This is a genomic window from Sphingobacterium sp. JB170, assembly GCF_900163865.1.
Taxonomy (GTDB): domain Bacteria; phylum Bacteroidota; class Bacteroidia; order Sphingobacteriales; family Sphingobacteriaceae; genus Sphingobacterium.
Genome location: NZ_FUKU01000041.1, coordinates 1 through 57,671 on the forward strand (window position 1 = coordinate 1; position 57,671 = coordinate 57,671).

The 57,671-nt window shown below is 43.7% G+C and carries 50 protein-coding genes and 1 riboswitch (1 of these 51 running past the window's edge); of the genes, 7 read left to right on the forward strand and 43 right to left on the reverse strand.

The genetic code is table 11. The features are described from left to right. Positions 1 to 102: 102 nt before the first annotated feature. The 4 genes from FM107_RS11890 to FM107_RS11905 all read right to left on the reverse strand — a co-directional run bounded on the left by FM107_RS11890 (position 103) and on the right by FM107_RS11905 (position 6,091). Positions 103 to 1,887 (reverse strand): acyl-CoA dehydrogenase family protein, encoded by a 1,785-nt coding sequence (locus FM107_RS11890; RefSeq protein ID WP_373407998.1) that lies wholly within the window; start codon positions 1,885 to 1,887, stop codon positions 103 to 105. Positions 1,888 to 1,916: 29 nt separating this feature from the next. Further along, complete coding sequence (locus FM107_RS11895) at positions 1,917 to 3,089, reverse strand: acetyl-CoA C-acyltransferase (RefSeq protein ID WP_086948735.1); 1,173 nt, start codon at positions 3,087 to 3,089, stop codon at positions 1,917 to 1,919. Positions 3,090 to 3,188: 99 nt separating this feature from the next. Beyond that, positions 3,189 to 5,615 (reverse strand): 3-hydroxyacyl-CoA dehydrogenase/enoyl-CoA hydratase family protein, encoded by a 2,427-nt coding sequence (locus FM107_RS11900; RefSeq protein ID WP_086948736.1) that lies wholly within the window; start codon positions 5,613 to 5,615, stop codon positions 3,189 to 3,191. Positions 5,616 to 5,641: 26 nt separating this feature from the next. Further along, a complete protein-coding gene (locus FM107_RS11905; RefSeq protein WP_086948737.1) occupies positions 5,642 to 6,091 on the reverse strand; it encodes a MarR family winged helix-turn-helix transcriptional regulator in 450 nt (149 codons plus the stop codon). Between the two features lie 281 nt (positions 6,092 to 6,372). Here FM107_RS11905 and FM107_RS11910 point away from each other — a divergent pair, with 281 nt between their 5' ends. From FM107_RS11910 to FM107_RS11920, 3 genes are all read left to right on the forward strand, one after another. Next, positions 6,373 to 7,335 (forward strand): isopenicillin N synthase family oxygenase, encoded by a 963-nt coding sequence (locus tag FM107_RS11910; RefSeq protein WP_086948738.1) that lies wholly within the window; start codon positions 6,373 to 6,375, stop codon positions 7,333 to 7,335. A gap of 166 nt (positions 7,336 to 7,501) precedes the next feature. After that, positions 7,502 to 9,319, forward strand: a complete 1,818-nt coding sequence (locus FM107_RS11915; protein ID WP_086948739.1) for a sensor histidine kinase KdpD — start codon at positions 7,502 to 7,504, stop codon at positions 9,317 to 9,319. A 26-nt stretch (positions 9,320 to 9,345) separates the two neighbouring features. Further along, on the forward strand, positions 9,346 to 10,032 hold the full coding sequence (locus FM107_RS11920; protein WP_179204471.1) for a response regulator transcription factor: 687 nt from the start codon (positions 9,346 to 9,348) through the stop codon (positions 10,030 to 10,032). Between the two features lie 176 nt (positions 10,033 to 10,208). On the opposite strand, the gene FM107_RS11925 is transcribed toward FM107_RS11920, so the two are convergent. The 5 genes from FM107_RS11925 to metE all read right to left on the reverse strand — a co-directional run bounded on the left by FM107_RS11925 (position 10,209) and on the right by metE (position 19,747). Further along, positions 10,209 to 14,774, reverse strand: coding sequence for an efflux RND transporter permease subunit (locus FM107_RS11925; RefSeq protein WP_086948741.1), 4,566 nt, complete (start codon positions 14,772 to 14,774; stop codon positions 10,209 to 10,211). Positions 14,775 to 14,823: 49 nt separating this feature from the next. Then, positions 14,824 to 15,927: an efflux RND transporter periplasmic adaptor subunit gene (locus tag FM107_RS11930; RefSeq protein WP_086948742.1), complete on the reverse strand. Its 1,104-nt coding sequence runs from the start codon at positions 15,925 to 15,927 to the stop codon at positions 14,824 to 14,826. A 123-nt stretch (positions 15,928 to 16,050) separates the two neighbouring features. After that, entirely contained in the window at positions 16,051 to 16,422 is a 372-nt protein-coding gene (locus FM107_RS11935) for a hypothetical protein (protein ID WP_086948743.1), read from the reverse strand. 101 nt (positions 16,423 to 16,523) lie between these two features. After that, on the reverse strand, positions 16,524 to 17,051 hold the full coding sequence (locus FM107_RS11940; RefSeq protein ID WP_086948744.1) for a DUF4833 domain-containing protein: 528 nt from the start codon (positions 17,049 to 17,051) through the stop codon (positions 16,524 to 16,526). 383 nt (positions 17,052 to 17,434) lie between these two features. Then, complete coding sequence (gene metE / locus FM107_RS11945; protein WP_086948745.1) at positions 17,435 to 19,747, reverse strand: 5-methyltetrahydropteroyltriglutamate--homocysteine S-methyltransferase; 2,313 nt, start codon at positions 19,745 to 19,747, stop codon at positions 17,435 to 17,437. A 73-nt stretch (positions 19,748 to 19,820) separates the two neighbouring features. Then, a riboswitch (SAM riboswitch) is annotated at positions 19,821 to 19,925 on the reverse strand. A 132-nt stretch (positions 19,926 to 20,057) separates the two neighbouring features. Between metE and FM107_RS11950 the strand changes: the two genes are divergently transcribed. Beyond that, positions 20,058 to 21,227, forward strand: a complete 1,170-nt coding sequence (locus FM107_RS11950; RefSeq protein ID WP_086948746.1) for an alpha-hydroxy acid oxidase — start codon at positions 20,058 to 20,060, stop codon at positions 21,225 to 21,227. A gap of 91 nt (positions 21,228 to 21,318) precedes the next feature. Here FM107_RS11950 and FM107_RS11955 read toward each other — a convergent pair whose 3' ends face one another. The 5 genes from FM107_RS11955 to FM107_RS11975 all read right to left on the reverse strand — a co-directional run bounded on the left by FM107_RS11955 (position 21,319) and on the right by FM107_RS11975 (position 25,438). Further along, entirely contained in the window at positions 21,319 to 22,083 is a 765-nt protein-coding gene (locus FM107_RS11955; protein ID WP_086948747.1) for an exodeoxyribonuclease III, read from the reverse strand. Continuing rightward, positions 22,083 to 22,847 carry a peptidylprolyl isomerase gene (locus FM107_RS11960; RefSeq protein WP_086948748.1) on the reverse strand — a complete coding sequence of 255 codons (765 nt, stop codon included), beginning with the start codon at positions 22,845 to 22,847 and terminating at the stop codon, positions 22,083 to 22,085. Before FM107_RS11960 ends, FM107_RS11955 begins: the two co-directional genes overlap by 1 nt. 16 nt (positions 22,848 to 22,863) lie before the next feature. Continuing rightward, positions 22,864 to 23,214, reverse strand: a complete 351-nt coding sequence (locus tag FM107_RS11965; protein WP_086948749.1) for a hypothetical protein — start codon at positions 23,212 to 23,214, stop codon at positions 22,864 to 22,866. Between the two features lie 148 nt (positions 23,215 to 23,362). After that, positions 23,363 to 23,806 (reverse strand): low molecular weight protein-tyrosine-phosphatase, encoded by a 444-nt coding sequence (locus FM107_RS11970; RefSeq protein WP_086948750.1) that lies wholly within the window; start codon positions 23,804 to 23,806, stop codon positions 23,363 to 23,365. A gap of 87 nt (positions 23,807 to 23,893) precedes the next feature. After that, positions 23,894 to 25,438, reverse strand: a complete 1,545-nt coding sequence (locus FM107_RS11975) for a Do family serine endopeptidase (protein WP_086948790.1) — start codon at positions 25,436 to 25,438, stop codon at positions 23,894 to 23,896. 205 nt (positions 25,439 to 25,643) lie between these two features. On the opposite strand from FM107_RS11975, the gene dapF reads away from it, so the two are divergent. Then, positions 25,644 to 26,423 carry a diaminopimelate epimerase gene (gene dapF, locus FM107_RS11980; protein ID WP_086948751.1) on the forward strand — a complete coding sequence of 260 codons (780 nt, stop codon included), beginning with the start codon at positions 25,644 to 25,646 and terminating at the stop codon, positions 26,421 to 26,423. Between the two features lie 65 nt (positions 26,424 to 26,488). After that, on the forward strand, positions 26,489 to 29,365 hold the full coding sequence (locus FM107_RS11985) for a DEAD/DEAH box helicase (protein ID WP_086948752.1): 2,877 nt from the start codon (positions 26,489 to 26,491) through the stop codon (positions 29,363 to 29,365). Here the strand turns inward: FM107_RS11985 and FM107_RS11990 are convergent. The 29 genes from FM107_RS11990 to hutH are packed head-to-tail and all read right to left on the reverse strand — an operon-like array spanning position 29,362 to position 57,172. Beyond that, positions 29,362 to 30,666, reverse strand: coding sequence for a phenylacetate--CoA ligase family protein (locus FM107_RS11990; protein WP_086948753.1), 1,305 nt, complete (start codon positions 30,664 to 30,666; stop codon positions 29,362 to 29,364). The two genes, FM107_RS11985 and FM107_RS11990, sit on opposite strands and share 4 nt — an antisense overlap. Continuing rightward, complete coding sequence (locus FM107_RS11995; RefSeq protein WP_086948754.1) at positions 30,651 to 32,315, reverse strand: C45 family peptidase; 1,665 nt, start codon at positions 32,313 to 32,315, stop codon at positions 30,651 to 30,653. The genes FM107_RS11990 and FM107_RS11995 overlap by 16 nt, the downstream gene beginning before the upstream one ends. Continuing rightward, a complete protein-coding gene (locus FM107_RS12000; protein ID WP_086948755.1) occupies positions 32,302 to 33,834 on the reverse strand; it encodes an NAD(P)/FAD-dependent oxidoreductase in 1,533 nt (510 codons plus the stop codon). Before FM107_RS12000 ends, FM107_RS11995 begins: the two co-directional genes overlap by 14 nt. Then, the gene (locus tag FM107_RS12005) at positions 33,831 to 37,484 is read right to left on the reverse strand and encodes a 1-acyl-sn-glycerol-3-phosphate acyltransferase (protein WP_086948756.1); all 3,654 of its coding nucleotides are present in this window, start codon (positions 37,482 to 37,484) and stop codon (positions 33,831 to 33,833) included. The genes FM107_RS12000 and FM107_RS12005 overlap by 4 nt, the downstream gene beginning before the upstream one ends. Continuing rightward, positions 37,484 to 38,668: a DUF2062 domain-containing protein gene (locus FM107_RS12010; protein WP_086948757.1), complete on the reverse strand. Its 1,185-nt coding sequence runs from the start codon at positions 38,666 to 38,668 to the stop codon at positions 37,484 to 37,486. Before FM107_RS12010 ends, FM107_RS12005 begins: the two co-directional genes overlap by 1 nt. A gap of 7 nt (positions 38,669 to 38,675) precedes the next feature. Then, positions 38,676 to 39,161: a hypothetical protein gene (locus FM107_RS12015; RefSeq protein ID WP_086948758.1), complete on the reverse strand. Its 486-nt coding sequence runs from the start codon at positions 39,159 to 39,161 to the stop codon at positions 38,676 to 38,678. Continuing rightward, positions 39,158 to 39,535, reverse strand: a complete 378-nt coding sequence (locus FM107_RS12020; RefSeq protein ID WP_086948759.1) for a 3-hydroxyacyl-ACP dehydratase — start codon at positions 39,533 to 39,535, stop codon at positions 39,158 to 39,160. Before FM107_RS12020 ends, FM107_RS12015 begins: the two co-directional genes overlap by 4 nt. A 6-nt stretch (positions 39,536 to 39,541) precedes the next feature. Next, complete coding sequence (locus FM107_RS12025; protein WP_086948760.1) at positions 39,542 to 40,165, reverse strand: hypothetical protein; 624 nt, start codon at positions 40,163 to 40,165, stop codon at positions 39,542 to 39,544. Next, positions 40,143 to 40,769, reverse strand: a complete 627-nt coding sequence (locus tag FM107_RS12030) for an outer membrane lipoprotein carrier protein LolA (protein ID WP_086948761.1) — start codon at positions 40,767 to 40,769, stop codon at positions 40,143 to 40,145. Before FM107_RS12030 ends, FM107_RS12025 begins: the two co-directional genes overlap by 23 nt. Beyond that, complete coding sequence (locus FM107_RS12035) at positions 40,759 to 41,532, reverse strand: polysaccharide deacetylase family protein (RefSeq protein ID WP_086948762.1); 774 nt, start codon at positions 41,530 to 41,532, stop codon at positions 40,759 to 40,761. Before FM107_RS12035 ends, FM107_RS12030 begins: the two co-directional genes overlap by 11 nt. After that, positions 41,526 to 42,587, reverse strand: a complete 1,062-nt coding sequence (locus FM107_RS12040; protein WP_086948763.1) for a beta-ketoacyl synthase N-terminal-like domain-containing protein — start codon at positions 42,585 to 42,587, stop codon at positions 41,526 to 41,528. Before FM107_RS12040 ends, FM107_RS12035 begins: the two co-directional genes overlap by 7 nt. After that, positions 42,584 to 43,783, reverse strand: a complete 1,200-nt coding sequence (locus FM107_RS12045; RefSeq protein ID WP_086948764.1) for a beta-ketoacyl-[acyl-carrier-protein] synthase family protein — start codon at positions 43,781 to 43,783, stop codon at positions 42,584 to 42,586. Before FM107_RS12045 ends, FM107_RS12040 begins: the two co-directional genes overlap by 4 nt. 4 nt (positions 43,784 to 43,787) lie before the next feature. Continuing rightward, on the reverse strand, positions 43,788 to 44,045 hold the full coding sequence (locus FM107_RS12050; protein WP_086948765.1) for a phosphopantetheine-binding protein: 258 nt from the start codon (positions 44,043 to 44,045) through the stop codon (positions 43,788 to 43,790). 4 nt (positions 44,046 to 44,049) lie between these two features. Beyond that, positions 44,050 to 44,646, reverse strand: coding sequence for a hypothetical protein (locus tag FM107_RS12055; RefSeq protein WP_086948766.1), 597 nt, complete (start codon positions 44,644 to 44,646; stop codon positions 44,050 to 44,052). Continuing rightward, a complete protein-coding gene (locus FM107_RS12060) occupies positions 44,640 to 45,743 on the reverse strand; it encodes a beta-ketoacyl synthase N-terminal-like domain-containing protein (protein ID WP_086948767.1) in 1,104 nt (367 codons plus the stop codon). Before FM107_RS12060 ends, FM107_RS12055 begins: the two co-directional genes overlap by 7 nt. Next, the gene (locus FM107_RS12065; protein WP_086948768.1) at positions 45,740 to 46,183 is read right to left on the reverse strand and encodes a thioesterase family protein; all 444 of its coding nucleotides are present in this window, start codon (positions 46,181 to 46,183) and stop codon (positions 45,740 to 45,742) included. Before FM107_RS12065 ends, FM107_RS12060 begins: the two co-directional genes overlap by 4 nt. Continuing rightward, complete coding sequence (locus tag FM107_RS12070; RefSeq protein ID WP_086948769.1) at positions 46,158 to 47,441, reverse strand: ABC transporter permease; 1,284 nt, start codon at positions 47,439 to 47,441, stop codon at positions 46,158 to 46,160. The genes FM107_RS12065 and FM107_RS12070 overlap by 26 nt, the downstream gene beginning before the upstream one ends. Beyond that, a complete protein-coding gene (locus FM107_RS12075; protein ID WP_086948770.1) occupies positions 47,431 to 48,177 on the reverse strand; it encodes an ABC transporter ATP-binding protein in 747 nt (248 codons plus the stop codon). The genes FM107_RS12070 and FM107_RS12075 overlap by 11 nt, the downstream gene beginning before the upstream one ends. A gap of 2 nt (positions 48,178 to 48,179) precedes the next feature. Beyond that, on the reverse strand, positions 48,180 to 49,175 hold the full coding sequence (locus FM107_RS12080; RefSeq protein WP_086948771.1) for a BtrH N-terminal domain-containing protein: 996 nt from the start codon (positions 49,173 to 49,175) through the stop codon (positions 48,180 to 48,182). Then, a complete protein-coding gene (locus tag FM107_RS12085) occupies positions 49,166 to 49,579 on the reverse strand; it encodes a hypothetical protein (protein ID WP_086948772.1) in 414 nt (137 codons plus the stop codon). The genes FM107_RS12080 and FM107_RS12085 overlap by 10 nt, the downstream gene beginning before the upstream one ends. A 2-nt stretch (positions 49,580 to 49,581) precedes the next feature. Beyond that, positions 49,582 to 50,043: a hypothetical protein gene (locus FM107_RS12090; protein ID WP_086948773.1), complete on the reverse strand. Its 462-nt coding sequence runs from the start codon at positions 50,041 to 50,043 to the stop codon at positions 49,582 to 49,584. Next, positions 50,043 to 50,471, reverse strand: a complete 429-nt coding sequence (locus FM107_RS12095; RefSeq protein WP_086948774.1) for a hypothetical protein — start codon at positions 50,469 to 50,471, stop codon at positions 50,043 to 50,045. The genes FM107_RS12090 and FM107_RS12095 overlap by 1 nt, the downstream gene beginning before the upstream one ends. Beyond that, positions 50,471 to 51,604, reverse strand: a complete 1,134-nt coding sequence (locus FM107_RS12100) for a beta-ketoacyl-ACP synthase III (protein WP_086948775.1) — start codon at positions 51,602 to 51,604, stop codon at positions 50,471 to 50,473. The genes FM107_RS12095 and FM107_RS12100 overlap by 1 nt, the downstream gene beginning before the upstream one ends. Position 51,605: 1 nt before the next feature. Further along, positions 51,606 to 52,511: a hypothetical protein gene (locus tag FM107_RS12105; RefSeq protein ID WP_086948776.1), complete on the reverse strand. Its 906-nt coding sequence runs from the start codon at positions 52,509 to 52,511 to the stop codon at positions 51,606 to 51,608. Further along, a complete protein-coding gene (locus FM107_RS12110) occupies positions 52,508 to 53,407 on the reverse strand; it encodes a lipid A biosynthesis acyltransferase (RefSeq protein WP_086948777.1) in 900 nt (299 codons plus the stop codon). Before FM107_RS12110 ends, FM107_RS12105 begins: the two co-directional genes overlap by 4 nt. 19 nt (positions 53,408 to 53,426) lie before the next feature. After that, positions 53,427 to 53,678, reverse strand: a complete 252-nt coding sequence (locus FM107_RS12115) for an acyl carrier protein (RefSeq protein ID WP_086948778.1) — start codon at positions 53,676 to 53,678, stop codon at positions 53,427 to 53,429. Further along, positions 53,671 to 54,897, reverse strand: a complete 1,227-nt coding sequence (locus FM107_RS12120; protein WP_086948779.1) for a beta-ketoacyl synthase — start codon at positions 54,895 to 54,897, stop codon at positions 53,671 to 53,673. The genes FM107_RS12115 and FM107_RS12120 overlap by 8 nt, the downstream gene beginning before the upstream one ends. Positions 54,898 to 54,907: 10 nt before the next feature. Next, positions 54,908 to 55,648 carry a 3-oxoacyl-ACP reductase FabG gene (gene fabG / locus FM107_RS12125; protein WP_256959495.1) on the reverse strand — a complete coding sequence of 247 codons (741 nt, stop codon included), beginning with the start codon at positions 55,646 to 55,648 and terminating at the stop codon, positions 54,908 to 54,910. A 6-nt stretch (positions 55,649 to 55,654) separates the two neighbouring features. Beyond that, positions 55,655 to 57,172, reverse strand: a complete 1,518-nt coding sequence (hutH, locus tag FM107_RS12130; RefSeq protein ID WP_086948780.1) for a histidine ammonia-lyase — start codon at positions 57,170 to 57,172, stop codon at positions 55,655 to 55,657. 119 nt (positions 57,173 to 57,291) lie between these two features. On the opposite strand from hutH, the gene FM107_RS12135 reads away from it, so the two are divergent. Then, positions 57,292 to 57,671, forward strand: the 5' end (the start) of a protein-coding gene (locus FM107_RS12135; RefSeq protein WP_086948781.1) for an NAD(P)/FAD-dependent oxidoreductase. Its footprint extends 880 nt past the window's final position; 380 of the gene's 1,260 nt are visible here — the first part of the coding sequence; the start codon lies at positions 57,292 to 57,294; the stop codon falls past the right edge of the window.

Genomic DNA, 57,671 nt, shown 5'->3' on the forward strand with positions numbered 1-57,671 from the left:
AGGCGTGTTCGGGACTTACACCCTAGAGTTATTGCCCATGCTGGGCACACCAAAAAAGCCCGTCATTTTTCAAAAACGGGCATCCATCGAAGGGTGAAAATCTTAGAAACAATATCCGTTTTCCTCGATAAGTTTTTTAGCCACGCGCTGTCTAGCTTCTTTCACATTAAACGGTTCCATTTTTGTGAATCTTCGTAGGCCAGCAAGCATCATTTTTAGTTCATCACCTTCAGCAAAAGAATGTAAGGCCTCTTTACCGGCCACATTCACCTTATCGTGAGCGCCGTACAAATATATCCGAGCCATATCGATAGCATAAACTGCCGCCTGCTCACCTTGTGTATGATAAATTTTTTCGGCCCGCAGCAGAATAGATTCTGCCACATAAGTGAAACCAATTATATCTGAAATATTCATGAGAATCTCTTCTTCTTTTGCGAGCGACATCATCAGTTTCTGAACTGCCGCACCAGCAATCAATAATCCTGCTTTCTTCAAATTTGCAATAACTCGTTTTTCGGGCGCAAAGATCTCTTCATCTTGATCAGAAAAATCTGGAATCGCAGTTAACTCGTTTGCTACGGCAGTCGCTGGTCCCATTAAATCGATTTCCCCTTTCATAGCGCGTTTAAGAAGCATATCAACGATTAGTAATCGATTTACCTCATTGGTCCCTTCAAAGATCCTGTTGATGCGGGCGTCTCGATAAGCTCGTTCCATTGGAGCTTCGGCAGAATAACCCATACCGCCGTATATTTGCACCCCCTCATCGACCACGTAATCGAGCATTTCCGAGCACCAAACTTTAATAATTGCACATTCAATAGCAAACTGTTCTACAGATTTAAGTTTAGCTTTTGCCTCCTCCATACCTCCAGCAACTAAAGCGAGATAGGCGTCGTCAATATTTTGCCCTGCACGATAAGTCGCTGATTCGGTCGCAAATAATCGAGTCGCCATTTCAGCCAACTTATAACGGACCGCGCCAAATTTCGATATCGGTAAATTAAACTGAATTCTTTCGTTTGCATATTTAGTCGCTTGCGATATCACCGAGCGAGCGGAACCAATTGTAGCTGCCCCGAGTTTAATACGGCCAATATTTAAAATATTAACTGCGATTTTAAATCCATTTTCGCGATCGGACAGCATATTTCCTACAGGTACAGCACAATCATTGAAAAACACCTGCCGCGTGGATGAACCTTTAATACCTAACTTATGTTCTTCGGGATTCATGGTAATGCCGCCAAAGACTTTTTCCACAATAAATGCTGTTAAATTTTTATCTCCATCGATTTTTGCGAAAACGATAAAAATATCTGCGAACCCACCATTGGTGATCCACATCTTCTGCCCATTAATCAAATAATGGGTACCTTGCTCGTTTAAAGTAGCCGACGTGCGGCCCGAGTTGGCATCAGACCCCGCGTTAGGCTCTGTTAAACAATAAGATGCTTTCCATTCTCCCGTTGTCAGTTTCGGTATGTATTTATCTTTTTGTTCCTTACTTCCATAATATAAAATTGGCAACGTGCCGATGCCGGTATGCGCCGAAAGCGCTACAGCAAAAGAGTACCCGCCTCCGACGGCGTCGGTAACCAGCATGGAGGTGTTAAAATCTTTTCCAAACCCGCCATATTCTTCGGGAATCGACACACCAAGCATCCCCAATTCTCCGGCTTTATCCATTAGGGTTTGCATCAATCCTTCTTCCTGTGAATCGATACGATCAAGTTTATTTAAGACCTCCGTATCCAGAAAATCCAAACATGTCTGACGGATCATTTTCGCCTCTTCATCGAATTCCTCGGGTATAAAAATATCTGTATATGCCGTCTCGCGGATTACAAACTCTCCTCCTTTTATTGCAATTTTCTCTGCCATATCCATTTTTAATTATTACAACATTCTCATTATAACATTTCAAATATGCCTGCTGCACCTTGACCAGTACCGACACACATCGTTACCATACCGTATTTTTCCCCGCGCCGCTTCAAATCATTTAAGACTTGAACCGTAAGCTTCGCTCCTGTACAGCCCAGGGGGTGACCAAGAGCAATGGCACCACCATTGATATTCACCCGCGTATGGTCTAGCTCTAACTCACGAATAACCGCTAAGGACTGGGACGCGAAGGCTTCATTCAACTCAATAAGATCAATATCCTCTTTCCGCAAATTGGCTTGCTTTAATGCTTTTGGAATCGCCGCGATAGGCCCAATCCCCATAATTCTTGGTGGCACACCCGCGACAGAAAAACTTACCAATCGCGCGATAGGTTCTACGTTCAACTCCTTTAACCTTTTTTCCGAGACGACTAAAACAAAAGCCGCACCGTCCGAGGTTTGCGAGGAATTCCCTGCCGTCACGCACCCATTCGCAGCGAACACGGGCCGGAGCTTCGCAAGCGCTTCAAGGTTCGAATCTGGTCGCGGTCCCTCATCAGTATCGACCACATATTCTCTGCTGGAAATTTTACCTGATTTAATATAGTTTTCTTTTATGTTGATCGGAACAATCCCCGACTGGAAGTGTCCTTCTTTAATCGCTGCAGTCGCTTTTTTATGTGAATTCAAAGCAAATGCATCTTGATCCTCGCGTGATACATTAAACTCTTTAGCAACTGCTTCTGCTGTCAATCCCATACCCCAATACCAATCAGGGTGTTCTTTTGCCACTACCGGATTCGGAACAATCTTCCACCCGCCAAAAGGCATGCCGGACATCACTTCCACACCGCCGGCGATAATACAGTCGGCCATCCCCGCTTTAATCTTAGCGACGGCAGTTGCAATCGTCTCTAGCCCAGAGGCACAATAACGATTTACAGTAACCCCAGGCACCTTCTCCGTGTTTAACCCCATAAGGGAAATCAAACGACCAACATTCAACCCTTGTTCCGCCTCTGGCATGGCATTGCCCACAATAACATCGTCAATTTGCTCTACATCCAAATTCGGAACACTAGACACCATGTGTTGTATCACTTCCGATGCGAGATCGTCTGCCCGCATAAAGCGAAAGACACCACGGGGAGCTTTTCCTATTGCTGTTCTATAACCTGCTATGATATATGCTTCCATAATGATCTATTTTACAGTGCAACACTCGAATACTCATTGCACTTCTTGACTGTTGCTTAAAATGTTATAAATTCCAATTACTTTTCTACCATTAAACCCTTAGTTCCTCAAAGGTTTCCCTTTAGTCAACATGTGCTGAAAGCGCTCCAGAGTTTTTCTTTCCCGGCATAGTTCTAAAAACGCTTTGCGTTCCATATCGAGTAAGTATTGCTCGGAAACTTCTGTTGGTGCTGAAAGATCCCCACCACACATCACCCATCCCAATTTCTCGGAAATTTTTTTGTCGTGATCGGAAATATATCCACCAGCATGCATGGAAGAGGCACCTACATACACAATGCCGAGCCCCTGGTTTCCAAGCACTTTTATATTCGTACGTGGCGCAGGTTGAACGTAACCCGCATTAGCCAGATCGAGCGCTTTGGCCTTGGCCTCAGCGAGCAAACGTTTACGATTCATCGTAATTGCGAATTTTCCTTTTTGTAGATAACCAAGCTCATAGGCTTCGACAGCCGAGGTCGATACTTTTGCTTGCCCAATGGTTAAAAAACGATCCTTCAACGTGTTTTGTACGATTTGATCGGCTTTGTATTCATCCGAAGCGCGCAAGGCGAACTCCTTTGATCCTCCGCCGCCCGGGATGACGCCAACACCGAACTCAACGAGTCCCATATATGTTTCAGCATGGAGCTGCACAAAATCCGCATGCATCGAGAATTCACATCCACCACCTAGGGTCATTTGAAATGGAGCTGCCACTACTGGAATCGACGAGTACCGAATTCGCATCGCCGTATTCTGGAACATTTGCACAGCCGTATTCAGTTCATCGTAATCTTGCTCGACAGCCATCATAAAAATCAGCCCGATGTTGGCTCCCGCTGAGAAATTTTCACCATCATTGGCGATCACAAGTCCTTTATAGTCCTTTTCCGCCATATCTATTGCTTTATTGATTCCTTGAATGACCTCACCGCCTATCGTGTTCATCTTAGTGTGGAACTCGCAGTTCAAAATACCATCCCCTAAATCGGTGATGGTCACACCACTGTTTTCCCATACCGTATTGCTTTGGCGAATATGATCGAGCACAATCAAATTTTCCGAGCCAGGAATGGGTTTATATGATTTTGATGCTATGTCATAGTAGTGCTTTACACCACTTTGTATCGTATAGAAGGATTCAAAACCCGTTTCTAACATCTCGAGTACCCAAGGGGCAACTTCGCCAGTCTGCCCTTCGAGCCGCTTCTCCTGGTTTTTTATTTTATCGAGTGTTTCGCGCACGCCTAGTGCGTCCCACACCTCAAATGGACCTAATTCCCACCCAAAACCAGCGCGCATCGCATCATCGATACGGTAGAAATCATCCGTAATTTCCGGCACCCGTCGTGAAACGTATTCAAAAAGAGGGTAGTGCATCGCGCGAAAAAATTCTGCCGCTTTGTCATCACCCTGTTCATAAACCTTCATACGTTTACGAATATCGTCGATCGGTTTTGTTGCTTCCAAGGTGGTCGATTTTATTTTCTTCTGCGGACCGTACGTAAGGGTCTTCAAGTCCAACGACAAAATGATTGATTGCCCCTTGTCATCTTTCTCTTTCTTATAAAACCCTTGCTTTGTCTTCTCACCGAGCCATTTATTTTCCACCATGTCGGTCACGAACGCCGGTAAACTAAACACACCTTTTGCTTCGTCCTCCGGTGCATTTTGCGTAAGCCCCGAAGCAACGTTCACCAACGTATCTAGACCAACAACATCTGCGGTTCGAAATGTAGCGGATTTCGGGTGTCCCATTGCTGGACCGGTATATTTATCCACTTCTTCCACCGTTAATTCTAAGGATTCAACAAGGTGCGTAATTGTAAGCATCGAATATACCCCGATTCTATTCCCTATAAATGCGGGTGTATCTTTACACAAGACAACAGTTTTGCCGAGTAATTTATCCCCAAAATCCAGGAGAAAATCAACAACATCGGGATCGGTGTCTGGCGTAGGAATAACCTCCAATAATTCCAAATATCGTGGTGGATTAAAAAAATGGGTCCCGCAAAAATTAGCTTTAAAATCCTCGGAACGATCTTCCGTCATCATGTGGATAGGAATTCCAGAGGTATTCGAAGTAATGAGCGTGCCGGGCTGTCTAAATTGTTCAACCTGATCAAACACGGACTTTTTTATATCCAAACGCTCCACGACCACCTCAATCACCCAGTCACAACTCGCTATATCTTTCATGTTATCATCAAAGTTTCCCGTTTTTATGCGCGAAACGAGGCTTTTACTATAGATTGGAGAGGGATTTGTTTTCAGCGCCGTATCGAGCGATTGGTTGACGATGCGGTTACGCACGTTCGGGTGTTGCAAGTCAAGCCCCTTACCCTGCTCTGCGGGCAAAAGCTCACGTGGAACAATATCCAATAGGAGTACCTCGACTCCAATATTTGCGAAATGACACGCAATTCTTGAGCCCATAATACCGGAGCCCAATACCGCAACTTTCTTAATATGTCTGTTCATCTTAATTATATTTTCACGTTTACAATTTAATCGACTCCTTCATTCACCTGCGGGTCGTAATCCGCTGCGAGCGTATTTACTTTTTGCAATAGTGTAACAAGCATATCGCGCTCCTTTTTTGAAATTGCCGATTCCAAATAATCATTAAACTCGCGCACAACATCTTTCGCAATCTTTCGCTTTTGTTGACCTAATTCAGTGAGATAAACTTTTACCGAACGTTTGTCCTGCGCATTTACCTCTCGGTATATAAACCCTAAAGTTTCCAAGTTGTTCAGTACCCGGGAAAGTGATGTCGTTTTTACGCCTGTCGAATTCGCTATCTGCGAAACGGAACTCCCCTCCCGATGGATGTTGATAAGGATATAACCCGCCGCTTGCGTGAATCCAAATTGCGAAGCAATGAGATTGTATTTATTAGCAACGGTTTGCCAACTTGTTTTTAGAAAATAATCAATTGTATTAGCATGGCTCATAATTAGACGTATATTTTTTACTATGCAAGCATATCAAATTTAAAGGATTACATTGAATAATCAAACTCTTTTCTTCGATAATTGGCAAACCTGGCCGTAATGCAACAAAATCAACCATTCCTCACCCTAAGATAAACAAATAGCTACCGCAGGACCTCATTGTGGAAAACTTTTAACTACTGAGCTTATAGCTGTTAGGTTAAAAAATACTTGCGTTTTGCACAAGCCATTAATATAAACTAAGAATATTCGCTTAACTTTGTCTGATAAAATTCAAGCATATGGCATTAGTAAATATCCCGCGACTCGATTTGCTTCAATTCACTAAGGGAGGTATCGAAGAACGGCAGGCGTTCATACAAAATTTAGGAAGAGCCTTTAATGAAACGGGGTTTGTAACGATCGCTGGGCACGGGTTAAGTTCCGATTTGATAAGTGAACTTTATCAAACAGTAAAAGCTTTCTTCGATCAACCCGAAGCGATTAAGAGCAAATATGAATTTCCCGAACTCGCTGGGCAGCGGGGATACACATCCAAAGGCAAAGAAAAAGCTAAAGATGCAAACACCCCAGATCTAAAAGAATTTTGGCAGCGCGGGCAAACGATAGTTAATCAAGCCTATTCAAAAACAGAATTTCCAGATAATGCGGTCGTCGAGGAGCTACCTCGCTTTAACGACGTAACCGCTGAAATTTACAAAAAGCTTGAAGATGCAGGTCGCGCGCTGTTAAAGGCTATTGCCTCGTACCTTGAGCTTGAGGAAAATTACTTTGAACAATATGTAGTAAACGGAAATTCGATCCTCCGGGCAATCCATTATTTTCCTATTGAGAACCCAGATGCAATTTCTGCCGATGCCGTTCGCGCGGGTGCACACGAAGACATTAACCTGATTACGTTGTTGATTGGCGCCAGCGCCGATGGGCTAGAAGTGTTAACCAAAGAAGGTGACTGGTTTCCTATTAAAGCTCACGGTGAGGACATCGTGGTAAATGTAGGCGATATGTTGCAGCGCCTGACCAACAATAAACTTAAGTCGACAACGCACCGCGTGGTAAATCCACCAAAAGAGCAATTAAAGACGTCGCGCTACTCGGTTCCTTTTTTCCTTCACCCAAAATCTACAATGAGCCTCGCTAGTCTAGACTCCTGTATTTCCCAAGACCATCCTAAAGTATACGAAGATTATACCGCAGGTCAATATCTAGATGAGCGTCTGCGTGAGATCGGTTTAAAAATGTAATCGAAAAAACAAGCAAAACAAACCCAACATGGCGTATCAATTAATCGACATGTTGGGTTTTCTAATTTAATTCGGGTAGTTTGCAGATAAACACATTAAATACAAACGCTTGTTAAAATGTGTTAAATGAAATGTTTAACAGTTTAGCATCTCTACTTTTGTAAAAATGAAGAAACGTAGTATTACACTGATCATCTGGCTAATGTCGATTGCGCTGCTTGGCGTAATGGCTATGCAATACTATTTTGTTCACGAATCGTACATCCAAAAATCGCAGCTTTTTGACGAGGCCGTCAGGGCATCCCTTGCAACCGTCGCCGGCCGAATTGAAAAACAAGAAGTGTACGATTTCCTCCAGCACCAACAAAAAGTTGAACAAGAAAAATACCGTCAGGAAAAAGCGCGGCACGAAAAGCTAGCCCAGCAGATAGCCTTGCAAAAAAGAATTGAGGAACTCCGTATTCAACAATACGAAGAAGAACAAGCCTTTAAAGACGAAGAAGATAAGCTAAAATCACGCTATCCACTCGTTGCGTATATTGAAAACCCGTTTTACGAAACATACGTCAAACGGAGGCGATATAATGATTTAGTAACCATCCGCGTAGTTCCCGGGGAAATTGACGGTGATATTCAAAACAACACGGTTGAAGTATATGCAACAAAGAAGTTACCGGTCGTTCCAGCGAAAGACGACAGCACACGCTATTTAGCATTCTCGAATACGTATAATACGATTAATTGGGTCGTCCGATCCCTTCCTGCGCGCGGCGATCTAAAAATAGCTCGTGAAATTCATCTACTAGAGCAACGGTTAAGACTCGATGCAGCGCAAAACATATATGATAGCGTCGCGGTGATCGGAGGGAAAAACCAGGAATTAATGTCTAGCGTGGCCGCGTCCCAACAGCTCTCGAAGAGACCTATTCAAGAACGTGTTAACGTGCGCTTGATTCGTAGCGAGCTGGATGCGGAATTAAACAAAAGGCAGATTGCTGCGCCATTCAATATGGAAGTAAGGGATGATCGAAACACGATTATATTTGAGACCATACGTAGCGTAAAACCCGAAGATGACATCAAAACACCGCGCTATAGCACACTCCTATTCGAAAACGATTTAGGTAGTTCCCCGGGACTACTATCTATTTATTTTCCAAATAAATCCTCGGTCATCAGAGATACGATGAGTTATATGCTTCTGCCAATGATTGCCCTATTAGCGCTTCTTATTGGAGCTTTTGCCTATACCCTGATTATTATCTTTCGCCAGAAAAAGATTTCGGCAATGAAGACCGATTTCATGAACAATATGACGCACGAGTTTAAGACCCCAGTTGCAACAATTATGATTGCTAGCGAGTCTTTACGCGACCCCGAAATTGCAGCCGATGAACGTCGGGTGAACCGACTTGCAAACATAATCTACGATGAAAATGTACGCCTTGGCAATCATATCGAACGAGTTTTAAACATCGCCCGTCTGGAAAAAGAAAATTTAAAAATTGAGAGGACGATCGTCCATATAAATACGTTGGTCTCGAGCGTATTGGAAAGTATGAACTTACAGTTACAACACGCAGAGGGTATACTAACGACAGACCTTAAGGCAAATGACGATTTAGTGATAGGCGATGAATTGCATCTATCTAACGTTTTCTTTAACTTAGTAGACAACGCCATAAAATACAGCAAGGGAGCCCCCCATATTACTGTAAAATCTTACAACAACAAAAACAACATTCATATCACCATCGCCGATCGAGGTATGGGGATGACAAAAGATCAAAAAGAAAAGATTTTTGATCAATTTTATCGTATACCCACGGGTAATGTGCACAATGTAAAAGGCTTCGGATTAGGGTTGAGTTACGTAAATGACATTGTTCGACGGTTGAATGGGGTGATTCAGGTGAAAAGTGAAAAAGACAAAGGCACAGTCTTTGAGTTAACTTTTCCACTAAGAAATAAATCCCAAGAGTAACCTGTATTGATAAATATAACATGCTTATGCAAAAAATATTATTAGCTGAAGATGACCCAAACTTGGGGGAACTTCTAAAAGACTATTTAGAATTAAAAGGAAAATTTGATGTCACACTCTCCCAAGACGGTGATGAGGCGCTGAATGCCTTCCGCAATGATCAGTACGACCTTTGTATTTTGGATGTTATGATGCCTAAGAAAGATGGCTTTTCACTGGGAAAAGACATCCGAAAAATGGACAAAACTGTCCCCATCATATACGCAACCGCAAAAGGCATGATGGAAGATAAAACACAGGCCTTCGAACTTGGTGGTGACGACTATATCACCAAACCGTTCCGTGTTGAAGAGCTACTACTACGCATCAATGCACTACTGAAACGCACCCAAAAGGAAAAGGACGAAGAGGTTGTTGATAAGTTCGAAATCGGAAATTACTTTTTCGATTATACGAGCCAGGTCATCTCATTTAAAGGACAACAGCAAAAACTGTCCACTAAGGAAGCTGAACTTTTACGGCTCTTATGTATATATAAAAACGACGTGCTTACGCGTGAGGAAGCGCTCGTAAAGATATGGCACGATGACAACTATTTTACAGGACGTAGTATGGATGTATTCTTAAGTAAGCTGCGAAAATACCTCAAAGAAGATCCAAACGTAGAAATTGTAAACGTACATGGTAAGGGGTATAAATTGCTGGTTAGTTAATTTTTTTTTTCAGCAAATACATAACCCTATTCGTTAAGCGCCACGGCAAGCCAAATTTCGGCCGTTGGACCTTTGTAAAACCCCAGAATTTAAAAACATATTGTTTTAGATTCTGGGGTTAATATTGTATAAATCGCAATTTATTTAACATTCAGCAATGACATCTTCTGGTGAATTTAATGCCATCCGCCACCTAATGCTTTGTAAATCACAATCTCGTTCATCATCCCCTCTTTTTGAACTTCTACCGACTCGAGCTCGGCATCCACTGCATTCTTTTGCGCGGTAATAATATCCAAATAACTGGCACGACCTGCAATAAAAAGCTCGTTCGCCGCATCTACCGCACCAGCCAAAGCCTCCACTTGCCGGGTGACAAAAGTTTCTCTTTTTTGAATATGCGCTTGCGTCTGAATAGCATTAGAAACCTCGTTATACGCATTCAACACCCGTTTTTCATATTCTAAAAAATTAATACCGTATTGCGCTTTCAACGTTTCGTATTGCATTCGAAGTTGCCGCTGATTAAAAAGGGGGGCCGTCAAACCACCGACAATTCCATACGTGACCGATTTATCAAGATTCGTCAGCTTGTCGAAACTAAATGACTGCAAACCGATATAAGGAGAAAGCGCGACCGAAGGAAGGAACGCTGCTTTGGCGGACTTCACATCAAATTCGGCCTCGATCAAATTAAAAGAAGCTTGCCGAATATCGGGACGATAAGCGATAAGCTCCATCGGTACACCCGGGTTCAACGAATTAAAAAGACGCTGATTGCTCGAATAGGAAGAACGTACGACCGGTTCATTAAAATGACCCGTTAAGGAGTTAATATGATGTTCAAGCGTAGTGATTTCTTGCTTAACACGCTCACGTTCGGCCTGCCCGTTGGCGACAACAGCTTTGAATTGCTGCACGCCTAGTTGAGTAGCACGTCCAGCTTCCTTTTGCAGCTCGGAAATTTCCAGTGCACGTTGATTTAAATCGATATTATTGTCGTACACCTTAATTTTTGCGTCCAAGCTGATTAACTCATAATATGCTGATGCGATATTGGTAATGATCTCGGTCTCAATAAGCCTACGCACCTCATTTTCGGCCAATAGCGCGTTGAATGCAGCATGCTTACGGCTTTTGATTTTACCCCAAAGATCGAGTTCCCAAGAAGCCCGTACCCCGACAAAAAAATCAGGCACTATTGGTCCTGGAACCTTTTCATCATCGGCGAGGTTATCAGAAAAATTGGTATCGTAATTTCCAATACCCGATTCGGTATAAAAACCATACTTCTGCAAACCAGCTTCTGCTGCCGCATCGAGCGTCGGCGATAAAGCGGCTTTACGCTGTTTGAATCTGGCCTGTACCATTTCGATTCGTTTCAATGCCTGTTGTATGTCGTAATTGTAAACCAAAGCAGTGTCAATTAGCCTCTTCAGGTTCTCATCATCAAACACTTCATGCCAGGGTAACTGTGCGAGGGATGTCGTATCATCCGAGGCATTATTGGAAAGTGAATCAAACCGACTAGGCATCGATCGATGTTCGGCCTTTTCCAATTGCTTGGGTGTGCTGCACGATACAGCGAATAATCCAATAAGCAGCACGGTGATCACTTGTGGGGCTATTTTTTTCCTTTTTATTTTTTTCTGTTTTGAAAACAGCACAAAAAGACCGGGTATAATTATAATACCCAAGAGCGTACCCACTAACATCCCGCCTACTGACGCGGTACCAATCGTACGGTTTCCAATCGCACCAGCGCCACTTGCCAACATCAAAGGAATTAATCCCGCAATGAAAGCAAAAGAAGTCATGAGAATTGGCCTCAATCGTGCATACGCACCATCAATAGCAGCCTGAATAACATTCATCCCCTGTTTCTGTTTTAAAACTGCATATTCCACAATTAAGATTGCGTTTTTACCTAATAGCCCGATAAGCATCACCAGCGCTACCTGTGCATAGATATTATTTTCTAGTCCAAAAACTTTCAAGAAAAAGAATGCTCCCGCGATACCAGCCGGTAAACACAGAATAACAGGAAGCGGTAAAAGGAAGCTCTCGTATTGTGCCGCCAACAGGAGGTACACAAAAACCAAACATAATGCAAAAATATAGATAGCCTGATTTCCAGAGATAACCTGCTCCCGGGTCATCCCGGACCATTCCACAGAATACCCTTGTGGCAATGACGCGGAGAGCTTTTCAATCGTTTCGATTGCCTGCCCCGTACTAAAGCCTGGTGCGGGCTGCCCGGTCACCATCGCTGAAGTAAACATATTATATCGTGTGATTTGCTCCGGGCCGTAGATACGCGTCATAGTGATAAATGAAGAATAAGGAACCATCTCACCTTGGTCGGTCCGCACATACAAATTTAAAACATCTTCTGGACGCTGCCGGTAATGTGGATCAGCCTGTACCATGACTTTATACATCTGTCCATAACGAATAAAGTTAGTCGCATAAAAACTCCCCATCAGCGTTTGAAGCGTACTCATGGCATTTTCCACCGAGATACCACGTTTGGCAGCCATATCATAATCAACATTAAGCATATACTGCGGGAAGCTCACATCGAAACTCGACGAAGCCGACTCAATCGCGACGGAAGCGTTCATATCTTCGATGAACTTATCGACAACTTCAGCCGTCTGTGATAAATCTTCATTACCACTTCGATCCAAAATACGCATTTCAAAACCTGCCGCATTACCAAAACCAGGCACAGTTGGTGGCGGGAAAAACTCAATTTCAGCATCGGCAATATGGGCCGTCTTGGCCCGTAGCTCGACCATCACATCATCGATCGAAACCGAACGATCATCCCAAGATTTCAAGTTAATCATACCCATACCGTACGATGCGCCGGACACCTCGGTCAAAATACTATAGCCTGCCAAGGTCGACACGGTCTCCACAGACTCCAATTCTCTGGATATGCGATCAACTTCGTCCAAGGCACGTTCCGTACGGTCAACCGTAGCGCCTGGAGGGGTGGTCACGCCCACATAGATCATCCCCTGATCTTCGGTCGGGATAAAGCCCGACGGAAGTATTACACTTGTTCCCCATGTTGCAACAAAGAACAACACCAATAGGCCCACGGTAATAATACGACGTCCAACAATTTTTGCTAAAAGCCCTTTATAACGGCCGGCTATCTTTTCATAAGCACGATTAAACTTTTTGAAAAAGCGACTCAGTAAGCTGTTAGAAGGTTTCTGGTCATGCGGTGAACGTAGCATAAGCGCACAAAGCGCAGGCGTTAAAGTCAACGCATTGATGCCCGATATCACGATCGCGGAGGCAAGTGTCAAAGAAAACTGCCGATAGAATATACCGACCGGACCCGATAAAAAAGCTACTGGAACAAACACAGCAGACATTACTAAAGTAATAGCGATAACCGCTGTACCCACCTCCTTCATCGCTGCAAGAGTCGCTTCCATTGGTGGCAGATGCTCTTCCTCCATTTTCGCATAAACAGCCTCGACAACCACAATACCATTATCCACCACGATTCCGATGGCAAGCACCAGGGCAAACAGCGTTAAAAGGTTGATCGAAAAGCCCATCATTTGCATAAAAAATAACGCGCCGATTAAACTCACGGGCACGGCTAAAATAGGGATAATAGTCGCCCGGAAGTTTTGCAAGAAAACGAACACCACAATAAATACCAGTAAGAAAGCCTCGAGCAATGTTTTTATAACACTTGCTATGGATGCGTCAAGAAAGCGCGACACATCATAGCCCATGGTAAAGGTCATACCCGGAGGAAAGGTTGATACTTTGAGCTCTTCCATTCGATCTTTGACACGCCGGATAACCTCCTGCGCATTGGATCCCGGAAGTTGTTTCAGCATAATCGAGGCAGATGGACGTCCATCTGTTTTAGAAACCATCTCGTAGTCTAGTGAACCAAACTCAACGTCCGCCACATCGCGAATACGTATGATTGATCCATCACTATGCGCGCGAATTGGCACGTTCGCATATTCTTCGGCTTCCGTAAACTTACCAGGATAACGCAACACATATTGTTGCATATTCACCGTCTTATCTGAGCTAATCCCGGTTTGACCTGGTGCTGCCTCAATGTTTTGTCTCCGCAAAGACTCAATCACTTCGTCGGGCGATATCTCGTAGGAAGCTAACCGATCTGGTTTCAACCAAACACGCATCGCATAATCGCGCATACCCATGATTTGGGCAAAACCCACACCTTCAATCCGTTTTAGCTCCTTAAGGATATTAATATCCGTGAAGTTGTAAATAAAACGCTCATCAGCGGTCTCATCCGAAGTGTAAACATTCAAATACATCAACATACTGTTCACTTCTTTTTCCGTGGTCACACCAGCACGAATTACCTCTTCGGGTAACTCATCAAGCACCGTTGTTACCCGGTTTTGCACATTAACAGCCGCGACATCAGGATCCACACCAACTTTAAATGCCACTTGAATAAGGGTCGTTCCGTTATTCGTTGTCACTGTATTCATTGACGTCATACCTGCAACACCATTGATGGCTCGCTCTAGTGGAATTGCCACGGCATTCGTACTTACCTCGGCATTGGCTCCTGTGTAATTTGCCGTTACCACCACCGAAGGGGGCACAATATCCGGGAACTGCGTAATAGGCAGTGTAAATAGGGCTAGCGCTCCTAACAGGGTGATAAAAAGCGATATCACTAATGAAAGAATCGGCCGCTTTATATAGGTCTCAAACATAAATATTTCAAATAATCGTTCTACTTAATCGTCCAATATGGGCTACTCATTACTTTTTAGTTTCCCGTATTTTCATTCCATCGCGCAAGCCTTGCACACCTTCATAAACAATGCGTTGCCCTTTGTCCAGGCCACCCTCGACCACATAATAATGGCCGACACGCGCGCCGGAAAGGAACGGTGTCATCGTTACCGTCTCATCCTCATTTACCACGTATACATAGGCTTTATCTTGGATTTCTACAACTGATTTTTGATGAACGAATCGCGTTTCACCCGTAGAAACAGGAACACCAATTTTGCCCGAAGCGCCATGCTTCAACAGCCCCTCTGTATTTGGAAACTCTGCACGAAGCGAAATAGATCCGGTATTGGGCTGAAATTCGCTCTCTACGATGCGCGCTTCGCCGGTATGCCGGTATTCTTGTCCATTGGCGAGTATCAATTTTACTTTTCGCCGAAAATTATTACTTGAAAAACTCGAGTCATTTGCAAGATTCAGATACTCCGCCTCGGAAATATCAAAATACACGTTGACGGCATTTAGATCGGAAATGGTGGTAATCAAGGACCCTTCATCCAGCAAAGAGCCCGCTTTAAGGAGAATTCTGTTGATACGTCCATTAAATGGTGCGCGTATTGCCGTCTGCGATAGCTTTGTACGCGCTTGACTTAAGACCGCCTTCGCCTCTTCTACTTTAGATAACACGGCCTTATATTGCACACCCATGAGTTCTTTTTCCGTGTGTGAAATGATATTTTTATCAACCAATTTAGCCGTGCGCATTTTTTCTAATTCGACTTTCTTGGCTTCAGAAATCGCAATATTCAACGCTGCCTCGGCCTTGGCGTAATCCGCCTTGTACTCTTCATCATTCAACTTAAACAATACCTGACCGGCTTGTACCACAGCACCTTCATCCACATAAATTTTATTTAAAAAACCGCTTAAACGAGAACGCAGCTCCACATTCTTCACCGCTTGTATATCGGCTATATATTCTTTAAAAATAGTCGTATCCTGAACGGACAATTCAACCACGGGAACCTTTCTTGCTGGGTCCGTCTTATTCTCCGTACTGTTAACCGTACAGCTACTCACAAGTATTATTACTCCAGCTAGTGGAGTAAGAAATGAAAAAAATGTATTCATATCGAATAGAAATTATAAAAATGATCAAAAAGGTATATGCCCACCACAAAAAAGCGAACATAGTTCACTCATCCTATGTGAGTAAAAGGTCCCTAAGAATTTGGAAGTAGTAGAAAAGAGAGCCTAATAGAGGTGAAAAAGATGCAGGTATTTATAGTAGCCCAGCGTTATATGAAGCTTCGTGCCGTCATAGGTAGGATGTCTTAATTGCTCGCAAAGGAACCAGACACTAAACACAAACCCCGTCAAAAGGATAAATAGGGGGATTAAATGAAGATTAGTGGAAATTACACGATACTCATCATAAAGTATATGTACATCAGTGGAATTTTTGTCAATTGGAATCTCCAAAACGTCATCCAAAACGAATTCTAGGATCGACTCGCCGTTCAATATCGGGGAATGCACATGTGTAGTCGTTCCTGTCCCTGCCTCGTAGGCAAGAATATTGACATAACACAAAAGAACCAACCAGTGTACCAGCTTAAATAACATGCACTGCAAAGCTAGTAAGGGAATGAATCTTCGACAATACCGATTTGTAAAAAACCTGTTAATTTAGCGCCGCACTTGTCAAAAACTTGTTACCAACCCACTTATTGCGGGATCAGTTTTTCCACGAGAGAATGTCCCGCCGAATCTTCGCCGTAGAACAATATATAATCGAGGCGCGTATTCAGACCCGACGTTCCTTCGGTTTGATGGAGAAACATACGTTCGAGAAAAATTTCCTGCCCATTCACCTTCGTGCGAACCCGCGGTTTTTTTTCACGAAGATCTAAAATAAAAATTTGACTCCCATGTCCTGCCATCGTGAATTCATAACGCTTATCATTAACATATCTACCCTTCACACCGTAAGCGAATAGATTTTGAACGCGCGTGAGGCCTTTAATAGCATCATCCTCGTCAAATAACTGACGACGAACTGCAACTGGATCTACTCGGTTGAATGGACCGTCTTTTTGAAAGTTTAACGAATAAAGAAAAGTGTTATGCCCGCGATTGTGCTGCACATAAAAAAGTAGATTTTCCACCTTAGGTACCGGATAGCCCGTCTGTCCAAACAGATTAGTTGACAACAGAAGGAATAAAGCGATTACAGAACATCCTGCTCTATGCATATAATTAAGCTAGTTGACGGCCATGATTAGCTATTTAAAGCTAGCCAAAATATTATTTATTTTTTCCCCAGAAGTTTCATCACCAACCATAAAACTAGTGCTATCACCAAAACAACGACGATAACACCAGACCACACTCCTGCTTTAAATATACCGCCAATCAGTTCACAGCTAGTAAGTGACAGTGTTAGAAAAACGAACCCGACAATATTGACAAACATTTTCATAATTATCTCCTTTTACGGAAGAACAATCAATCAAAGAAAAAGTTACGTCCCTTCCAAAATATCTATCCGTCCTGAGCAAGTAGCGAAGGCTTAAAAACAAAAACAGCCTGAAGAAAGACTCCAGACTGTTTTCTATTTTATAATACTAATTGCTTTTTATTCAGCGCGTAAAATTTTAGCGGCTTCTACCATTGACTGCAAAGCGGCTTTCGTCTCTGGCCATGCACGGGTTTTTAAACCACAGTCTGGATTTACCCATAACTGTTCCGCAGGTACAACTGCTTTAGCTTTGCGCAATAGATCGACCATCTCTTCCGTACTTGGCACACGTGGTGAGTGAATATCGTAAACACCAGGTCCGATATCGTTCGGATATTTGAATTCACCAGCGAATGCATCCAACAGTTCCATTTGGGAACGAGAAGTCTCGATCGTGATCACGTCAGCATCCATCGCCGCGATATCTTGAATAATATCGTTGAACTCCGAATAACACATATGCGTGTGGATTTGCGTATCATCGTCTACATTTGAAGAAGAAACACGGAAAGCACGAACAGCCCAATTTAAATATTCTTGTTGATCAGCCTTACGTAAAGGTAAACCTTCACGGATTGCTGGTTCGTCAATCTGTATAATTTTAATTCCCGCTTTCTCTAATGCTTGAACCTCATCAAGAATTGCTAAAGCAATTTGATAAGTTGTGGTCGAGCGCGGTTGATCATTACGCACGAAAGACCATTGCAAGATTGTTACCGGTCCTGTTAGCATACCTTTTACAGGACGGTTTGTCAAAGTTTGCGCGTACGCTGACCAACGAACCGTCATATCTTCTGGACGGTAAACGTCACCGTAGATCACCGGTGGCTTCACGCAACGTGAACCGTAAGATTGAACCCATCCGTTTTTTGTGAAGGCATATCCCGCTAATTGTTCGCCGAAATATTCAACCATATCATTACGCTCAAACTCGCCATGAACCAAGACGTCGATATCTAGATCTTCTTGAAGACGGATCGTTCTTTCGGTCTCTTCAGCGATCTCTTTGTCGTACTGCTCTTGGTTAATATTTCCCTTTTTAAGGTCAGCTCTCCATTTACGGACATCCTTGGTTTGTGGAAAAGATCCGATTGTCGTTGTCGCAAACGCGGGTAAATTAAATTTCGCCAGCTGCGCCGCTTTACGCGTTGCAAATACTGATGTACGTTTTGCATCCTCATCAGTGATATTCGCCGTACGTTCTTTAACCTCTGGTCTGTGAATCAAAGACGATGTACGGCGGCTCTCTGCGGCAGCTTTGTTCGCTTGGAATCGCTCCTGCGTTTTTACATCTACCGGCCCATCGCTTAGTATCGCAAGATCCTTAACTTCCGCTAATTTCTGTTTAGCAAATGCTAACCAATTTTTTACTTGCGCTGGTAGCGATTCTTCGTTGTCTTCATTATCTAAATCAAATGGAACGTGTAATAAAGAAGAAGATGGTCCAACCCAAACACGATCGACACCTAATGCATCAACCGCTTGCTTAATTTTTGTCAACGATTGTTCGTAATCGTTTTTCCAGATATTTCTGCCTTCAACGATCCCTAACGATAATGTTAACGATGCGGGAACTTTCGGCAATACCGTGTCTAATTGGTTTTCACCGCGAACAAGGTCAAGGTGAAGAGCGTGCACTGGTAAATTTAATGCGGTGTCTTCGTTATCACCTAATGCCTCAAAATACGTCGCTACAACTAACTTCGCCTCTTTTGCAGCGCTCGCTAATCTTGTAAACACTTTACCGTATAGTTCACGTGTTTGCTCATCTAGGTCTAAAGCTAAAAACGGTTCATCAATTTGTATATTTTTTGCCCCAGCATCAGCTAGTTTACCTAAGATTTCTTCATAAACAGGCAATAAACGTTCGATTAAATCGATACGGTTAAATCCCGCTTCCTTCTCTTTACCGACTAAAAGGTAAGTGATAGGGCCAATTAATACCGGTTTGGTTTCAATTCCTAATTTTTTAGCTTCGTTATATTCGTTTAGAAATTTCTCTGATGTCAGTTTGAATGTTTGATCCTTTACAAATTCAGGAACAATATAATGATAGTTCGTATCGAACCATTTGGTCATTTCCATTGCCGTCACGTCCACGCCATCTTGCTGAAAGCCACGCGCCATTGCAAAATATAGATCTAAGTTATACTGACGATCTACTTTATTTAAAAGCGAGTTGTAACGTGCAGGAATTGCGCCTACAGTTAAAGACAGATCTAATACTTGATCGTAAAATGAGAAATCGTTCGACGGTATTAAATCAATACCAGCCTCCTGTTGTGTTTTCCAATTGCCTTCGCGAATTTTCTGCCCTGCTTGTAGTAACTCATCTGCGCTGATTTTTTTAGCCCAATATGCTTCATTGGCTTTTTTCAATTCGCGGAACGCACCCACACGCGGGTAACCTAAATTGTTTGTTAATAACATAAATGTGTGCTTGTTAAATTTTTCTTTCCTTAAATATTGATGCTTGGCGAGAAGGACACTAGAACAGTATCTCAGCTTATCTTTCTCCGCTATTTGCAGAGTAGAATGTAGCACCTTGTCAATGGACAGGTTGCTAAGGCTTCAGCGGGTCTATTCCCTCGGCCTTTCTCTATAAGCGCTGCTAATATAGGCATAACAAATTAAATTACAAAAATTAATAACCGACAAATAACAGAACAGCCCTGTACAGGATGGTCAATTAATGATTAGTGCGTATATTCGGAACCATTATTATAAAACCCTGGTATTCATGAGTAAAAAAATTACGTATACATATAATTCTAGATACCCTTCAGTAGCAGACTTAAGAAAGAAGGCTAAGTCACGTATCCCTAAGTTTGCATTCGACTACTTAGAGGGTGGGGCGAACGAAGAATTAAACCTCGCTAGAAACGAGAGTGATTTCGATGATATATATCTAAAACCACAGTATCTCCACGTGGCAGGCGACATTGATATGTCGGTTGAACTTTTTGGTCGGCGTTATAGCGCTCCTTTTGGTATCTCTCCAATTGGTTTACAAGGATTAATATGGCCAAACGCCCCCGAAATTCTTGCAAAAGCTGCCGCCAAACACGACATCCCTTATACATTAAGCACCGTATCAACGAGCAGTATTGAGCGAATAGCAGAAGTTTCTGACGGCAAGGCTTGGTTTCAACTTTACCACCCCACAGAAAACCAGTTGCGCGACGACATCCTCCGCCGATTAAAAGATGTTGAATGTCCAGTTTTAGTAGTCTTGGTGGATGTCCCATCATTCGGTCTGCGATATCGCGAGATTAAGAGTGGCCTTTCGATGCCTCCAAAAATGAATATCTCCAACATCTTTCAAGCGATGATTAGGCCGACCTGGGGCATAAAAACATTGCAACACGGGATCCCTTCATTTGCAACCCTCAAACCCTACATGGAGAAAGGGTTAGACTTAAACCAGCTGGGCAAATTTATGAATCGAACATTCACCGGAAAAGTGAATTACGAAAAAGTTAAAGCCATACGTGATATCTGGAAAGGACCGCTCGTATTAAAAGGAATCACCACAGAGCAGGACCTGCAAGCGGCCATTGAACTCGGTGCGGATGGCGTAATCGTTTCCAATCACGGTGGGCGTCAGATTGATGCTGGAGAGTCTTCCATCAGATCGTTGATCCAGCTTAATGCAAATCACGTTTATAAAGAGAAGATAAAAATTATGGTTGATGGCGGAATACGCTCAGGAGTAGATTTAGGACGCGCGCACGCTGTGGGTTCGGACTTCAACTTCATGGGAAGACCATTTATGTATGGTCTTGGCGCATTAGGTGATCAAGGAGGCGATCACACCATAACCATGTTTAAAGCACAGCTTTATCAAGTTATGCAGCAGTTAACATTGGAAAATATATCACAGTTCCCCGGGCGCTTGATACAACGATAAACCCGCCAAAACGATTTTTTATTTTAGAGCAGGCCACCCCCGACCTGCTCTAAAACCAACAGGAAACCAATCGACTATTAAAGCATCATTGCTAACGTAACTCCAAAAGTACCGGGCAGTGATCTGAATGTACCGCCGAAGGTATAATTTCGGCAGCGACCATTCGATCAGAAAGCGCGGTAGAAACCATATTGTAATCAATACGCCAACCTAAGTTTCGTGCTCGTGCCCCCGCTCGGTAGCTCCACCAAGTATAGTTATCCGGTTCAGGATGAAAATGCCGAAACGAATCAACATATCCCGAATTGATAAAGTTCTCCATCCATTCCCTTTCTGCAGGCAGAAACCCAGAACTATTCGCATTGGATTTCGGGTTATGAATATCAATTGCACGGTGACATATATTATAATCCCCGCAGACAACTAAATTTGGTCGTTCAAGTAGCAGTTTATCACTATACTGCTGAAAATCGTCCAAAAACATATATTTGAAATCTTGCCGCACGCTTCCTGTTGTCCCAGAAGGGAAGTAGGTACTCATGACGGACACGTCCTCGAAGTCGGCCCGAATAACCCTCCCCTCAAAGTCATAATCTTCATGTCCACATCCGTATTCCACTTTGGTTGGAGTAATCCGGGTAAAGATCGCTGTGCCGCTATACCCTTTCTTTTGTGCTGGATACCAATAATGCTCATAACCTAACTGCTCTAATAGAGCAATCTCCGGTATCTGATCGGGCGTTGCTTTAATCTCCTGTAAGCAAACAACATCTGCATCAACACGCTTAAGCCATCCCAACCAATCTTTCTTTAAGGCTGCGCGCAATCCGTTTACATTATATGTTATTATCTTCATTAGTAATTTGGTGAGGAAAATAGGTCAAAAAATTTAGTTATGGCTCCATTTTTAGCCGGTAGTCCCGCTTGCTCTCTTTCGAGATTTAGTGCTTCCCGCCTACTTAATACTTTCATCTTCATCCGGACATCTTCTACAGGGCGATCCCGCCTATCCGTCTCCATGGAAGCGATTTTGTCAATGATTTCCAATCCCTCGATCAGCTCACCAAAGACTGTATAATTATTATCCAAGTGCGGCGTTCCGCCAATCGTTGAATAGGTTTCACGTTGCAGAGGCGTTAGCTTTTCACCTTTCAAACGGAACTGTTCGAGCGAGTCTAGTGCCGGCTGGGTGAACACATGACCCTGAACCAGATAAAACTGTGAGGCCGAAGAGCGCTTGGCGGGATTGTTGTCACGAGCAGCGCCAATAGCCCCTTTCTTATGAATTAGCGTATCCTGAATCTCGGCTGCCAGTGTATAATCGGGACCTCCTTCGCCTAATTCTTGCATCTGGGCGGCGAACTTAGAATCCGGATCTCCACCTTGCACCATAAAGTTTTCAATCACCCGATGAAACATTAAATCCTCGTAGAAACCCTCACGGACCAATTTCACAAAGTTGTCACGGTGTTTTGGCGTTGCATTATATAGTTTCAAAAGACAGTTTCCTTTATCGGTTTCGATATGCACGTAATGATATACCGGTTTTTTCGCCAGCGCACTCGCGGAAATAAACAAACAAAATGTAAAAAGTAGAATCTTCTTTAATAGTTCCTTCATGCGTGTTTTTTAATCATTAGGATAGTTCGTATGTATCCTGAAAATAATCAATTATAAGTGACTTCATTATTAACTCCTGCTCGAGTAGTGTATAGTTGGGTATTTGCTTGATCAGCTCCCAGTGCGGCCAGCCGTCCTCATCAAGCCCTTTTAGGTCGTAGAACCCCATTGCACTAAACATCCGGCAAGTGGCAATATGCATAAGTTCTTCCTTCTCCCTTTTGGAGAATTCCTGCGGCCCCTTACCCAACTCCTGTACACCGATCAAAAAAAGCATTACTTTCATATCGGGAAAATCCATATCGAACTCCTTCGCAATCGTAGCTTGTAGGATAGCCCATTTTTTATTTACTTCAGATGCCTTCATTTTAATTTTTTAATTCATGACATTTTAGTCAAAAAGAATAATAACAGCCTTTTTGTTCGCTAATTCATCATGGCAAAAATAGGAATATAATAATGAATTCTACCACACCCAAATGATATAACAAATGCCAAGCAGGAAAGGCCTAAAATTAATTTTCGCTTTTTAAATCGCGCAACAATTCTTCACAACGGTTTTCGATCATCTGGTACACGGCCTCAAATTGACTCGCATCAAAGTACGGGTCAGGAACATCCCCTTCAAGCAGAAACTTCGATACTTTTTCTTGATCTTCGTCGTTTCGTGCTAAGGCAATAACATCATCATAGTTATTTTCATCCATCACGAAGATACGGTCATAATCATCGAAGAATGATGTCTGAAATAATTGTGCCTTTTGCGCGGTTATATCGATACCGTGCTTTTTAGCTATAGCGACGGAGCGTCGATCGGGCTGCTCGCCTACATGCCAATCCCCTGTACCTGCAGAATCGATCGTCCAATCGAGACCTTCTTTCTCCACAAGATTTGTGAACACACCGTGCGCTAAAGGTGATCTACATATATTGCCTAAACAAACCATCAGTATCTTCATATGACCAAAAATACAATTATTCGCCCGATAGCAAAAAAAAAGGTGGACCAAAACAAGTCCACCTTAATTTATATCCTTTAATTCATTCTAATATTCGATCGGGAAATTAAATTCTACCGTTCCATTCTCAGAAACACCAGTGATGCGTACGATATTCCGTTTCGTATCGCCTAATGCAGACTCAACTTGATCTACATTATTAACAGGCTTACCATTAACATGTGTCACAATTAGACCGCGTTCCACGCCGAAGTAACCAAAGATACCCTCACGGTGTACTTGCGTTACAACAACACCAGAACTAATGTCATATTGTTTTTTCTGCGCGGCGCTGGCAGGCTTGAAGCTTGCGCCAAGTTTATTGAAGATTTCTGTCGCACTTTTATTGCTTCCGGCAGCTTCTTCTTTGGCTTTCGCTTCTAATCCTTTGAGTGTCAAGGTTACGTCTTTTTCTTTACCGTCACGCTTATAGGTGACTTTTACTTTATCACCTGGACTTAAGCGCGCAACACGCTCTTGCAAATCAGAGGATGAGATCACCGTTTTCCCTTCTACCTTGGTAATGATATCACCTTTCTTGATACCGCTGCTTGCGGCTGCGCCGTCCTCCACAACATCTAATACAAATAACCCTTGAACATCATCGATATTATACTTCTCGCGAATTTGCTCATCAACCTCGCGGAAACTAACACCAACGTACCCACGCTGTACAGTACCGAATTCCTTAAAATCGTCAACAATTTTTTTCACGAGGTTAACTGGGATCGCAAACCCGTATCCCGCATAGACGCCTGTTGGGGAGGCAATAGCTGCGTTAATACCGATTAACTCGCCACGCGCATTAACTAACGCCCCTCCACTATTCCCTTTATTAATAACCGCATCGGTTTGAATAAACGACTCCACGGCGGTTCGGGCGATCGGTTCCTCCTGCTGCTGTCGGTAACCATATGGCGATTGTTGCTGTTCACCGAGGATACCAATCTGGCGTCCCTTGGCACTAACAATTCCTGCGGTAACCGTGGACTGCAAACTTAGCGGGTAACCTACGGCAAGAACCCATTCGCCAATTCGAACATTGTCAGAGTCACCGAATTTAACAAATGGAAGTTTTGTTGCATTAATTTTTATTAATGCCAAATCAAAATCTGGATCTCGTCCTATAACCTTGGCTTCATACGTACGTTGATTGGTTAATTTAACCTCAATCTTATCAGCATCTTCCACCACGTGGTTATTGGTGACAATATAACCATCATTCGAGATCATCACACCCGATCCCGAAGCCATCGCTTGCTGTGGCCGTGATTGACGACGTTGCTGCGGCATACCGAAAAACTCCTCGAACATATCAAATGGAGACCCTTGACCACCACGTTGATTACCACGGCTAGTCATCGTTACGCGAATATGAACCACACCAGGAGAAACTGCTGCTGCTGCCTCTGTAAAATCAGGGTTTCCAGTTGAAGATAGCATTTCAGGAAGCGGGTTGCTCGCATAATATACATTTTGCTTTTCTTCAAAACTCATCTGTTCGGCTTGCTTACTTTCAAATAGCTTATACCCCCCTATAGCTACAGCACCGCCTACCAAAGCAGTTATTAATGTAATTCCTATTTTCTTCATATTATCTATATTTACCTTTATCTTTAAAAAATATTTATTGTTATATCTGGTTTTATTCAAAAGTAGTACCATCGGCACGGTCTGTCAACTATTTGGCAGTTAAAAAGTGTTAACTCGATATCTTTAAAACGGCTTTTAACATGATTTAACAAAAATCACAAGAATTGTAACAAGAATTTTAAAATAAAGCAACTTTACATTCAAAATGGCAGAAATTATAAGATTCCACAAATACCAGGGTGCAGGTAACGATTTCATTCTAATTGACAATAGGACGACCTTATTTGATGAAACGAACAACGTTTTGATTAAAAAACTTTGCGACCGAAGGTTTGGAATTGGAGCTGACGGACTAATGCTCCTTCAAGATAATAAAAATTTCGACTTCGAAATGAAATATTTTAATGCGGACGGCAAACAGGGCTCCATGTGTGGTAATGGCGGCCGATGCATCGTTGCTTTCGCGCGCGATCTCGGTATCATTAAACACAACGCTGCCTTTTTGGCAGTAGATGGGCCGCACGAGGCGACAATTCAAGATAACCAAGTCGATTTGGGAATGATTGAAGTGCATCAAATCCAAAGAGATGGCCAAGCTTATGTGCTGAATACGGGATCACCACATTATGTTCAGCTGGCGGACCAACTGGATAAAACCGACATGCGTGCCCAAGGTATGGCAATACGAAATAACGAGACCTATCGTCTCCACGGCATAAACGTCAATTTAGTTCAGCCCCAGGGGGATGGATATTTCCTGCGAACATATGAACGTGGCGTAGAAGATGAAACCCTGGCGTGCGGCACTGGCGCTACTGCGGCAGCAATTGCAATGGCTTTACACACCAATCAAGCAGGCGAAATCAAAATTCCTATCCGTGTACTTGGAGGACAACTTTATATATCGTTCTACCGCGAGGGGCAATCGTTCACAAACGTTCGCTTAATTGGCCCGGCAACTTTGGTCTTTCAAGGTGAGATCTAAATCAAGACTTGTTTACGAAAAATTAGTATATTAGAGCCTTTTTTCATGGGCACTTATCTTTTTTAATGGTACAAGTCGAAAGTAATTCAAAGTTTAAACTCGTCTATTCTTTGGGGCGTCACCCCTATTTGGGGTTTCTCATTGAACCGCATATCGTATACCTCAATGCGAATGGATCGTACTCTTTAAGTTATAAACGCATCTTCACAAACACAATTGGCGATTTCGCATCGGCGCTAGACAACGTCGATTACGAGCTAATTTCCTTATTAGATGAAATCGAACAAACACATATCATAAAATCCTATACCAAGCGCGCGATGCGTCCACTCGATTTTTTTGCCAAAAAATTCGACGCGACGATTTACGATTACATCCGTCCGCGCATTGAAAGCAGGCTTCTACAGGTGCTCAAAATGATCGGTGACAAACCGCTATTCCTTATGAGTAAAGACGGTTACCCGGCAGAGCAAGAGCTAAAAATTGCTGATGAACCCACCTCGGTGCTTTTTCATTTTCGCCGTGATGAGCTCGAAACACGCTACTTCCCGACGTTGCGCTACAAGGGAAATCGACTAGAGTTTATGTATAAAGAAGCCCAGTTAATCATCAACGAACAAGCGTGGATACTGCTTGAGAACACCCTTTATCACTTTAACAACGGCATAGAAGGTAAAAAACTGAGCCCCTTCCTAAATAAGCGCTATATCGCCGTGTCTCGCGAAACCGAATATAAGTACTTCAAAACCTTCGTTGCCGGCCTTATAGAAAAATATGACGTCTATGCAGAAGGATTCGAGATAAAAACGCATAAAGAACAGGCTACGCCAATAATCAAACTCCTTTACACCTCACCCCAGGAGTCAACCCTAGAGCTGTTCTTTCAATATGACAAATACGAATTACCAGCGTTCTCCGTATCACCTATCACCGTAAGTCTCGAACACGACGTGGTCCTGGACGCCTATACTTTTCACCGAATCAAACGATCCAGCGTCTGGGAAAAACACCAAGTCGAGTTTTTAAACTCGCTAGGACTCGTCCGCCAGGGCGAAATATTCAACAATCTTACACCCCTAGATGAACAGGAGTCGGTAATTTCCTGGCTCATGGCAAACCGAGCGAAACTTCAGAAAAAGGGCTTTGTGATTAAACAGACACAAGGAAAAACACATATCTATCTGGGAAAAGCCTCGTTAGAGATAAATATTGAAGAGGGCAACGACTGGTTTGACATCCACGCTATTGCGCGCTTCGGTGAATTCGAAATACCGTTCATCAACCTCCGTGATAATATCTTAAATAAGATCGCCACATTTACCCTTCCAAACGGCGAGGTTACATTTATCCCCGCGGAGTGGTTCGCTAAATACGCACACCTGTTTTACTTTAATACGCAAAAAGAAACGCTTCAAATCAGCAAAACCCACGTGGGACTGCTTCACGAAATATCCGAGAACACAGAAGTAACCTTTCATCACAAGCTTGAAAAGCTCTCCGCGTTCGAGGCTATCGATGATGCTCCGCTGCCTAAAATATTTAATGGCGAGCTACGTCCCTATCAGCGTGCCGGGTACAATTGGTTTTATTTTTTACAAAAATTTAGATTTGGCGGTTGCCTTGCCGACGACATGGGACTGGGCAAAACGGTTCAAACGCTTGCGTTGCTCCAACAACAGCGCGAGACGTTGATCGTGACAGATCAAGCAAAGGTATCTTTACTTGTTCTTCCGACTTCCCTTCTATACAACTGGCAAAAGGAAGCCGAGAGATTCGCTCCCGAGTTGCGCCTTTATATCCATACCGGAAGCGGCCGGTTGCGCGATGCCTTCGGATTTTCACATTATGATCTGATTATTACGACCTACGGCATTGTACGTAGCGATGAGGAAATGTTGAAAAAATTCTTTTTCAACTATATTATCCTCGACGAGAGTCAACATATAAAAAACCCGAGATCGAAATCCTTCAAGGCAATCAAAACCTTAACCAGTCGAAATAAGCTCGCTCTTAGTGGTACACCCATCGAAAATTCGGTTGCAGATATCTGGTCGCAGATGCACTTCACCAACCCCGGTTTACTTGGCTCCTACAGCTTCTTTCAAAATGAATTTGTCGTTCCCATCGAGAAAAAAAAAGATGAAGAAAAAGCGGCTCGTTTGCAAACACTCATTAAACCGTTCGTACTGCGACGAACCAAAGACCAAGTCGCGACTGAACTACCCGAAAAAACAGAGCAAATACTATTTTGTGAAATGGGTGAAGAGCAGGCCAATTATTACGAAAACACGAAATCGGAATACCGAAATGCACTTTTAGATATCACACTATCCGGGCATGCCAAGGGCAATCAAATCATACTCCTACAGGGGCTCACCAAGCTCCGACAAATAGCGAATCACCCCAAGATGATCGAGCGTGACCAGGAGTTACCATCGGGTAAATTTGATGCGGTTAATGAAATGCTCGATTCCATCATCGCGGAAAAACACAAGGTGCTGATCTTTTCTCAATTTGTGAAGCATTTAACGCTCTTCCGCGATCATTTTGAAGAAAGCAATATTAAATATGCCTATCTCGACGGGAGCACTAAAGATCGAGCCGCGGCGGTTAATGGGTTCAAAGAAGGATCAGACATTCAAATCTTTTTAATATCCATAAAAGCAGGCGGGGTAGGCTTAAACCTCACTGAGGCCGACTACGTGTTTATACTTGACCCTTGGTGGAACCCTGCCGTGGAGCAGCAGGCCATTGATAGATCACATCGCATTGGGCAGACCAAAAACGTCTTTATTTACAAATTCATCACAAAAGACACTGTCGAAGAAAAAATCCTTGCCTTGCAAAATAAAAAGAAAGCGCTGTCTGCCGCTCTCATTACAACAGAAGAAAGCTTCATCAAATCGCTCTCTGCAGAAGATATTCGCGAATTACTCCGCTAACAGTTCATCTTGCGGCGATCGATAAAAGTAATGGGCTTGCGACTCATGGAATCGAATATGACTTTTTGAAGGTCCTCGGCGGATCGCCATTCCACACTTGGTGCCACGCGTAACTTCGCGCGAAAAAGGTCTTTAATTTGCTGCAACATCCGCTCGCTCGGTTGTCGCGCACTGACGAAAATCATAATCTCGTCCGTACCGATATCATTTTGGCTTATCTCAATAAGATGATGCTCTAGATCAGGAAACCCCGTCAATAGATCATGCATTGCCGGGGGAAACAAAGTCGTCCCTTTGTATTTAATCATATGTTGTTTGCGTCCTTCCACGGGACCTATACGGTAGCTTTCGCACCCGCAGGCGCAGGGCTCACTATGACGGCGCACAATATCGCCTGTCTTAAAACGCAAAAGTGGGACACCTTGGATGCCTAGCGGAGTCACAACAAGTTCGCCCGGTTGTCCCTCCTCCACAGGCCGTTCGTCCTCATCCAGTACCTCTGTAATTATCAAGTCTTCATGCAAATGCCCGCCCATGAAAGCCTCGCATTCAGTAAAAGCCGATCCCATTTCTGTCGAGGCGTAGGTGGAAAAAAGCTCAATTGGCCACTTCTCCTTGATCCGCTGGGCAAGCATATTATCCTTGAATGATGCATCACGCAAAGATTCTCCAATGCACAACACCGCCTCAACGCTACTACCGCGATAATCAATTTGCTGTTTCTCGGCATATTCAATCATCTTTAAAAGAAATGAAGGGACAGCGATAAGAAAACGGGGCGCATGCTGAAGAATAGAGTCCCACTGCATCTGCGGAATACCTGACCCCACCCGTAGAACGCCAGCGCCGAGTTTACGCAGGCCCAGAAAATAAGCCAAACCGGCCATAAACCGCCGGTCTAGGGTTGTCATGAGCTGTACAATATCTCCTTTTTGCACACCTATGCGACGAAATGAGCGCATCTCATTGTATGCTAATCGTTCAAGATCGGCCTCCGTAAGGCCGAAGGTAACAGGTTTGCCAAGTGTTCCCGAGGTGGAACAGTAGTCTATAATCTCGCTCTTGGGCGTGCAGAAAAAATCAGCGTTGAATTGTTGCACATCGTCTTTACTAGTGGTGGGTATGCGCAAAAGATCTTCTATCGTATTGATGGTTTTTATATCAATACCATGCTTCTCAAAGACCCTACAATAATAAGGAGAGTGTTCACTTAAATACAGCAGTTGTCTACGCAAAAGTTCTTCTTGGTAGGCTTTAATCTCAAAAGGGGGTTGCCGTTCCATTACTATCTTTCCTTCCATCTTTTGGTCGCTTTTTTTAACTGTCTCTGTATCTCAGTTTTAATTTGTGCACTGGGCAATACTTTACCGCTGGCTAAACTATAAAATTTTTCTGCATTGGGATAATCTTTTTGGAGATAAAAAAGCCGCCCTGCAACATAATACCCCAGCCATAAGTCAGGATTCAAGTCGATATATTCTTGCAGTTCACGCGCACTCACCGAAGGATCTTCCCGATCGATCAGGTCAAGATACGAAGCGGAAAGACGCCGAAACACCTTAAAATCAGCATACTGATCGCTTGCAACAAGAGGATCCGCAGAGATAGCCAGCGAATCAATTCCACGTCCTTTCTCGGCTTGCCAAGGCTTATCAAAAATTTCTTTCAGATCATATGCTTTAAAAGCCCCCATTTGCCCAGGCGCACTCGATACATAAACCAATCGGTCTTCGGGTTGGAAAATTATGCCATGATGTGCCAGCATATGGTTTAAACTCTTATCGTTACCCAACCCCAATTTCTCACAATGCTGACCGTCGGTATTCCGCAAAATCGACGCCGCTCTTTCCGGCGTTAGCCTGTCCATAGTATCCAGCAACGACTGTAGTTTTTCAAAACGATAGAACGAGTGACTATCGTGAATATTTTTGCGATTTCGGCTATCGTCTCCCAGCAACTTGCCTTGAAAATGATTCGTGGAGAGCAGCCGGCTACCCGTGGCTTCCACCACGTCGATCTTTCTCGGAGTGATCTCCACAAGAACCGCCTTTTCATCGTATGCGCTGCTAATCATCAACGATTCCGAGACAAAAACTTTTTTCCGCTTTAGAATCTCAACCGCTTGTTGAATATTAGCGGCGTATTGGAGCACTTCGCGCGCAACGATCGAAATAGGCGTGCGTGCGGACCAGGGGATGGACGACTTTCCTGCATTGAGCGTGATGGTCAGCCCCTGCCGGTTCATTCCTGAAAGTACTCCGATCATTCCCGGCCAGGAGACCGACACGTACGGGTAGCCTTCATCAGGCTTCACAAAATAGATTACCTTCTGTTTTGCAAAATCATCGTTCATATAAAAATCCAGGTTACGCGCTACCAATAGCTTCCCATCACGGGTATTCCCGCCCCAGACAGCAAAAGAAGAACAACCTACCATCGCCAAATCCTCCAACACGTGACCAATATCGTGCGCGCCATGCATCCATAAGGTACGTTGGTACGGGCTTCCCAGGTAATTGTAAGTCGTATCTAAAAAATTGGAAAGCGTATATATCTCTTTTAAGTATTCCTGGGGAATATCCTTATCGAGTTTCCTGTTGTACCAGCTCAAAAAACGCATAATTCTTTTCTGCTTTCTTCTGGAGGGCACCAGTTCGAATAATTTCGATGCAAATATCTCTTCTTGCTGCCGGTATAGATCGCGCGAGAGCAACCCTATTTTCGTCCCAATTACCTCCGGACTGCCGTGCACATACAACTCCCAGTTCCCCAGATCATTTTTTACCATGTAATCGTCTCCCGACCGCATTAAAAAGTCGGTTTTCGCCAAGGGCGAATCAACCAAAACACGATTTATACGTTGCTGGTTCAAGGAAAGAGGGATTTTCGGTGACCGGCATGCACTGACAAGCAACAAGCTGGTTGCAACCAAAACACTAAATCGTAACATCCGTCTCCCTCCTTATTTTTTCAAACAAATAGGATTTGCCTAAAATTTCGCCGCAGGTGGCAACTGCACCGATCGTAACGCCCAACACGCCGTGCATTGCGATCGCGTGGCCTGTAAAAAATAAATTATCGATCTTCGTGCTCGGGGAAATATAAGTCTTCAGAGGGGCGTCCGCCAGCTTGCGATGGCCGTATAAATTCCCTTGATACATCCCGATATAATCGCGATAAGAAAGCGGTGTGGATACATAAGTATTTCTCACAGCGTCATTCAATCCCGGCAACGCGCCCGAAACCACATCCAGGAGAATTTGCGCTTTCAGCTGCTTAAACCGCTTATATCCCGACCCACGATCATCCTGCTGCACAACGGTACGGTGACTGTGTTGCCAAACCTTCACCTCATCGAAATGCATATAGGTCAATATAGTTAAAGTATCTGCATACCCCTGATGTGAAGGATCTTCGGTCATCGACACCATAAACATTGCGGGCCAATCTTTTGACTCATAACTGCTCGCCGTCCAAACCGAATCGGTGTCGCTATGCCCGTACAGGTTATAATCAATATATTTGAGCGTCTGGGGCTGCAAAACCACATGCAGGCTAAAAGCCGATGTGGTAACTTCAAGGTTTTGTATTCGCTTGACAAAGGATGAACGAAAGTGTGTCTCACCTGCCATCGCAATGGACACTCGGGGATCCAGGTTGCTAATAAACATGTCTGCATAATACCGATTCCCTTGCTTTGTCATTATACTCTCAACGCGGCCATTATTCACCTGCATAGCGGTGACCTCTTCGCGCTTAACGGCATGCCCACCATGTTTACGCAGTTCTTTAATTAACAATTTCGCAATCTGACTCCCGCCTTTATTACAGCGATAAGCACTCTGCAAGTACGAATTGACGGTCAGCGCATGAACATAAAACGGCGTATCCTCACCACTGCCGGCATACAAGAAATTTGTTCCAATCAACACCGCCCGTAAAACCGGGTCATTTGTGAGCTGCGCAAAATATTCTTTCACTCCTCGCTGCATAACCTGTTTTTCATAACCCTCGTGCACTTGCAAATTGTATAGTGGGAATGCCGCGCATGTGGACTGGAGATCTTTGACATACTGTTCAAGAGCTTCAGCTTGGTTAGGGAAATACGCGCAAAGATGCCTTATAAAAGCATCGTACCCTTGCGCTATAGGATAAGAGGTATCAGTATGCTCAAAATATACTTTGTCAAAAACCTCCGGCATAATTTCCAAATCAAGCTCGGAGATAATTCCTAAGTAAGAAAAATAACGGTATAGGTTTTGCCCCTTAGAAAGTCCTCCTAAATAATGAACGCCGGTATCAAATATCTTTTTCTCACGCGAAAAGGTCTGTAGGTTTCCGCCAAACTGATTATTCTTTTCGATAACACACACCCGCTTACCCTCTTTAGCAAGAATAACCGCAGAAACGAGTCCTCCTAAGCCACTGCCAATAACCAGAGCATCATATATTGGATTTTGATCAATCATTTGATATAATGGAACACGCTTGTTGAAACACGATCTTCAGTCCACCCTTCTTCAATAAGCTTAACCTCCCGCCTAAAGGTAAATATTTCCAAGAAGGTGCGCAACTGTGCCAGGGGCAGATCTGAACCCGTTAAATGTGGATGTACGACCGCCACCTTTGTAGGACACGATTCAGTAGATTCAATAAACCGCACTTTACGGTGTACGCCCCAGTAAATACTTTGTGCAATAGCCTTGCCCTGCGGGCGGGCAATAACGCCATAAATTTTTCTACGCCCGTTTTTCAATGACAAAAGGTAATCCAACTCGCCGACCGTGTCGGAAAAATGCGTCACTGCCAATTGGGATATCAGCAATCGATCTACTTGGTGATAAAGGGACTGAAAACGCACTAAGCTTTCCTTTACCTGCTTTTGAATCGAGCTATGTTTATAACGGTAAGCAAGCAACAGCTTCTTCTGGAAATACTCGGCACCGTGTTCTTGGGCGCGATAGCTGGCATACTGCGCTCGAAAAAAATGCAATATACGCTTACCGCGCTCCCTATACCCCTGACCAAAGCTCGCATCTAAAGGCTTTATACGCTGTCCAACGATCCGTGTTAACGCCCCCTGATAAATAAGGCTATCTCCCTTGGGTAGCACATCCCCATTTCCAAGAAGGTATACAGGCAATATCTCAAGATCTAACTGCTCGGCTAAAAAGAAAGCCCCTTTATGAAATCGGTGTACCTCATTATCCAAAGAACGTGTTCCTTCTGGAAAAATGATCAACGAATAGCCTTCAGTGACCTTACTACGCAGCTCTTGCAAACCAACATCAAGGCCCCTACTCACGGGATACGCCCCCAGCAGGCGTACGGCGGGTCCAAAAACAGGGGAATTCCAAACCCAATCGTTTACTAAGAAAACACTTTTTGGGACAAGTGTCGCTAGCGACAGGGTATCCAGAAAAGAACTGTGATTCGCAATAATGATCGAAGGGCTCTGAAATGTTTCTTCATGGGAGTTTACGGTTTTGCGGCGCACACGAGGATACAAGCAGAGCACGGAGTTCATAAACCAAATGATTAACCCGCGAAATAATTTTTCTTTAGCCTGCTTTGCCATTGGCAAAAGAGAAAGAATGGTTACGCCAAACACGGAAATCAAAAAACTTCCTATTCCATAATAGGCAAAGAATATAATGGAGCATATTAATTGAGCGATGGTAAAAGGTGATCGTCCTTTTTTAGCACGACCAGAAATAAAAAACCGAAACAGCATCGGATAAAACACAAATGTAATGATCACTGCTGCGAAGACGCCGATGAGCGAAACAGAAGCGATCGAGAGCAACGCAGGATGCTTCGCAAAAATAAGTGCGCCTATGGCAAGCACCGTGGTAAGTACCGCAAGTAAAATGGATGTGCGGTAGGTTTGTAGCTCATCTTTTCCCGTGCTATACTGCTGCTGTAATGCCGCGGTCATAAAAATACTGAAGTCGACGCCATGGCCAAAAACCAATGTACAGACGATCGCGCTAAAAATGTTAAATTCCAACCCAAAGAGTCCCATCAAACCCGCGGTGACTAAGCCCGTAAGGCCGATCGGAATAGCACTGAGCAAAACCAGCTCGATCTTATTGAAGAAAACCCACAGTATCAAAAGAACGGCGATAAACGAATAGCCAACAAGCCGGTTAAAATCATCACGCAGCTGTCCGAGGAACGTTTCATTAAGATGCTGTCGATCAATAACAAGCACATTATGATCGTGGCTTACCTTTTCGATAAAGGCATCTTTGTTCGCGTAAGGTAATTTAATAAGCGTCGATATCGTGTAAAAGCCGTCCCGATTGGTAATATAATCCGTAAAACCGGGTAGCGAAAAGCTTCGGTAATGTGTAAAATCCAATGGTTTGAACTTCGAATCTAACAGTTCTAAAAAAGATTGGTGGGCACCCGGAGCAAAACCAAAGCGATCCTCCTCTTGCCTTAAGGCCCCCTCGAGCGTCTGTTTCCGCTCCGTAGTCCAAAACTCGTCCCACGCTCGTATCTTTTGCTCTTGTGCTAATTTTGATAACGGTAGAAAGTGAAACCCTTGGTAGGCCGTTATATGACCCTTTTGATGTTCCCGTTCCACCGTTCTCAGCAAACTGTCGGCACTGCGTGAGGCGTGTTCAAAATTGTCACCAGTAGTCACCAAATACAAAGATTTTGTGGCACCAAAAGTAAAACTATCAAGCTTGCTTTCGACAGTTTTTAGATTCGAGGGCACGAAGTTTAGATCTGCAATATTGTTATTAAAAGACACGCGCCCACTGCTAAACACACTTACGACAATTAAGAGCAAACAAAACACAATCAAAACCTTGCTACGTTCAAATGGGAACGACGCAATTTTGTCGATCACGCTACTATGCTTTAACTGTTCTTTAGGATGGTACAGATGGGGAATGATCAACAACGAAAAAACAGCGGAGGAAAATATACATATTGAAGCGAAAATACCTAGATCCACCAAGGCGCTGGAATGAACAAATAATAAACATAAAAAGGCGAGTGCGTTACATGCACCACTCATAAGTACAGGGCGCGTCAATTCCTGAAAAACAGCCTTGGGGTCCGCCGACTTCTTGTAATGCGTTAATAGGTGCAAGGCAAAGTCAATTGTTATACCGATCAACACCGCGGCAACACTCAACGATATTGCCGAAATGACTGGCTTATACAGGTATAGACAGGCTAGGGCGAATATTGCAGCAAAGACGCTCGGAATAAAAACCAACAAAGGTATATAGATCCGTCGATAGAACATCACAAGTAGTACCATTAGCACACTCATTGAAATAACGACCGTCGTAGAAATATCTTTTTTTATTTGCTTCGCATTCGCCACGGCGACAAAGGGTGCTCCATAGTAAGAAACCGCCGCCCGTCCCTGGTACTGCTCGTTGAGTCGCCTTTTTAGTCCATTCAAGCGGTCGACGAGTACAGTATTGTGTTCGGTCTCCGATCCTTTAAATTTCGTGTCTATAAAAAGAAGTAACTTAGTACTATCCGTACTTGAAATATAACCGTTAACCAATGTAAAATTATCACCGGCTACATTATTCTGCATTTTCTTCAGTCCCAGAATCGATAGCTCCAGCGGATCGCTCAGTAGCATATCACGCATAATCATCCCCTCGGGAGATATGAGTCGGCGGTAATTACTTTCAATCTGTTTACGCACGCTATCACGCGCTAACTTTTGTTGAATAACGGAATAATCTGTCCTATCCAATATAAGCGGTAAATTCTGGTAAACAAATTTCACTGCATCGGCCATCTGGCTCTCACCAATTGCGCCAACAACTTCTTTCACGCCCGTGGTATCGGTACGCACCGAGTCGACAAACTGTCCGGCCATTGCGCTCATCACATCCACGTGCGCACGCTTATCTTTTTCGATAAGAACAGTTATCTTATCTGCAAAATTAATTTGACTTAATGCGCGTGCGAGTTCGTTGGACTGCTCGGATTTCGGGATAATTGCGGTAATATCTTCCTCAAAACGGATCTTCGAGGCAAAAAAGGCACAGACAGCCAGAAACAAAAGAGCAATTACGATCGAAATAATTTTCTTGCGCTGCACCAATAGATAAATATGGTAGAAAAAAGACTCCATCACCTGGTGGAAACCGTCCGCTGTCTATAGAATTTAAAAAATATATAGCTCGACAAACCAAAAAATAACGCAGCTCCGCTGGCAAGAATTACACTTCCCACAAGATATTGCCATAGGTGCGATTTTATCGTCTCCAGTGAAACCATATCTATTTGATAACTCGCCGCAGACGGGTACACAGCGCCACCAACTAACAAGGAAGCGTAAATAATTACGGGGATAAACGGTGCAAAACTAATATTTGAAAAAGCAAAAGCGAGCACTTTATTTAGGCGAAAGAAGACCGACAAGGTAATCGTCAATGCGGTCTGAAACCCCCAGACTGGCGCAATGCCCAGAAATACCCCCAGACCAATGGAAAGCGCTTTCTTTTCTGGCGAATCTTCGGTTCCTAAAATATTCTCACGAACGAATTCTGTAAAAGTTTTTTTTTTGAAGCTTCGGATAAAGTTCCGTGGAAGGATATATACAAATGTGAGCAGCACCAGCACACAATTTAGGATGCTGATACGTGTGAAATCTCGAAAAGGCCGAAAATGACTCACACGCTCCTTGGAATCGTAAAGTACATCGATCGGAACGTTCTCGACGGCAATACCGTTCCAGGCTGTACGGACGATAACTTCGATTTCAAACTCAAATTTCTTGGTATAGAATTTCCGTGGCAGTACTTCAAGAGGATATGCGCGGAACCCAGACTGGGTATCGGTTAATTTTATGCCGGTCTCAAACCAAAACCAGAAGTTAGAAAATCGGTTACCAAAGCTACTTTTACCCGGAACCGATGCGTGATTCATATTGCGGCTACCAATCAATAGTAACGGCTCCGTAGTCGTCTCGAGACGCGCCAGGAACACGGGGATATCGGAAGGATAATGCTGACCATCCGAATCAATGGTGAAGGCATACTTGAAACCTTGGGCACGCGCAAATTGAAATCCTTGGCGCAAAGCGAACCCTTTGCCCCGATTCGCCGAATAGCTGATGACTTGAATTTGTGGATAGCCCTTAAGAATATGCTTGGTGTTATCTGTCGAACCGTCGTCGACAACAAGCACAGCATTGCTATACCGTAATACGGCATCCAGCACACGTGCTAAGGTTTTATCGTTATTATACGTCGGTATAATAACGATAAAACATTGTGGTGTTGATTTTCGTACTATAGATTCGTGCTCATTCATCAGGAACTTATTCTGCTAGTTTAGCCTGCTCGCCAGCCGTGAAATATTTTGATTGCGCGGCATACTGACTAATAATGGTTCTCACAACCGTAGGTTGTGTAGCAAAATTAGCCAAAATCATCCGCTTATCCTCCGCCATATGCCCGTTATATTTAAGAATTTTGGGTGCATGTTCCTGAATCGCTAATCGCACTAGACGTATCTCTACTTCTTCGGGCGCCGCTTCCACAGACCGCTCTAAGAGCTGAATACCCTGCACTACCAAGGCTTTCTTTGCCGAACGATCTTTCAAAAGTCGCGCTTTTAAGATTTGTGAAGCTCCCTTATAAGCAAGTACGACGGGGTCATTCTGTGAATAAGCAGCAAGCTCGTTGTACAGTTTTTCAGTAATAGACTGAGAATCTTTCGCTAAGACAAAATACGCTCGAATCGTGGGCAACTCTACTGCCAACGACCCGAAAAACATATATAGAATAACCATCAGGCTCTTCATGTCGTTATAATTTTATAAACATTCGTTAACTTTAAAGCAACTGTCTGCTCGAAAGTTGTTACATTTTTAACACGTACGGTACCTGGTTGATCCAATTGTACAGACAGCGTAAGATCCAAAACAGGGTTCTCAAAGGGATTAATTATAGCCATAAATTTCACATTCGAAGATTTAGCTAAAAATAGCTGCTGCCCGGTAAGCGTTTCACTGAGGTCCTTAATAATCTGTATCATACAAACCCCTGGGGTAACCGGATTATTCGGAAAATGGCCGTGAAATATATCATGATGGGGGTTCAAACGTATCTGCACCTGGTAAGATTCGGCACTGAGTGCCCTAATATTCTCCACGGTATAAAAATCCTTTAAAAACATAATTTTTTATTTCGACTGATCGTACCGTTCAAAAATCAAGTTCACCTTCAAAGGATATTTTTTGTGTTGCACTTCGATCTGCTCCGGAATAGCATCCTTCGGCGAATTAAAATCTACGACAAGTTGTTCTCTGCCCCCCCTGACCGTTACGATATTATCAACCACATTCCGCTTTAACTTGTAATAACTATCGCCAGCAATATATACAGGGTAATGCTGCTTATCTTTAAAAATCAGCGCTGCGTTCGCAAATCGACGTTCGGTGATAATGCGAAAGATATCCGCTAGTGTTTCTTGCATTGATTTTTTTGCCAGCTCAGGGGCGATAAAATGTGACTTATGTCCGTCGGAGAAAATACTTATATCAAACAATGTTTGACCGAAATCGTTAACAAACGCAACACGATGCTCTTGTGGGCTCACAGTTTTTAAAAACACGGAACCGTTAATTGGTTTTGAAAATGCCTCCACCTTTGCGCGATAAATTAAGGCCGTACTGGTATCTAAGAAAAAAGTATTCACTTCTTTTGCATTTTCAGGCCGTACGCCAACGGCATCGAGGTACTGATAACTTCGACAAGAAGATAGAAGAAAAACTACAAAAGCACTAAAGGTTAAAAATCGTATCATCAATATGTTTATTTATCTTTTTGTTGGATAACACAAAACGCGTATAATCCTTTGATGGTTCTGTTAAAACAACTTCCTGAATATGCTTGTCCGTACTCGAAAATATAACATCAATGGTTGTAAAGTATTTTTTTGCTTGGGTGACTTTCGGCGTAAGACGAACCATATTCACGCCATCCTTAATAAAATAACCGACCTGAAATTCCCTTTGGTCATACTTACCTCCGCGGATGCTCGAGGAAACTAACTTACTGATCTTTTCAAACTGTGCGGAACCGCCCACGTCGATCGATCGTTTGTTCCCTTCATCGTTAATTTGGATCTTACCATCCTTGAAAACCATATCATACACAAAGGGCGTAAGATATGACCATCGCAATAAATTTGTACCTTTTAAGTACAATTTGCCCTTGGAAACGATCGCAGTTTTCATAAAACTCATGTGTTTATACTGCACAAAATCCGCCTCAAGTGTCTGCACGCGCTCCAACTGGCTTAAGGATTGCTCAAACACCTGCACCTGCGCAGCATCCATGGGCTTTAGTTGACTCCAACCACCAAACGGGATGATCAACAGCACAACACTAATAATATTAATCTTCATACGCTTTCAAATTTAACAATTTATCTATTGTTACACATGTATATCCCCTTTCTTTCAAAGTAGGCAACAACCGTTTTACAACCTCAACAGTATGCACTGAAGTATCATGAAAAAGCACAATATCACCAGCTCGAAGCTTTTTGACCACTCTTTTATAGATTTTTGCGTCCTGCGTAATAACGGTATCCAAGGAACGGTTGCTCCAACCGATCACATGGTGCTTTGTAGCTTTGACTGCGCGGGCGATCGAAGGATTAGTCACCCCATAGGGGGGCCTGAAAAGACACGGCCGTTGGCCAATCACTTCCAAGAGCGCACGATCACAATCCCGTAGTTCCTGCTCAACCTGCCTAGCATTCATAAAGCCGAAGTGTGGAAGGTGCGAAAAAGTATGATTGCCAATCGTATGTCCTTGGCGTATAATTTCTTTACTCAGTTGGGGATATTTGTGCACCTGTTTACCGATACAAAAAAAGGTCGCGCGGGCATTAAATTTCTCTAAAAGCAATAGTATTTCAGGCGTATAACTCGAGGGACCATCATCGAAGGATAAAGCAATTAGTTTATTTTGCGATTCCTTCCCCTTAAAATAGGTATCGGTGAAATACCCTAAGCGGATATCAAAGGAGCCGATCGTGATAATCGTCAAAGTAATCAGTACGCTTAGTAACAACCAACCATACGACTCCCCAGCAAAGACGGCTAGTAAAGCAAGCCCGTTTGCCGCAATGTAAACCGGCAACAGTGTGACGTGTTTTAACATACACGAACGAGCGTTAAAGAATGGTCCTTCCCATTAAATTGATTGTACACCAATATATTCCTCAAACCTGTAGTAGCTCTATCGCTGTTCCAATAGAGCACTTCTGGAATTTCTTGTTCTTTTAATACACGTGCAGCCACAGCAAGTCCGAACGCCGATGCGGTGTCGTACTGGCCGGTTAAATGTTTGTAGTAAAGTACAGGAATATTGTCAAAAAGACGGCTGAATTCATCGTAATAACCGTCGTACTGGCAATCGCCATTTATACCAACCACGAGCGCATCGATTAGTTGATGATCCCGGTCCTGCCGTGCCATAAAATCCGCAACCAAGACCGTAACCTCCTCTTTGTTTAGCTCATGTTGAAGCGTAAGATCAACCAGCTGCGCATAGCTCGTTTGCGTGCGCAGCGTGCTAAGTGTGAAAAATGTTGCCCCTTCCGCGTAGTTCACGCCTATAGATTCGCTATTCTTCACACGCTCGTTCCGGTCATTTTGCTTAATTTGACCGGCTAACTGTAACAAGCGGTAAGTATGGGGGCTGATCTCATCTACCCCGCCTACCAGTACCGTGCTGGCCTGGTCATCCTGCAATTGCATAAGCGCATCAAGTAGCGCAGACTCAAAAGATACCGACCGATGTACGTACGTAAAATTGTAACCATTGCACCCTAAGCGAAGCGCAATCTGTGCCGCAACAGTATTGTGCGTAGATTGAATAAAAGCCGTGGGTGTCAAAAATTCTTCCTGATTATCCAGTACGCCATGTAAAAATTTCTCTGAATCGATCAAACACCCTAAACCCGTGCCCGTGATAATGGCCTCGGGAATACTGATGGACGCCTCATCAAGTGCCTGCTGGGATGCGTAAATCCCCATCTTTACGCCGCTAGACATACGCCGAAGCATCCCTGGGGCGATAAGCCCTTTATACGAGGGCGCATTAACCGGGGTTACAGCCCGGGAGAGTTCCTTGGCTTCCCTAAAAAGGTCATGATGCCATTGCCCTTGACTGCTCAGGGCCCCTATTCCATTAATGTAAACCTTCTCGCTCATTGTTCAGTAAAAATTAATGTAGAACAATTACCGCCAAACCCGAATGAATTCGATAATACACAGGCGATAGATCGCTGCAAAACTGTCGATTGCGGAACAAAGGAGAACTCTTGCATAGGATGTTGAAAATTGAGGTTCGCAAAAACTTTATCGTGACGTATAGCCAATATACTGTAAACGGCCTCTATCGCTGCAGCGGCAGCAAGGGTATGTCCGGTAAACCCCTTTGTAGAGCTAAATAGAGGAACATCTTCGCCAAAAGTGCGTAATAACGCGTGGCCTTCGGAAAGATCATTATTTACCGTTCCCGTTCCGTGTACATTAATATAATCGACGAATGATGCTTCAACACCTGCACTTTTAAGCGCCTTGCCAATTGCCAGATAGGCACCTTGGCCATCTGCAGAAGAGGCCGTCTGGTGGAATGCGTCATTTGCGTTTCCATAACCCGCCAAATACGCTAGGACTTCCTTTTGCTCCGCATTGACGGACTCCTCGGACTCCAATATCAGGTAAGCAGCGGCTTCTCCAAGATTCAATCCTTTACGCTCGTTATCAAATGGTCTGCACCGCTCATCCGAAAGGATCATCAACGTATTAAAACCATTGATTGTAAATTTACTCAGTGCATCGGTCCCGCCGACAATAACTCGGTCCAGACGTCCCGAGGCTATCAGACGCGCACCCATCATTATCGCATTTGCGGCCGACGAACAAGCGGTGCTAATTGTAGTCACCAAACCGTTGATGCCAAGATCATGTGCAATTTGCTGCGATGAGTCCCCCGCATCATGCGTGGTAATATAGGGTCGTAACGATGGATCGGTAAGGTAATCGTAAAAATAACGCTCGGTATAATCCATCCCTCCAACACTCGTTGCCGAAATTAACCCCGTTCGACTACCGCTAAGGTCTTTCAAACCAGCCGACCGAATAGCCTGCCTTGCTGCATATATGCCGAGCAGCGTCGTACGCGTATAGGGCTTACCTGGATCTAATGCTAACATACCCGTCAACTGCTCATTGGTATATTTAATCTCGCCTACAAAGATATCCGAATTCCACTTGGACGAAAAATTCTCCAAGCGTGAAACACCATGCCTACCATTTAAAAGTGCATACAGGTTTTCTTCGACAGTAAGACCTATCGCAGAAACAATTCCCATTCCCGTAACCGCAACTTTTGGCTTACTCATTAGATTATTTCGTACGATTTTGCGAAATGTATGACGCCATCGTGGTAATCGATTCGAATATCGCTTTTCCGTTTTTAGGGTCCGACAGCTTGATGCCGTAGTCCTTATCCATCAACACAATAAGTTCCAGCGCATCAATAGAATCTAGACCTAAACCTTCTCCAAATAGCGCATCATCGTCCTGAATATCTGTTGAGGCTACATCCTCTAAATTGAGAACCTCAATAATTTTACCTTTCAATTCTTCTTTTAATTCTGTCATTTCTTTAAAATAATAATTCTATATTTCCTACAGAATGTACCTGTGTTCCCTCGCGACCAACAAGATACAAAATGGCTCTATAATTATCTTGAAAATATTCAACCCAGCCGCAAAGTACCTTTTGTGCACGATTGGACTGCAAAAGGTACGACGTATAGGTATAAACCAGTTCGGTAGGAAACTGCTGATCCACAAAAAAAACGTTTTCCGTCTTCAACCCATGACGAATGCTTATTTCTCCGGCGCAAATATTCGCCAAAGTATATACAAAAGTGGCTGGACTAGGGAAAAAATTATCCGGGTCCTGTATCGAACGTATATGCTTAAGGTCACTGTCCATACTGCCAGACTGATTGGCAAGTACAAGTGCAACATTACCGCTGGCGCTTCCTTTTAGGAGGTATTCAGCGGTTAAAAAAGCGAGTTTACTTAACCCATCCATTTTATAAAACTTCGGATAGTCAATCGCTAAACTACGAAACGACTTCTTAACAAATTCGGAAAATTCTAAATCAGGCTCATGCGTAACGAGCTGGCCATCGACTAGAACCTGCTGATGCTGTATTGCACAGGATTTTTCGATGTAGAACATCTCTAACATACTTTTTCAATTAATATCGCGACATTACTCCCCCCAAAGCCTGAGGACGTCTTCAAAAGCCGGTTTATCTCGATATTTACCTGTCTATCCACAACATTTAGCGCCCGTGATACACCGAGCTTTTCAAACCCTTTGCTCGAAAGTATTATCGACTCTTGCATCGAACGCATTGCAATAACGAGTTCGAGTAGGCTCGAAGCGCCTAGCGTATGGCCAAAATAACCCTTTAAACTATTAACCGGCACCTGCGATAACCCGAGCCGATCGAAAGCAATAGCTTCCATCTCATCGTTATATTGCGTGGCCGTACCATGCGCGCAGAGATAGTCGATAGACTGCAGGTCGACCTGTGCCTCGCTTACCGCGGCAATCACGCTTCGGTATAAGCCTTCCCCAGTTCTCGATGGTCCGGAGATATGGTTGGCATCATTTATCCCACCTTCACCAAGTATTCGGAACGGCCCTTTGTCTCTAGACATATAGATGCACGCTGCCGCTTCCCCCAGAGACACGCCAGAGCGAGCTGTATCGAACGGCCTGCATGGCAATGCGCTCATCGCCTGGAAAGCATTAAAGCCAGAAACGACAAACGAATTTACAAGATCCCCTGCCAAAATAATCGCATCATCATACAAGTCCATTTGTAATAACCGTTTTGCCACGGACACGGCAAGTGATCCCGAGACACACGCATGCGATACGACCACCGGTTTGGTCTGAAAGCCCAAATAGTGTGCAATTTTTGTTGCTAAAGTAGCGAGTCCGGCCTGTTGAAAGTCGCCCTGTTTTAAATAATCGACATTGCCTTTGGTTGTAGAGAGCACAAGCGCGGTTCGTGGTCCAGGCGCATGATTTTTGACAACTGGCATCCCAGCACAAAGAAACATACGCTCGAGAAGCGTATACGCTATGGACAAATCTGGCAATACCGCTTGATGCACCTTGGCTACAAAAATTTCCCCCAATGGATCCATCTTCTGCTTGGCAATTCCGGTATTCCCCAGTAGTAGCTGATCCCAGGTAGTTTCCAGGTCATTACCGAGTGGCGTCACGCAATTAATATCATGAATATAAACCGGATTCCATTCCATGGTCATAAACCTACTTTATGTTTCCAATCGAGCATAAACTGCGGCAAGTTCAAAACTAAATTTTGCTCACTATCCAAGAATACCTGCACGGTTTCGCCGGTACAAACGAGCTTATTCTGCTCATTATATATGTCAAACTGAAAAATTAATTTAGCCGCCGGAGTGTCTTGAAATCTTGTTACTACGCGCGCCGTCTCGCCATAACGTAGCGGTAACTTATGCATGCATGAGCTTTTCACCACCGGCAAGGTATAGCCATGGGACTGTACCGCTAGATAGTCTATGCCATGTTGTTTACAAAAAGCTTCACGCCCTTGCTCGAAATACAAGATATAATGACCATGCCAGACGATCCCCAAAGCATCCACCTCACTAAAACGTATGGGAATATCAATCGACGCATAAAGGGTAGAGTGGTCATTAAACTGCTTTTTCCTTTTTATCATAAAATACTGCTAAAGCAAGTGTCAGCACAAAAAACAAAAATAACAAAATAATCTCAGAAAGAATATCACCGAGGCCGGCATGCCGTAAGAGTACATCATAGAAGGCACTAAGTCCCCAGTTCATTGGCGATATCATTGATAAACGCTGCATGAAAACAGGCATGACAAATACAGGGACCCAAATTCCACCCAAAGCCGCAAGGACTACCGTTAACGTTGCGCCAAACGGCGCTGACTGCTCCTGGGTGGAAGCAATCGTGCCGATTAAAACCCCCAGACCAATAGCTGCTAGTCCACTAAACAGCGCGATAACACTCAAGAGAAAAAGATTATCGTCAACCTGAAATGCCTGCAATCCGATAACCGGGAATAGAAAAACGCCCAGTAGTACCATCAAATAAAACTGAATAAGACTGATTAGTAGATAACATATTGTTTTTCCAACAACGAATATAGAATACGAGGTTGGGCTCGTGCTAATACGAACCATCGTTCCCTGCGATTTTTCCTTGACGATGTTTATAGAAAGGGGAACAACAATGAAGAAAATTGCAAAGAGGGACCAAGCAGGCACGTTGTGCTGAGCGGCGTTCGGAATTTCGTGACGACCCGAAGCGGCCGCAGATTCTTCTTTAAATGAGATGAACTGCTGCTGGCTGAAATCTTCGTTCGGATCCGCGACGAGTTCCTGCTGAAAAGTTTTATATATCGCCCGCGATTCCACATTCGAAACCAGTTTATTAATGGACATCCGTATCGCGGTCTTAAATGCCGCTTGTGTTGCAGGATCAAAATAAAGAATCACTTGCCCAGGATCCACAATTCGTGGAACTTCAGCAACCGAATCCATGCTAAAATCCAATTCGGTTAGAACTTTGTCTACATTCTGTTGCACATGCACTTGTAGATTGGTGGTTAGCTTTGTCGGCAAGATGATCGCCAGCTGATATACGCCGCGATGTACCAAATCTTTCGCCTGTTGCTCCGAAACCTCTTGACCGTTGATGGAATCAACGACAACAAGCTCGCCTGTTTCTCCAAGGTTATCGATAATCACCTGCGCCACGCTGTCTTTATCATTATCGACCAGAAGCACCGAAACTTCACTCCCGAGAATAGATTCGAAAGACCCCTTTTGGACCATAGTAACCGCTATTAATAGCAGCAGTGGCATTACAAAAAGAATAATCACTCCGCCAATATCACGCATTAACAGCAACAATTCCTTTTTCACGGACAACCATAACTTAAACATCATGTAGCCCCCTCCGCGTGAGATCGATGAACACATCTTCCAGGCTACGAGCCCCAGCCACCTTAGAAATTAATTCGTCCGTAGTACCCTCAACAAGTAATTTACCTGATTCTATAATACCTACTCGCGAGCAAAACTCTTGGGCTTCGGATAAATGATGTGACGAATAAACAATTGTCGTGCCCTGGCGATTTAGTGCCTGTAAATACGCGATGATCGCTTTTTTAGAATGCACATCTACGCCCACAGTAGGCTCATCTAAAAATAAAACATCCGGTTTATGCAGCACGGCGGCAAGTAGGTTAACACGTCGTTTCATGCCACCTGAAAAGGTGTCCACTCGATTATCCGCATAGCCATCTAAACCAAGTGAATCAAGCGCGAGCTGGACACGCTGGTCCAAGTCTTTCCCCCGAATATTATATAATCCACCAAAATATTGGAGATTCTCGCGCGCCGTTAAAGAGGGGTAGATCGCCAACTCTTGCGGGACCACGCCAATACGGGCTTTTAACGCCCTTGGAGAGATTCGATAGGATAGATCACAAATTGTGAAGCTTCCTGAACTCGGACGTATTAATCCGCATAGCATGGAAATCAAAGTGGTCTTACCAGCGCCATTGGGTCCGAGTAAACCAAAAATCTCCCCTCGCTCAACGGATAAACTGATCCCATCCACTGCACTTTCGCCAGCGCCCCGATATCGCTTTGTAATTTCCTTCACATCGAAAACCAACATACTCAAAGTGAACGTTTCAATTTCTTAAAAAAAGCCTCTTCAAGATCAGCCAGCTGTAACAGTCGATCAGCCAGACTGTTGTATACGTCCTCTTGATTACTCCTTTTCTTATAAACGCGGGATGCTTCCAATGCAAAATCACGCCACAAGTCCCCAATAGCGGTCATCTCCAGTGCAAGGCCCAACAACTTATCATTTCCTATCAATTTTCCAGACTGCTGTAAGAATGCGGAATAAATATATCGAAATCCGCCACCTCCCGTACCAATCTCCTCCTGCATTCGGACCATCTGTGCAAGGTAATAATTAGCCTTGCTTACACCTACCTTTTTGGGCCAGCGCCGCATAGCACCCGCCACCATACGCATACCGCGCACACCAATTATTGGCATGGGTGCAAGCATATCTTTACAGGTCTTTTTTATCGCTTTACGGATTGCTTTTTCCCAATCTATCTGCTCAGGAATAGCGACCGGGTAATAGATATGCCCATTGGGGGCAAGGACGCCCTTGGCAAACCGAACCTTTTCTAGCTCCGATTCGGTCAACCGTTTGACCGCTTCCATGGTCGGATCACTGATCAAATATTCATTTCCTTCCTTCCCATAAACGACGATATTATGTGCATTAAAATGAAATCTATAGTCCTCAGGGAAATAGGGCAAATGGTACACGCCCACCTGCAAACCGCACGGTATACCGTTGCTGAGGTTTTCATCGAGTACCTGCTGCGCTCGACGCTTATCTGAAAACTTACGCCGCTTTATTTTGATACCTAGTCGCTTAGCGAGTCTATTAAAAATCCAACCGGGCGCAGGTCTGTAACTAAGCCCGGGGGCGTGATTAACCTTTAGAAAGGGTAAGTACACGTAAAATAACCCCGAGCCGATCCCAAAAACCATCGGCTCACTGATCGCGAGACCTTTGTTCGTTAGCAAGCTCGATGCGGCTCCATTCTCACAATGTGCACTGATACGGTGTTCAAATTTTATTTGCATTCCTCGCCACTATATTTCTTTAAATCATCAACCCCTATATCAAACGCTTCAGCATACTTACGGATAACACGATCACTTAACTTGGCAAACACCGCGGGTTTCGCGTGCCGTTTAATCCGCCATTTCCAAATACCCGTGTAATCCGATAATATCTGCCAGTCCATACGTTTTAACTCCATAAAATAAACGATCGGGCTTACACGTGCGGCTCGTAATTCTTCATACGCATGATCGATACGCTCTTGAAGGACAACCATCGTTTGATCTTGGATTTCATTCTTTACCACCCAACCCGTACTCAATGCTGTTGTATATTCCCCCTGTTCATCTAATGCATAATACAATTCACGCGAACCTTTCTCAAATACCCGACCATCATCCTGTGGTACTTCTGATTTCTTCATTTTTACTGCTTTTTCAAGAACAAGTTGATTTCTGCGCTAGCCAATAACACCTGGTTATGTTTTGCTTGAACAAACATGGTGCAAATAATAAAATCGTCACTGTCAAACTTTGAGGTCAGTGTAGAGTCTGTTAAAATGGTTTCGCTCACTTGTGGCAGATTAAACACGGATAGCTCCTTGATTGCCGAAATGAATCCAATAATACGTTTATCCAAAATGGGATTATAATGTTCCTCGTAAAACGTTTGTCCCACAATCGCAGAACAAGTTTGCGCCATATTCTCAATTAACCCGATCTCTTGCAGGGTGCCGCAGTTAACAAATATATTATCTTCATCAATCAAAAAACTACACAGCACATGGACAGGAGAAATAGCAATTATCTTATTAACCATCAACATGGGACTGCGATGAGGTAAGTAATTTTCTATATCAACATCATGCTGCTGCTCCCGTTCATACATCACATGCCGGCTATAACTGTTTTCATTTGCGCGTTGGCTATAATTTCTCCCTCTAATTTAGTAATTATTTCGACTAAAGTGACACCCATAAACTCTTGTATAATCTGCACCTGGGTATGTAAAGTTTGACCGACCCTGGGAAGCGCAGCGATCTCTACACGTGGTATAGAACCGATGTACCCCAACGGAGCCGACAAATTGCGCAGATAATAACTGTAGCCCGTATGCAGAGCTACCGACTGCGCCATATGCTCAATAAGGCCACTTTCGGTCAGGTGATCAGCCCAAATAAAGAGACAATCTTCGCTTATTAGAAAAGATGATTGTAACGCCATTTCGTGGTAAGCCTCCAGCGCGCTTACCATTATTATTGGATCTTTTTGAGGAATGAGCTTCTGGATATCGGCAAGTTTGATCGGCAGCTCCATTAGCACACGGTTAAATAGGCATACGCATAGCTAAAGCGAGCACTCTCTGGAACGCATAGCATCACATGCTGCCCCGTTAATAAGCGGCCCGAGGCCAGTAACTCCTCTAGCATCAGATAGACCGACCCGGCCCCCACATTTCCAACCTCCCGTAAATTCATGAACCACTTATTGCTAGAAATTTCTATTCCCGCCCGAGCAAACCCGTCATAGAGGCCATCGACAAAAAAGTGTGAGGAAACATGGGGAAGTAAAAAATCGATATCATCGGAGCCTATCCCGTGCTTATCCATCGCCGCTTTCATGCTCTGAACACCTTTTGCCAGAATATGTTGCTCCAAAAGTTTGGTATCCTGCTTAACGGCAAAAATAGATTTGTCTAACCAGTCCTGAGACGGCATATCCGAGAAAGAGCGTAAACTCCCGTCTTCGTTTTTTTCTGCACCAGCATACATACACACCGGGAGTTCATGTGCAAAGGAATATCCTTCCATCCATTCAACGCGCAACGAGAGTGGCCCCCGCTTCTTATTCTCTAGTAGTGCGGCTGCGGCGCCATCGGACAACATCCAGCGCAAAAAATCCTTGTTAAAGGCCACAATCGGCTGCAGTTCGAGCTGCTTCAAGTTCTCCACCTCTTTGTTAAAATGATCGGCGATCATCCACGAGGACATCCTTTCCGATCCGCTGCATATTGCATTATCGGTGATTCCGGCCCTTACTGATAAAAAACCGTACTTCAGCGCGTTCATCCCTGCGCAGCAATTTCCCGCCGCGGAGTTAACCTCCAGAATACTGCCCCCCAACTCCCCATGCACCATCACAGCGTGCGAGGGCATCACGTAATCAGGCGATGAAGTTCCACAAGATAATAGTTGAGCTTGATCAGCGGTGAAGTCGCGATCGAACAACCCCTTTACAGCGAGAGCCGTCAGCTGCGCGTTAGTATGCGTTGCACGGCCCTGTTTGCTTAAAGCATAATAGCGTGTTTGGATACCATTATTGCGTAGAACTATCCGCCTGGCTCTGGATGCACAGTCATTGATTTTACCCAAATAAAATTCCATATCCTCATTGGAAATGGGATCGTTTGGTAAAAATTTTGAAACTCTGTTTATGTATACTTCAAACATGTTATAACCCTTGGAAATGCTTTCGTTCTTTTTTATACTTTAAGAAGTATAAAATTGGGAAAAATATCAATTCTATCAAATACACGATCGGCGAGATGCCATAAATCGCAAAAACAACGTAATATTTAAAAAACCGAATTAAACGACGCCGGTTTTTAGGATTCTCCAAAATGATCCTGGACCAGACCTTAAACATTTTGTTACCTTTTTGGTCCATCGAAACCAAGAAAAAACGATAATCAACTGCGCCCTGTTTCACGAGTGCTCGCTGCATCCACTGGTAGCTGCCTTGCTTCAAACAACCCAAAATTGTTTTACCAAACATTGACGCACCTTGGATTTCGTTGGAAGAAACGCCCGGTAGTGGAAATATACCATAAGCGTGCCGCTTTACACCCGAAAAAAGCCAATCTACAATTGTAACAACCGATATCAAATTATGATTTCTATCCGTCAAAGCAATATTCCCTACCAATTCCGAATCTAGATCAATGAGTAGCTTCTTCACTTTGTCTTGTGCCAATGCCCACATATTACGGCTACCACTGACGGAAACCACCGGTTTTTTTGCAAATATTTGTTTCGCGTAGTTACTTTTTAAAAATGAATTGATGGGTATTGATGGGCTTAGAAACCAAACCTGATAGTGCAATAAGATTAAATCATAATTGCTGCCCAATATTTTTGGCGCGGGTGGGTGTATTTCTTCTGGAATCTGCCGAAATGATTCGGGGAATGTGTTAAAGAAAGATTTGGAATCCCAGGGAAAGGGAAATGCATGCACCATCTTTATTTCATAAAAATCAACAACGATGTCGCTGTCATTTAAAAAAGGGGCGGCTATAGAATGTGCTATTTCTTCAAGCTGTCCCGACTGTGAGAAATAGACGAACAAAACATGCTTCATAGGCGTCGCTCTCTATTTGAATGATGATTCCAAAAATCAAAAAAATTAAACCATTGCAATGGATACTTACGCAAAATTCCTTCCACGCTTTGTTTATATGCTAATAAATATGACTCTGGATCCCTATGTTTTACATTTTCTGCCTTGCGGGCGTATAGGTGATAATGCAACCCTTTTTCTTTCATTACGTAAACGAAAATCAACGGTGCTTTTAGGCGTGAGGCTAATATAAACGGGCCGGCAGGAAATTCCGCATCCCGCCCCAGAAGCGCTCCCCGAAGGGTCTTTGACCCATCGAAATAGCGGTCGCCAGTAAAACAAATAAGTTCATTATTTGAAAGGGCATCATTTATTTGAAATACATGCGACAAGTCATCCGTTATTTTGATGGGTTTGATCCTGGATCTCCCGGACACCCTCTCGATATATGCTTTGATTTCCGAATGCTCCTGGTCGAGTGTCACAACATTGATCTGAAAGTTAACGTCTATTTCTGCAAAAAAACGCTCGGCAATTTCAAAATTACCGACATGGGCGGATATTAAAATTCCACCTTGCTTATTTTCTAGCGCATTTTTGAGCACGTCAATCCCGTCAAACTCATAACTAAACTGATCACGAAGTCCCGCAGAAATAGCCACTTTATCTATTATCGTCTGCCCGAAAACATAATATGCTCGGTATACATTCCAAAAAGAATTCCACGCGCTGTAGGCCTGTCTTTTATGGAGGTAATAATACAGGTTACGAAAATTTGTGGGATAAAAAAGAAAATAGTAAGCCGCTACAAAATATAGAAGTCCATAAGCTGAACGAACCCCAAAATTTTTAATTAGAAAAATAAAAATTTTATAGCCAAGGAGTGTTCCTTTAGATTTCCCGTCCCATTGGCGCATAATTTAGTATATTATTAATTTATTGCTTCATCGCAATTTTTTGCTCTACAGTCTCATAAAAGTCTTGAAATGTAACCATCTTCGCAAAATCGCCCTCGTCTAACTTCACACCGAAATTCGATTCAATGATAACCACGAGGTCCACATAATCCAAGCTATCTAAGTCGAGTGATTCCTTTAAAGATGCATTCGGACTAATAACCTCCTCTTCCACCTCAAACTCTTCTATCAATATTTCGTTAATTGTATGCTGTACACTCACTTTATTCATTATTAAATTTCTTTACTACCAAAGCGGAATTAGTCCCGCCAAACCCGAAGGAATTAGACAAATATATGTCAAATTCTTGTTTTAATGTACCTGAAACAAAATTTAAATCTCGAAAAGCATCGTCCGGTTCTTCTAAATTAATATTCGGCGCGATAAACCCGTGCTGCATCATCAACGTTGAATAAACAATTTCCGAAGCGCCCGCCATCCAACATTCATGCCCAGTCATCGATTTGGTCGAACTAACATAAGGGTTACCGCCGAACACATCCAGTATCGCTTGCGCTTCATTGGCATCGCCAATCGGTGTGGATGTGGCGTGCGCATTGATATACGCGACTTGGTCTGGCGTTAAATTCGCTTGTTGAAGCGCCCGCCGCATTGCCTTAGCAGGTCCATCAATATTAGGTGTTGAGATATGGGCTCCATTCGAAGAAAACCCGTAACCGATTACCTCTGCAATAATAGGGGCGTTACGTTTTACTGCCGATTCATAACTCTCTAGAATCACCGTCGCCCCGCCACCACTAGGCACCAGACCCGTTCTTTGTTTATCAAACGGACGCGAGGCCAAGGTTGGGTGCTCAAAATCTGTCGCAAATACGCCCAACCCATCGAAACTAGCCATGGCATAGGGATTAATTTCCTGCGCGCCACCACATATAATTAGATCTTGCATCCCCTGCTGGATAAACATAAAACCTAATCCAATAGCGTGGGACCCACTGGCACAAGCAGCGCTAATCGTCATATTTACGCCCGAGAGGCCAAAAATTGTCGCCAAATTCATGGTCACCGTCGAATTCATAGATTTGAAAATCGCGCCCGATCCGATTAATTGCGTGTCACGTTTCTCGCGTGCGATATCTATAGCGTCCACCACCGCCTTAGAGACCGAATCATTCCCATAGAGAATACCGACCTCACGCGCTAATAGCTCTTCGTCACTCAGCCGCGCATTTCTTAGCGCCTCGACTGTTGCCATATACGCATACTCGGACTCCTCGCCCATGCTGATGCGCTGGCGACGCCCGAGTACGCCTTTCAAATCAGGCAAAGGGACCATCCCTGTAAGGGGGGATTTATAACCAAATTCCACACGCGCCTGGTCGATTACAATTCCCGAAACGCCGTTAAATAATGACTCTCTTACTTGATCCAAACTGGTTCCAATACAAGAGTAAATTCCCATTCCTGTTATAACTACTCGCCTGCTCATCTATCTTTACTTACGAATATATCCCTCCATTTATATTGATTACCTCTCCCGTAATATAACCTGATTTCTTAGATGCCAAAAAACATACCAAGTCTGCAACCTCTTCGGCTTCGCCGAATCGATTTGCAGGAATCAATTTGAGCAAATCACTCTCTTCCATCCCTTTAATCATATCGGTTCGCACAAAACCCGGAGCGACGGCATTCACCGTAACATTCCGCTTAGCGACCTCTTGTGCCAAGGCTTTGGTAGCCCCCACAACACCCGCCTTCGCGGCCGAATAGTTTACCTGCCCTGCAGTTCCTTTCATTCCCGAAACAGACACGATGTTAATGACACGGCCATAACGGTTACGTAAGAGCTTTTGAATAAAGAAGTTCGTCACATTATAGAAACCTTGCAGCGAAGTCTGCAACACCACCGACCAGTCTTCTTCACTCATCCACATAAACAGACCATCACGAGCTACACCGGCATTATTGACGATCACCTCCATAATGGCCGCCGAGTTTTTCGCAGACCAAGTACTCAACGCCTGGTGGACATCCTGGTGATTGCCCACGTCGAATTTTATTACTTCCCCGGTCCCGCCCAGACTGGTAACATTTGCTAAGCTCTCCAAAGCGGCTTGATCATTACTTTTGTAATTTATCAAAACGTGATAACCGAGCTCCACGGCCAGTTTTTCGCAAACAATTCGACCAATTCCTCGCGAACCGCCTGTAACCAATGCACACCTCAATTTAACCATATATTATTACCGCATCAAATATTCTTTTACCAGCTGTATCGCGGGATAAAGAGGTTTATCATCTGAAAATGCGGGAACCATCTGACGAACATCTTCATACACCGTTTTAGTTTTTGAAGATACAAAATTTTGCTGATTTAAAATATCGATCGCTTGGCAAACAGACAACATCTGTATCGCTAAAACTTCGAACGCATTGACGATTACTTTATGCGTAATACAAGCGGCATTTGTTCCCATGCTCACAATATCCTGATTGTCATTATTGTTAGGAATACTGTGAATATACATCGAGCTAGAAAGGGTTTGATTTTCTGCTGTCGTGGACGTAGCGGTAAACTGTGCCCCTTGCATCCCGAAATTAAAGCCCAGCTTACCCATATTCACAAAAGGAGGTAGTATACCGTTTATTTTTTCGTTCATCAGGTAATTGAGTTGCCGTTCGGAGAGCATCGATAAACGCGTAACAGCTAGCTTCAATTTGTCCATTTCCAGCGAGATGTAATCGCCATGGAAATTTCCGCCATGATATACATTTTTATCTTCGATTGAGATAATAGGGTTATCACTCACGGAGTTGAGCTCATCTTCTAGAATCTTTCCTGTTTGCTCAATTGTCTCCAGTATGGGCCCCAAAATCTGCGGCACACAACGCAGCGAATAAAACTCCTGTACTTTATCTTTGAAAATCTCTTCCTGATTATTCCCCGAGTAAAGATCTTCTTCGCGCTTTTTTATTAAGGAGCTATCTTGTAGATGCTCGCGCATGCGGCGCGCAACCTCCCTTTGCCCTTCGTGTAACTTAACCGCGTTCAACGTCTGCGAGAAATGATCGTCATGTGCTTTTGCGAGCTCATTCATCGTGCTGGATAGCCATAGCGACCAGTCCAGCAATTTACGAGCAAGGAAATAATTAATTAACCCTATTCCCGTCATCACCGAGGTTCCGTTGATTAACGACAAGCCCTCTCGTACCACAATCTCAATAGGTGCTAGTTGCTGGTCGGCGAAAACGGTCGAGGTCGCTTGCCGTTCACCACGAAAAATAACTTCGCCTTCTCCGATCAGCACCAAGGCTAAATGCGCCAATTGTACCAAATCGCCACTCGCACCAACACCGCCGTGTGCAAAGATCACCGGCGTAATATCTCGGTTAATCAGCTCCTGCAACAAGCTGACAACACTATGATGCACACCACTCTTGCCTTTAGAAAGATTAGACAACCGCGTCAGCATAGCCGCCTTAACCAGCATTGGCGAAAGAAGTTCTCCTGTACCAGCGGCATGGCTACGTATCAAATTATATTGTAACTGACGGGTTTCCGAATCTTTTATACGGTATTGCGCCATGGGACCGAAACCGGTGTTTACCCCATAAATGACTTTATTTTTCGCAAAGACCTTTAGAAAGGTATGACTCTCTTCAACAGTACGCCATACTCCTGGGTCCACACCTAACAGGTCCCCGTCAAATACCACCTGATAAAACTGCGTTAGTGTTAATTTTTTTTCGACTGAAATCATTTAGTTCAACATCTTCTTTTCTATTTTAGAGTCTAGCCAAAAAACAACGAGATAACTCTTATCTTTGGCCTTAAGTTTAATAGGGCAAAAGTAATATAATTTAATTTTAATCCGCGAACATGGATTCCCAGGAAATCGATATTTTAATTATTGGAGCAGGACCGTCAGGTTGTGTAGCTGCGGGTTATCTACAACAAAAGGGAGTGAACGTCAAAGTAGTCGAAAAATCCAAGTTCCCACGACTGGTCGTCGGCGAGAGTCTAATTCCGCGCGTGATGGACAATTTTCAGCAAGCCGGGCTCTTGGACGCATTAGACCGTTGCGGTTTTGAAAAAAAGAAAGGTGCTGAATTTATCCGTGGTGAGGTTTTCAGTACATTTGATTTCAGTGATAAATTTGGGCAGGGCTGGGACTGGACCTGGCAAGCACCACGCGCAGACTTTGATCTAGCAATGACCCGAGAGCTTCAACGTAAAGGAGTGGAAATACAGTTTGAGGT

Bases quoted from the DNA above. Each gene is read 5' to 3' on its own strand.
- FM107_RS11890 (WP_373407998.1), bottom strand. From the start codon at position 1,887: ATGGCAGAGAAAATTGCAATAAAAGGAGGAGAGTTTGTAATCCGCGAG.
- FM107_RS11895 (WP_086948735.1), bottom strand. From the start codon at position 3,089: ATGGAAGCATATATCATAGCAGGTTATAGAACAGCAATAGGAAAAGCT.
- FM107_RS11900 (WP_086948736.1), bottom strand. From the start codon at position 5,615: ATGAACAGACATATTAAGAAAGTTGCGGTATTGGGCTCCGGTATTATG.
- FM107_RS11905 (WP_086948737.1), bottom strand. From the start codon at position 6,091: ATGAGCCATGCTAATACAATTGATTATTTTCTAAAAACAAGTTGGCAA.
- FM107_RS11910 (WP_086948738.1), top strand. From the start codon at position 6,373: ATGGCATTAGTAAATATCCCGCGACTCGATTTGCTTCAATTCACTAAG.
- FM107_RS11915 (WP_086948739.1), top strand. From the start codon at position 7,502: ATGAAGAAACGTAGTATTACACTGATCATCTGGCTAATGTCGATTGCG.
- FM107_RS11920 (WP_179204471.1), top strand. From the start codon at position 9,346: ATGCAAAAAATATTATTAGCTGAAGATGACCCAAACTTGGGGGAACTT.
- FM107_RS11925 (WP_086948741.1), bottom strand. From the start codon at position 14,774: ATGTTTGAGACCTATATAAAGCGGCCGATTCTTTCATTAGTGATATCG.
- FM107_RS11930 (WP_086948742.1), bottom strand. From the start codon at position 15,927: ATGAATACATTTTTTTCATTTCTTACTCCACTAGCTGGAGTAATAATA.
- FM107_RS11935 (WP_086948743.1), bottom strand. From the start codon at position 16,422: ATGTTATTTAAGCTGGTACACTGGTTGGTTCTTTTGTGTTATGTCAAT.
- FM107_RS11940 (WP_086948744.1), bottom strand. From the start codon at position 17,051: ATGCATAGAGCAGGATGTTCTGTAATCGCTTTATTCCTTCTGTTGTCA.
- metE (WP_086948745.1), bottom strand. From the start codon at position 19,747: ATGTTATTAACAAACAATTTAGGTTACCCGCGTGTGGGTGCGTTCCGC.
- FM107_RS11950 (WP_086948746.1), top strand. From the start codon at position 20,058: ATGAGTAAAAAAATTACGTATACATATAATTCTAGATACCCTTCAGTA.
- FM107_RS11955 (WP_086948747.1), bottom strand. From the start codon at position 22,083: ATGAAGATAATAACATATAATGTAAACGGATTGCGCGCAGCCTTAAAG.
- FM107_RS11960 (WP_086948748.1), bottom strand. From the start codon at position 22,847: ATGAAGGAACTATTAAAGAAGATTCTACTTTTTACATTTTGTTTGTTT.
- FM107_RS11965 (WP_086948749.1), bottom strand. From the start codon at position 23,214: ATGAAGGCATCTGAAGTAAATAAAAAATGGGCTATCCTACAAGCTACG.
- FM107_RS11970 (WP_086948750.1), bottom strand. From the start codon at position 23,806: ATGAAGATACTGATGGTTTGTTTAGGCAATATATGTAGATCACCTTTA.
- FM107_RS11975 (WP_086948790.1), bottom strand. From the start codon at position 25,438: ATGAAGAAAATAGGAATTACATTAATAACTGCTTTGGTAGGCGGTGCT.
- dapF (WP_086948751.1), top strand. From the start codon at position 25,644: ATGGCAGAAATTATAAGATTCCACAAATACCAGGGTGCAGGTAACGAT.
- FM107_RS11985 (WP_086948752.1), top strand. From the start codon at position 26,489: ATGGTACAAGTCGAAAGTAATTCAAAGTTTAAACTCGTCTATTCTTTG.
- FM107_RS11990 (WP_086948753.1), bottom strand. From the start codon at position 30,666: ATGGAAGGAAAGATAGTAATGGAACGGCAACCCCCTTTTGAGATTAAA.
- FM107_RS11995 (WP_086948754.1), bottom strand. From the start codon at position 32,315: ATGTTACGATTTAGTGTTTTGGTTGCAACCAGCTTGTTGCTTGTCAGT.
- FM107_RS12000 (WP_086948755.1), bottom strand. From the start codon at position 33,834: ATGATTGATCAAAATCCAATATATGATGCTCTGGTTATTGGCAGTGGC.
- FM107_RS12005 (WP_086948756.1), bottom strand. From the start codon at position 37,484: ATGGAGTCTTTTTTCTACCATATTTATCTATTGGTGCAGCGCAAGAAA.
- FM107_RS12010 (WP_086948757.1), bottom strand. From the start codon at position 38,668: ATGAATGAGCACGAATCTATAGTACGAAAATCAACACCACAATGTTTT.
- FM107_RS12015 (WP_086948758.1), bottom strand. From the start codon at position 39,161: ATGAAGAGCCTGATGGTTATTCTATATATGTTTTTCGGGTCGTTGGCA.
- FM107_RS12020 (WP_086948759.1), bottom strand. From the start codon at position 39,535: ATGTTTTTAAAGGATTTTTATACCGTGGAGAATATTAGGGCACTCAGT.
- FM107_RS12025 (WP_086948760.1), bottom strand. From the start codon at position 40,165: ATGATACGATTTTTAACCTTTAGTGCTTTTGTAGTTTTTCTTCTATCT.
- FM107_RS12030 (WP_086948761.1), bottom strand. From the start codon at position 40,769: ATGAAGATTAATATTATTAGTGTTGTGCTGTTGATCATCCCGTTTGGT.
- FM107_RS12035 (WP_086948762.1), bottom strand. From the start codon at position 41,532: ATGTTAAAACACGTCACACTGTTGCCGGTTTACATTGCGGCAAACGGG.
- FM107_RS12040 (WP_086948763.1), bottom strand. From the start codon at position 42,587: ATGAGCGAGAAGGTTTACATTAATGGAATAGGGGCCCTGAGCAGTCAA.
- FM107_RS12045 (WP_086948764.1), bottom strand. From the start codon at position 43,783: ATGAGTAAGCCAAAAGTTGCGGTTACGGGAATGGGAATTGTTTCTGCG.
- FM107_RS12050 (WP_086948765.1), bottom strand. From the start codon at position 44,045: ATGACAGAATTAAAAGAAGAATTGAAAGGTAAAATTATTGAGGTTCTC.
- FM107_RS12055 (WP_086948766.1), bottom strand. From the start codon at position 44,646: ATGTTAGAGATGTTCTACATCGAAAAATCCTGTGCAATACAGCATCAG.
- FM107_RS12060 (WP_086948767.1), bottom strand. From the start codon at position 45,743: ATGACCATGGAATGGAATCCGGTTTATATTCATGATATTAATTGCGTG.
- FM107_RS12065 (WP_086948768.1), bottom strand. From the start codon at position 46,183: ATGATAAAAAGGAAAAAGCAGTTTAATGACCACTCTACCCTTTATGCG.
- FM107_RS12070 (WP_086948769.1), bottom strand. From the start codon at position 47,441: ATGATGTTTAAGTTATGGTTGTCCGTGAAAAAGGAATTGTTGCTGTTA.
- FM107_RS12075 (WP_086948770.1), bottom strand. From the start codon at position 48,177: ATGTTGGTTTTCGATGTGAAGGAAATTACAAAGCGATATCGGGGCGCT.
- FM107_RS12080 (WP_086948771.1), bottom strand. From the start codon at position 49,175: ATGCAAATAAAATTTGAACACCGTATCAGTGCACATTGTGAGAATGGA.
- FM107_RS12085 (WP_086948772.1), bottom strand. From the start codon at position 49,579: ATGAAGAAATCAGAAGTACCACAGGATGATGGTCGGGTATTTGAGAAA.
- FM107_RS12090 (WP_086948773.1), bottom strand. From the start codon at position 50,043: ATGTATGAACGGGAGCAGCAGCATGATGTTGATATAGAAAATTACTTA.
- FM107_RS12095 (WP_086948774.1), bottom strand. From the start codon at position 50,471: ATGGAGCTGCCGATCAAACTTGCCGATATCCAGAAGCTCATTCCTCAA.
- FM107_RS12100 (WP_086948775.1), bottom strand. From the start codon at position 51,604: ATGTTTGAAGTATACATAAACAGAGTTTCAAAATTTTTACCAAACGAT.
- FM107_RS12105 (WP_086948776.1), bottom strand. From the start codon at position 52,511: ATGAAGCATGTTTTGTTCGTCTATTTCTCACAGTCGGGACAGCTTGAA.
- FM107_RS12110 (WP_086948777.1), bottom strand. From the start codon at position 53,407: ATGCGCCAATGGGACGGGAAATCTAAAGGAACACTCCTTGGCTATAAA.
- FM107_RS12115 (WP_086948778.1), bottom strand. From the start codon at position 53,678: ATGAATAAAGTGAGTGTACAGCATACAATTAACGAAATATTGATAGAA.
- FM107_RS12120 (WP_086948779.1), bottom strand. From the start codon at position 54,897: ATGAGCAGGCGAGTAGTTATAACAGGAATGGGAATTTACTCTTGTATT.
- fabG (WP_256959495.1), bottom strand. From the start codon at position 55,648: ATGGTTAAATTGAGGTGTGCATTGGTTACAGGCGGTTCGCGAGGAATT.
- hutH (WP_086948780.1), bottom strand. From the start codon at position 57,172: ATGATTTCAGTCGAAAAAAAATTAACACTAACGCAGTTTTATCAGGTG.